Source organism: Leifsonia sp. GW821-FHT13C09, from assembly GCF_058806435.1.
The window spans coordinates 1,547,513-1,591,155 of sequence record NZ_JBXAPS010000001.1; the positions used below are offsets into that span (position 1 = coordinate 1,547,513).

The 43,643-nt window shown below is 70.3% G+C and carries 41 protein-coding genes; 22 read left to right on the plus strand and 19 right to left on the minus strand.

The annotated features are described in order from the left end of the window. The first annotated feature begins 160 nt into the window (after window positions 1–160). The 3 genes from AC1ROW_RS07485 (at window position 161) to AC1ROW_RS07495 (ending at window position 3,056) form a co-directional block, all read left to right on the plus strand. Window positions 161–1,036 carry a carbohydrate ABC transporter permease gene (locus AC1ROW_RS07485; RefSeq protein ID WP_493018200.1) on the plus strand — a complete coding sequence of 292 codons (876 nt, stop codon included), beginning with the start codon at window positions 161–163 and terminating at the stop codon, window positions 1,034–1,036. Then, the gene (locus AC1ROW_RS07490) at window positions 1,033–1,926 is read left to right on the plus strand and encodes a carbohydrate ABC transporter permease (RefSeq protein ID WP_493018201.1); all 894 of its coding nucleotides are present in this window, start codon (window positions 1,033–1,035) and stop codon (window positions 1,924–1,926) included. The genes AC1ROW_RS07485 and AC1ROW_RS07490 overlap by 4 nt, the downstream gene beginning before the upstream one ends. 104 nt (window positions 1,927–2,030) lie before the next feature. Continuing rightward, window positions 2,031–3,056 (plus strand): LacI family DNA-binding transcriptional regulator, encoded by a 1,026-nt coding sequence (locus AC1ROW_RS07495; RefSeq protein ID WP_493018202.1) that lies wholly within the window; start codon window positions 2,031–2,033, stop codon window positions 3,054–3,056. A gap of 16 nt (window positions 3,057–3,072) precedes the next feature. Here AC1ROW_RS07495 and AC1ROW_RS07500 read toward each other — a convergent pair whose 3' ends face one another. Continuing rightward, window positions 3,073–3,390 (minus strand): hypothetical protein, encoded by a 318-nt coding sequence (locus tag AC1ROW_RS07500; protein WP_493018203.1) that lies wholly within the window; start codon window positions 3,388–3,390, stop codon window positions 3,073–3,075. On the opposite strand from AC1ROW_RS07500, the gene AC1ROW_RS07505 reads away from it, so the two are divergent. Beyond that, window positions 3,389–3,631, plus strand: a complete 243-nt coding sequence (locus AC1ROW_RS07505; protein WP_493018204.1) for a nucleoside-diphosphate sugar epimerase — start codon at window positions 3,389–3,391, stop codon at window positions 3,629–3,631. The two genes, AC1ROW_RS07500 and AC1ROW_RS07505, sit on opposite strands and share 2 nt — an antisense overlap. A 116-nt stretch (window positions 3,632–3,747) precedes the next feature. Here the strand turns inward: AC1ROW_RS07505 and AC1ROW_RS07510 are convergent, their stop codons facing one another. After that, window positions 3,748–4,014 (minus strand): hypothetical protein, encoded by a 267-nt coding sequence (locus tag AC1ROW_RS07510; protein ID WP_493018205.1) that lies wholly within the window; start codon window positions 4,012–4,014, stop codon window positions 3,748–3,750. Between the two features lie 152 nt (window positions 4,015–4,166). Here AC1ROW_RS07510 and AC1ROW_RS07515 point away from each other — a divergent pair, with 152 nt between their 5' ends. Further along, window positions 4,167–4,685, plus strand: coding sequence for a methyltransferase family protein (locus tag AC1ROW_RS07515; protein ID WP_493018206.1), 519 nt, complete (start codon window positions 4,167–4,169; stop codon window positions 4,683–4,685). Window positions 4,686–4,901: 216 nt separating this feature from the next. Beyond that, the gene (locus AC1ROW_RS07520) at window positions 4,902–6,197 is read left to right on the plus strand and encodes a pyridine nucleotide-disulfide oxidoreductase (protein ID WP_493018207.1); all 1,296 of its coding nucleotides are present in this window, start codon (window positions 4,902–4,904) and stop codon (window positions 6,195–6,197) included. A gap of 25 nt (window positions 6,198–6,222) precedes the next feature. Here AC1ROW_RS07520 and AC1ROW_RS07525 read toward each other — a convergent pair whose 3' ends face one another. Then, window positions 6,223–7,101, minus strand: a complete 879-nt coding sequence (locus AC1ROW_RS07525) for a serine hydrolase domain-containing protein (RefSeq protein WP_493018208.1) — start codon at window positions 7,099–7,101, stop codon at window positions 6,223–6,225. Window positions 7,102–7,224: 123 nt separating this feature from the next. Between AC1ROW_RS07525 and AC1ROW_RS07530 the strand changes: the two genes are divergently transcribed. After that, on the plus strand, window positions 7,225–8,208 hold the full coding sequence (locus AC1ROW_RS07530; RefSeq protein ID WP_493018209.1) for an aldo/keto reductase: 984 nt from the start codon (window positions 7,225–7,227) through the stop codon (window positions 8,206–8,208). Window positions 8,209–8,333: 125 nt separating this feature from the next. Continuing rightward, the gene (locus AC1ROW_RS07535; protein WP_493018210.1) at window positions 8,334–9,680 is read left to right on the plus strand and encodes an LCP family protein; all 1,347 of its coding nucleotides are present in this window, start codon (window positions 8,334–8,336) and stop codon (window positions 9,678–9,680) included. A 45-nt stretch (window positions 9,681–9,725) separates the two neighbouring features. Here AC1ROW_RS07535 and AC1ROW_RS07540 read toward each other — a convergent pair whose 3' ends face one another. The 6 genes from AC1ROW_RS07540 to AC1ROW_RS07565 all read right to left on the minus strand — a co-directional run bounded on the left by AC1ROW_RS07540 (window position 9,726) and on the right by AC1ROW_RS07565 (window position 17,545). Beyond that, on the minus strand, window positions 9,726–11,993 hold the full coding sequence (locus AC1ROW_RS07540; protein WP_493018211.1) for an exo-beta-d-1,3/1,6-glucosidase: 2,268 nt from the start codon (window positions 11,991–11,993) through the stop codon (window positions 9,726–9,728). After that, window positions 11,990–13,024: an ABC transporter permease gene (locus tag AC1ROW_RS07545; protein WP_493018212.1), complete on the minus strand. Its 1,035-nt coding sequence runs from the start codon at window positions 13,022–13,024 to the stop codon at window positions 11,990–11,992. Before AC1ROW_RS07545 ends, AC1ROW_RS07540 begins: the two co-directional genes overlap by 4 nt. Window positions 13,025–13,026: 2 nt before the next feature. Next, window positions 13,027–14,094, minus strand: a complete 1,068-nt coding sequence (locus tag AC1ROW_RS07550) for an ABC transporter permease (RefSeq protein WP_493018213.1) — start codon at window positions 14,092–14,094, stop codon at window positions 13,027–13,029. A gap of 41 nt (window positions 14,095–14,135) precedes the next feature. Continuing rightward, the gene (locus AC1ROW_RS07555; RefSeq protein ID WP_493018214.1) at window positions 14,136–14,948 is read right to left on the minus strand and encodes an ABC transporter ATP-binding protein; all 813 of its coding nucleotides are present in this window, start codon (window positions 14,946–14,948) and stop codon (window positions 14,136–14,138) included. Beyond that, window positions 14,945–15,769: an ABC transporter ATP-binding protein gene (locus AC1ROW_RS07560; RefSeq protein WP_493018215.1), complete on the minus strand. Its 825-nt coding sequence runs from the start codon at window positions 15,767–15,769 to the stop codon at window positions 14,945–14,947. The genes AC1ROW_RS07555 and AC1ROW_RS07560 overlap by 4 nt, the downstream gene beginning before the upstream one ends. A 96-nt stretch (window positions 15,770–15,865) precedes the next feature. After that, complete coding sequence (locus AC1ROW_RS07565; protein ID WP_493018216.1) at window positions 15,866–17,545, minus strand: ABC transporter substrate-binding protein; 1,680 nt, start codon at window positions 17,543–17,545, stop codon at window positions 15,866–15,868. Window positions 17,546–17,698: 153 nt separating this feature from the next. On the opposite strand from AC1ROW_RS07565, the gene AC1ROW_RS07570 reads away from it, so the two are divergent. The 3 genes from AC1ROW_RS07570 (at window position 17,699) to AC1ROW_RS07580 (ending at window position 19,929) form a co-directional block, all read left to right on the plus strand. Then, window positions 17,699–18,346: a TetR/AcrR family transcriptional regulator gene (locus AC1ROW_RS07570; RefSeq protein ID WP_493018217.1), complete on the plus strand. Its 648-nt coding sequence runs from the start codon at window positions 17,699–17,701 to the stop codon at window positions 18,344–18,346. A gap of 126 nt (window positions 18,347–18,472) precedes the next feature. Beyond that, window positions 18,473–19,495 (plus strand): LacI family DNA-binding transcriptional regulator, encoded by a 1,023-nt coding sequence (locus tag AC1ROW_RS07575; RefSeq protein ID WP_493018218.1) that lies wholly within the window; start codon window positions 18,473–18,475, stop codon window positions 19,493–19,495. A 125-nt stretch (window positions 19,496–19,620) separates the two neighbouring features. After that, entirely contained in the window at window positions 19,621–19,929 is a 309-nt protein-coding gene (locus AC1ROW_RS07580; protein WP_493018219.1) for a hypothetical protein, read from the plus strand. Here AC1ROW_RS07580 and AC1ROW_RS07585 read toward each other — a convergent pair whose 3' ends face one another. Further along, window positions 19,930–21,207 (minus strand): chymotrypsin family serine protease, encoded by a 1,278-nt coding sequence (locus AC1ROW_RS07585; protein WP_493018220.1) that lies wholly within the window; start codon window positions 21,205–21,207, stop codon window positions 19,930–19,932. Window positions 21,208–21,408: 201 nt separating this feature from the next. Here AC1ROW_RS07585 and arfA point away from each other — a divergent pair, with 201 nt between their 5' ends. The 3 genes from arfA to AC1ROW_RS07600 all read left to right on the plus strand — a co-directional run bounded on the left by arfA (window position 21,409) and on the right by AC1ROW_RS07600 (window position 23,790). Further along, window positions 21,409–22,914: an arabinosylfuranosidase ArfA gene (gene arfA, locus AC1ROW_RS07590; RefSeq protein WP_493018221.1), complete on the plus strand. Its 1,506-nt coding sequence runs from the start codon at window positions 21,409–21,411 to the stop codon at window positions 22,912–22,914. Between the two features lie 67 nt (window positions 22,915–22,981). After that, window positions 22,982–23,224: a hypothetical protein gene (locus tag AC1ROW_RS07595; RefSeq protein WP_493018222.1), complete on the plus strand. Its 243-nt coding sequence runs from the start codon at window positions 22,982–22,984 to the stop codon at window positions 23,222–23,224. Beyond that, on the plus strand, window positions 23,224–23,790 hold the full coding sequence (locus tag AC1ROW_RS07600; protein WP_493018223.1) for a hypothetical protein: 567 nt from the start codon (window positions 23,224–23,226) through the stop codon (window positions 23,788–23,790). Before AC1ROW_RS07595 ends, AC1ROW_RS07600 begins: the two co-directional genes overlap by 1 nt. A 45-nt stretch (window positions 23,791–23,835) precedes the next feature. Here AC1ROW_RS07600 and AC1ROW_RS07605 read toward each other — a convergent pair whose 3' ends face one another. Continuing rightward, window positions 23,836–24,444, minus strand: a complete 609-nt coding sequence (locus AC1ROW_RS07605) for a GNAT family N-acetyltransferase (protein WP_493018224.1) — start codon at window positions 24,442–24,444, stop codon at window positions 23,836–23,838. Window positions 24,445–24,499: 55 nt separating this feature from the next. On the opposite strand from AC1ROW_RS07605, the gene AC1ROW_RS07610 reads away from it, so the two are divergent. Then, window positions 24,500–25,354, plus strand: coding sequence for an aminoglycoside phosphotransferase family protein (locus AC1ROW_RS07610; protein ID WP_493018377.1), 855 nt, complete (start codon window positions 24,500–24,502; stop codon window positions 25,352–25,354). On the opposite strand, the gene AC1ROW_RS07615 is transcribed toward AC1ROW_RS07610, so the two are convergent. Further along, entirely contained in the window at window positions 25,326–26,015 is a 690-nt protein-coding gene (locus AC1ROW_RS07615) for a phosphatase PAP2 family protein (protein WP_493018225.1), read from the minus strand. The two genes, AC1ROW_RS07610 and AC1ROW_RS07615, sit on opposite strands and share 29 nt — an antisense overlap. Window positions 26,016–26,087: 72 nt before the next feature. Continuing rightward, entirely contained in the window at window positions 26,088–27,317 is a 1,230-nt protein-coding gene (locus AC1ROW_RS07620) for a multidrug effflux MFS transporter (RefSeq protein ID WP_493018226.1), read from the minus strand. A gap of 261 nt (window positions 27,318–27,578) precedes the next feature. Between AC1ROW_RS07620 and AC1ROW_RS07625 the strand changes: the two genes are divergently transcribed. Then, entirely contained in the window at window positions 27,579–29,813 is a 2,235-nt protein-coding gene (locus AC1ROW_RS07625; RefSeq protein WP_493018227.1) for an alpha-galactosidase, read from the plus strand. Window positions 29,814–29,831: 18 nt separating this feature from the next. Here AC1ROW_RS07625 and AC1ROW_RS07630 read toward each other — a convergent pair whose 3' ends face one another. Continuing rightward, complete coding sequence (locus tag AC1ROW_RS07630; protein ID WP_493018228.1) at window positions 29,832–30,962, minus strand: ROK family protein; 1,131 nt, start codon at window positions 30,960–30,962, stop codon at window positions 29,832–29,834. A gap of 98 nt (window positions 30,963–31,060) precedes the next feature. On the opposite strand from AC1ROW_RS07630, the gene AC1ROW_RS07635 reads away from it, so the two are divergent. From AC1ROW_RS07635 to AC1ROW_RS07650, 4 genes are read left to right on the plus strand one after another with little or no spacing between them, the layout of a single operon-like run. Next, window positions 31,061–32,032 carry a carbohydrate ABC transporter permease gene (locus tag AC1ROW_RS07635; protein ID WP_493018229.1) on the plus strand — a complete coding sequence of 324 codons (972 nt, stop codon included), beginning with the start codon at window positions 31,061–31,063 and terminating at the stop codon, window positions 32,030–32,032. A gap of 42 nt (window positions 32,033–32,074) precedes the next feature. Next, on the plus strand, window positions 32,075–33,043 hold the full coding sequence (locus AC1ROW_RS07640) for a carbohydrate ABC transporter permease (RefSeq protein WP_493018230.1): 969 nt from the start codon (window positions 32,075–32,077) through the stop codon (window positions 33,041–33,043). Between the two features lie 8 nt (window positions 33,044–33,051). Continuing rightward, the gene (locus tag AC1ROW_RS07645; protein WP_493018231.1) at window positions 33,052–34,434 is read left to right on the plus strand and encodes an ABC transporter substrate-binding protein; all 1,383 of its coding nucleotides are present in this window, start codon (window positions 33,052–33,054) and stop codon (window positions 34,432–34,434) included. Between the two features lie 46 nt (window positions 34,435–34,480). Next, entirely contained in the window at window positions 34,481–35,683 is a 1,203-nt protein-coding gene (locus tag AC1ROW_RS07650; protein WP_493018232.1) for a Gfo/Idh/MocA family protein, read from the plus strand. Window positions 35,684–35,766: 83 nt separating this feature from the next. Here AC1ROW_RS07650 and AC1ROW_RS07655 read toward each other — a convergent pair whose 3' ends face one another. The 5 genes from AC1ROW_RS07655 to AC1ROW_RS07675 form a co-directional block, all read right to left on the minus strand. After that, a complete protein-coding gene (locus AC1ROW_RS07655) occupies window positions 35,767–36,951 on the minus strand; it encodes an ROK family protein (protein WP_493018233.1) in 1,185 nt (394 codons plus the stop codon). A 51-nt stretch (window positions 36,952–37,002) separates the two neighbouring features. Beyond that, entirely contained in the window at window positions 37,003–38,100 is a 1,098-nt protein-coding gene (locus AC1ROW_RS07660; protein ID WP_493018234.1) for a Gfo/Idh/MocA family protein, read from the minus strand. Further along, entirely contained in the window at window positions 38,085–38,777 is a 693-nt protein-coding gene (locus AC1ROW_RS07665) for a ThuA domain-containing protein (RefSeq protein WP_493018235.1), read from the minus strand. Before AC1ROW_RS07665 ends, AC1ROW_RS07660 begins: the two co-directional genes overlap by 16 nt. Window positions 38,778–38,877: 100 nt before the next feature. Continuing rightward, on the minus strand, window positions 38,878–40,065 hold the full coding sequence (locus AC1ROW_RS07670; RefSeq protein ID WP_493018236.1) for a Gfo/Idh/MocA family protein: 1,188 nt from the start codon (window positions 40,063–40,065) through the stop codon (window positions 38,878–38,880). 118 nt (window positions 40,066–40,183) lie between these two features. After that, window positions 40,184–41,203 (minus strand): LacI family DNA-binding transcriptional regulator, encoded by a 1,020-nt coding sequence (locus tag AC1ROW_RS07675; protein ID WP_493018237.1) that lies wholly within the window; start codon window positions 41,201–41,203, stop codon window positions 40,184–40,186. Between the two features lie 93 nt (window positions 41,204–41,296). Here AC1ROW_RS07675 and AC1ROW_RS07680 point away from each other — a divergent pair, with 93 nt between their 5' ends. Both AC1ROW_RS07680 and xylA read left to right on the plus strand, forming a co-directional pair. Beyond that, window positions 41,297–42,262 (plus strand): acetylxylan esterase, encoded by a 966-nt coding sequence (locus AC1ROW_RS07680; protein WP_493018238.1) that lies wholly within the window; start codon window positions 41,297–41,299, stop codon window positions 42,260–42,262. A 98-nt stretch (window positions 42,263–42,360) separates the two neighbouring features. Further along, on the plus strand, window positions 42,361–43,554 hold the full coding sequence (xylA, locus tag AC1ROW_RS07685; RefSeq protein WP_179607906.1) for a xylose isomerase: 1,194 nt from the start codon (window positions 42,361–42,363) through the stop codon (window positions 43,552–43,554). Window positions 43,555–43,643 lie beyond the last annotated feature (89 nt).

A 43,643-nucleotide genomic window follows, 5' to 3' on the forward strand; every position in this document is an offset into this window, starting at 1 on the left:
CGCGGCGGGGGGGGCCCCCCCCCCCCCCCCCCCGGGCCCACGAAAGCGGAAGAACAACATGTCTGTACTCAGTTCACCATCCGAGTCGGCGACGCAGCCGCGTCCCGTCGGCCCTGCTCCGGCTCCGCGGCAGCGACGTGTCGGACGGAGGCGAAGCGTCGTGCGAAGGCGGGGAATCGTCGGAATGGCCTTCGTGGCGCCGTTCGCGATCGTCTTCGTCCTGTTCCTGATCGCGCCCCTCGCCTACGCCTTCTACCTCAGCCTCTACACGAAGGGGCTGGCGACGGGAACCACCTTCGCCGGACTCGGCAACTACATCCAGGCGTTCACCGACCCGCTGTTCCTGTCGGGCGTGTGGTTCGTCGTGCGCTTCGCCCTGGTGCTGATCCCGGTCCAGATGGCGGTGTCGCTGGCCGCCGCCCTCGTGCTCGACGCCGTCACGTCCAAATTCGCCACCCTGTCGCGGTTGTTCATCTTCCTGCCCTACGCCATTCCGGCCGTGATCGGCGCGCTGATGTGGGGGTTCCTCTACAGCCCCAACTTCGGGCCGCTGCAGCAACTGGCGAGCGTGTTCGGCGCCCAGGCGCCCAACCTGCTGGCGCACGGCACCGTCTTCTACGGCCTGGTGAACGTCGTGACCTGGCAATGGTCGGGCTACTACATGATCATCATCTACGCCGCCCTCCAGGGCATCGACCCAGCCCTCTACGACGCCGCTCACATGGACGGAGCGAACAGCTGGCAGATCGCCTTCCGCATCAAGGTGCCGCTCGTCACATCGTCGCTGATGCTCATCCTGGTGTTCGCGCTCATCGGGACGCTGCAGTTCTTCACCGAGCCAGAGGTCTTGCAGACGATCTCGAACGGCTCCATCACACCGGAGTTCACGCCGAACATCTACGCCTACACACTGGCGTTCTCCTACGGGCAGTTCAACTACGCCTCCGCGATCTCCTTCGCTCTCGGACTCGTCGTGTTCATCGCCGTCTACGTCTTCATGTTCTTCACCCGCAAGAGGGGATCCCTGTTCTCATGACCGCGCTCGACCGCACCCCCCGCCTCTCGCAGCGGAGCTCCCGCTTTGCGGATGGCGCCGCGCACCTCTTCCTCGCGGTGCTGGCGATCTACTTCCTCATCCCGCTCTGGTGGGTGATCGTGGCCAGCACCAAGGACGCGCACGGGCTGTTCTCCGGCCTCTCCGGCGCGCTGTGGTTCGACGACCACTTCGTCCTGTTCCAGAACATCTCCGAGCTGTTCACCTACAACGGCGGGATCTACCTGCGCTGGCTCGGCAACTCGGCGCTGTATGCCCTCGCCGGCGGCGGCGGCGCGACCGCGATCGCGGTGCTGGCCGGCTACGGCTTCGCCAAGTTCGAGTTCCGCGGGCGCAACTTCGCGTTCGCCCTGCTGCTCGGATCCGTCATGGTTCCGCTGACGGCGCTCGTGATCCCCACGTTCATCCTCTTCTCGAACGTGCACCTCACGAACACCGTCTGGGCTGTGATCCTCCCGTCGCTACTCAGCCCCTTCGGTGTGTACCTGATGCGCGTCTACTGCGCGGACGCAATCCCGGACGAACTGCTGGATGCCGCACGCATGGACGGCGCGGGCGAGTTGCGGATCTTCTTCCGGGTGGCCCTGCCCCTGATGCGCCCCGCCGTCGTGACCGTGCTCCTGCTGTCGGTGGTCGCGACCTGGAACAACTACTTCCTCCCGCTGGCGATGATCTCCTCGTCGAACCTCTACCCGCTCACGGTGGGCATCGGGTTGTGGCAGTCGCTCGCGTCCGCCAACAACAACGGCGGTCAGTCCCTGTGGAGCCTGATCATCTGCGGCGCTCTCGTCTCGATCGTGCCGCTCACCGTCGCGTTCGTGTCGCTCCAGCGCTATTGGCGTGGCGGCCTCTCATTGGGCAGCCTGAAGTAGCAAACTCTCTCCTACGGCCATCCGTCGACACGATGGGACCGGGCCCCGGAGAACCACCATGAGCGCCCGTCCGGTACGGCGCACCATCGCGAAGGAGCCGATCCATGGAGCAACGAGCGACGTTGAGAGACGTTGCCGCGCGCGCCGGGGTGTCGTTCAAGACCGTCTCGAACGTGGTCAACAACCAGGGCAAGATGTCGGAGGAGACCCGCCGGCGGGTGCGGGCCGCCATCGATGAGCTCGACTACCGGCCCAACCAGTCCGCCCGCGGCCTCCGCCTCGGGCGCACCGGCCTCATCGGCCTCGTCGTCCCCGATCTGCGGCTGTCGTACCATGCCTCGCTCAGTGCGCAGATCTTCGAGGCCGCCGAACGGCGTGGGCTGGTGCTGTTGATCGAGCAGACCGAGCTCGACCGCCGGCGCGAGATCGAGGCCCTCTCCAACGCGCGACGGCAGATGACGGACGGCGTCCTGTTCTACCCTGCGCTGCTGACGACCGAAGACGCCGACCTTCTGACGGGCTCGGGCCCGCTCGTTCTTCTCGGCGAGACGATCCAGACCGCGACAGTGGATCACGTGACCATCCAGAACGTCGAGGCCGCCAAGGCCGCGACCGAGTACCTGCTCGAACTCGGCCATCGCCGGATCGCCGCGGTCGGTGCGAGACCGGACGAGAAGGTCGGCGCCGCCGTCTTCCGACTGGAAGGCTACAAGGCCGGCCTGGAGGCCGCCGGGATCGCCTTCGATCCGCAATTGGTGGTCGAGGGCGGCCCCTGGCACCTGCGCGACGGAGCCCGTGCGGTTTCGGAACTTCTCGATCAGGGCGTCCCGTTCGACGCGATCTTCGCATTCAACGACACGCTGGCCCTGGGCGCGATCTACGCGCTGCAGGCCGCGGGGCTCCGCGTGCCGGCCGACGTCTCGGTCATCGGAATCGACAACGTCGAGGAGGCCGAGTTCTCCAGCCCCGCACTCACCACGATCGACGTCGGAAGCGCCGAGATCGCGGAGGCCGCTGTCGACGCCCTCGTCGCGCGGATCGGGCAGCCGGATGCGCCCACCCACGTGACCCGCGCCCGGTACCGGCTGGTCACCCGGGACTCCACCAGCCGCCGGCCTGCCACCACGTAACGGACCCGTCGCGGGGTTACCCTGTCCGCAGTCCCCCGGGTGCCCCCAACTCCCGAGAGCGCGCCAACAGCTCCGTCAGCGCCGTCACTGCGAACGGGACGAAGTCTTCGGTCGCGTCAGCGCGGAGCCACCGTTCGAAGCCCACGCGGAACGCCAGCAGCCCCAGCTCTGCTGCGAGCCGGGCGGTGAGTTCCTCGACGCCGTGCTCTTTCAGGGCTTGGACGATCGAAGCGGCGAGGTGGGCGAGCTTGAGCTGGCCTCGCTCTTCGAGTTCAGCGTTCCCTCTGGTGATCGCGATCCGGCGGAGCGCTGCGGCATGGCGTTGCGGGGTCATGACGGCGCCGACCGCGATGAGCGAGGAAGGCGTGCGGGTTCGCGACATCGCTGAGGCCATCGGCCGGCGTCTCGGTGTGCCGACAGAATCCCGGCTGCCGGAGGACCTGGGCATGCCGCTCGGCGCCGTGCTCGGCGCAGACATGCCTGCCTCCAGCGTCCCCAGCCGACAGCCGCTCTCCTGGGAGCCGACGCATCCCGGTCTGGTCGACGACATCGAACACGGCCACTACTTCGACTAGCCGAAGAGACCTCCCGTTCCGGATCGTCGCCGCGCCGCGTTGTCCGGCATCCGCGCACCCGGCAGAATGCTCGGGATGGGGGTCTCGATCGTCGTTCCCGCCGCGTGGGGGCGCACCTACTTCGCGCTGCAGGCGATCGCGGGCGCCGCGTGGTGGATCGCGGTGTTCGGCTCGCCGTTCGTGCGCACCGCGACGCTCGGCGCGCTCGATCCGGTCGCGGTAGCTGCGGCGGACGTCCCCCTCTTCGTCGCGGCGTCCGCCCTCGCAGCCGTGGGATGGCACCTGGCGGCGGTCGTCGCGACGGGCTGGACCGGGCTCGTCGCGGTCGGTCTGGTCGTGTATGCCACCGTCACCGCGGAGGCCGGCTGGGGCGTGCTCCTCATGCTCGGGGCGGCAGGATGCTCGCTCCTCGCGCTCTCGGCAGTACTCCTCGGGCGCCTGCCGGCCGAGTGGATCGTACGCGGACCGTTCCGCTTCCGCCCGGCCCGGGCGAACGCCTGCCGCGCTGCTCCTCGGGACGCTGGGCCAGATCGCGGTGTTCTGGTCGTTCTTCCTCGTCGTCCTGCCGCTGGCCGTCATGTTCCTGGAACGACGGTGGGGTGTCGGCGTCGACGTCCCGCCCGTGACGGCGGGCGTGGGCGCTGTCGTGCTGATCGCCGCGAGCGCGCTCGGCATCTGGTCGGCGGTGACGATGGCGACGCTCGGGGGCGGAACTCCGCTGCCGGTGGCGATGGCGCACCGGTTGGTCGTCGCGGGTCCCTACCGCTGGGTGCGCAACCCGATGGCCCTGGCCGGGATCGCCCAGGGCGTCGCCGTGGGACTCCTGATGGAGTCCTGGCTGGTGGTCGGCTACGCACTCGCGGGCTCGCTGGTTTGGAACACTCTGGTCCGCCCCTTCGAGGAGGCCGACCTGGAGGAGCGCTTCGGCGCCGGGTTCCGCGCCTACCGCGCGGAGGTGCGTTGCTGGCTGCCACGGGCGAAGCCGTGGTCCGCTCCCGCGGCGGCTCCGGGCGCCGCCGGGGTCCGTGACGGCGACGAACGAACCGCCGCCTAGGTAGCGGCCGGTCTACTCCGAGGGGTGGCCGTCCCGCCATCGCCGGGCGCATGCTTGCAGTACCCGATCGGGCGTCCGATCGGGTGCTGACTCCTGGATCGTGCGGAGGACGGCAGCGATGGTGAGCAGGACTCTGGAGACCGACTATCTGGTGGTCGGCGCCGGCGCGTCGGGGATGGCGTTCGCGGACTCCTGATCGCGGCGTCCGACGCCGACGTGATCATGGTGGATCGGCGGTTCGCGCCCGGCGGCCACTGGAACGACAGCTACCCCTTCATCCGGCTGCACCAGCCGTCCGCGTACTACGGCGTCGACTCGCTGCCGCTCGGCGCCGACACGATCGATACGACCGGAGTCAATGCCGGGATGTACGAGCGCGCGTCGGGGCGGGAGATCTGCGCGTACTACGAGCGGGCGATGAACGAGCGGCTCCTCGCCTCCGGTCGGGTCCGCTTCTTCCCGCAGCACGACTACGCCGGGCACGGGGAGGTCGTCTCCCGGCTGACCGGCGATCGCTTCGAAGTCGCCGTGCGCCGAGCCGTGGTCGACGCGGCCTACCTGGAGCCCCGTGTCCCCGCCACCAGCCCTCCCGCGTTCGAGGTGGAGGACGGCGTCCGCTGCGCGCCCGTGAACGAGCTGGCCCGCCAGGAGGAGCCCCCGGACGGTTACACCGTCGTCGGCGCAGGCAAGACGGGGGCCGACGCGATCCTCTACCTGCTGCAGAACGACGTCCCGCCAGCGATGATCCGCTGGATCAAGCCTCGCGAGGCCTGGTACCTGAATCGCCGGTTCACGCAGGGCGGCGAACTGCTCGCCACGCTGTTCGACGGACTCGCGCTGCAGGCGGAGGCGTGCGCGGAGGCCGGGTCGCAGAGCGAGCTCCTCGATCGCCTGGCCGAGACGGAGCAACTGCTGCGCGTCGACACCGACGTCGCTCCGACGATGTTCCGGAGTCCGACCGCCAGCACGGCCGAGATCGAGCAGCTCCGACGGGTCGAGGGGGTGACCCGCCAGGGACGGGTGCGTCGGATCGAGGCCGACACCATCCGGCTGGAAAGGAGCGCCATCCCCACGACGCGGGGAACCCTGCACGTCTACGCCGCGGCCGGCGGTCTCAACCCGGCGCCCGAGGTCCCGATCTTCGCTCCCGGACGGATCCGGCTGCAGTCGATGCGGATCGGCCTCACACCGTTCAACTCGTCGCTGATCGGCTACATCGAGGCGACGCGCTCGGACAACGCGGTCAAGAACCGTCTCTGCCCGCCCAACCGCCAGCCGGACACCCCCGCCGATTGGCTCCGCGGCACCCTCATCGGGTGGCAGGCCGACGCCGGCTGGGCCCGGGAACACGACATCGCGGAGTGGATGGACGGGGCACGGACCAACATCTCGCGCGGACTCCGGGAGCAGCGGTCACGCCCGGAGCTCGCCGCCGCCCTGGCGCGCTATCGTGCCGGCCTGGAGCCGGCGATCGCGAACCTGCACCGGCTCGTGGCAGGGGGACCGTCGTAGCGCCACGCCACGACGACGGGTCGGGCTATCCCGCGAGCAGCGCCTCGTGCGCGACCTCGAGCAGCCGGTCGGTGCGGAACTCCTCATGCGCGGTGACCGTGAGCACGGCGTCGTGCGCGTCGTCGACGATGACGTACTGGCCGTAACGCCCATCGAACCGCCACAGCCCCGAGGGGCCCTCCCAGGTGGCGATTCCGTAGTGCGCGAGCGACCCGGTGTTGCCGGTCTCGCGCCAGCCGGTGTGCATCCCGTCGATCCAAGCAGCGCCGACGATCCGCTCGCCGCGCCACTCGCCGCGGTCGCGCAGCACCCGTCCGATGCGGGCCAGCTCCTCGGTGCGCAGGAGAAGGCCGGTGCCCGCGACGATCCAGCCGAGCGGGCACCGCAGCCACTGCGGGTTGTCGATGCCGAGCGGGCCGAACAGTCGGGGCAGCAGCCAGTCGCGCACGTCGCCGACGGCCGCCCCGAGCATCCGCATCGCCACGTAGGTGCTGGAGTCCGTGTAGAGGAAACGCTCCCCGGGACCGCTGGTGGGGCGCCGGAGCATCTCCTGCGCCACGTCCGTACCCGGGACGGGCTCGTCGCCGAACCACTGGAAGTCGATGCCACTCGACATCGTGAGCAGGTCGCGCAGCGTCACCCGGTCGACACCGGCTCCGAGCTCGAGCTGCGGGAGCGCCTCGGCCACGGTCGTGTCGAGCGTCAGGATGCCCTCGTCCACCGCGATGCCCGCGGCGAGCGCGCTGACGCCCTTCGACACCGAGTACAGGTTGACCCGGTCGTCGCTGCGCCAGCGGTGCTGCGCCTCGTCGCCGCCCACGAGCGCGTGGGCGCCGTACGCGCCCAGCCCCTCCCGGTCGATGGTGCGGACGAAACGACTCAGGAGGGCGTCGGCGGCGGTCATGTCTACATTCTGGCGGTTCGGGCGGTCGCGGCCGCGACCTCCGCCGCCATCGGGGCGCCCGGGGCGCACGTGATCGTGACGAATAGAGTTGGATCACACCCTTCCACGAGCAGAGGAGCCCCCATGCGGACGGTCCGACTCGGCAACAGCGGTCTCGAGCTCAGCGGGATCGTGCTGGGCATGATGTCCTACGGCGACCCGGAGCGCGGCAGCCACCCGTGGAGCGTCGGCATCGACGACGCGCGGCCCTTCGTGCGCCGGGCCTTCGAAGCGGGCATCACGGCCTTCGACACGGCGAACGTGTACTCCCTCGGTTCCAGCGAGGAGATCACCGGCGCTCTGCTGGCCGAGCTCGGCCCGCGGGAGGAGGTCCAGATCCTCACGAAGGTGAACGGGCGGATGCGCGGCGGCCGCAATGGCGCCGGGCTCTCGCGCGCCGCCATCATGCACGAGATCGACGCGTCGCTCACCCGCCTCGGTACCGACTACGTGGACCTGTACCAGATCCACCGATTCGATCCCGACGTGCCGATGGAGGAGACCATGGAGGCGCTCCACGACGTCGTCAAGGCCGGCAAGGCCCGTTACATCGGTGCCTCCAGCATGTGGGCGTGGCAGTTCGCCGAACTCCAGCGGGTCGCCGAGCTGAACCACTGGACCCGCTTCGTCTCGATGCAGGACCAGTACAACCTGCTCGACCGCGAAGAGGAACGCGAGATGCACCCGTACTGCCGCGCCACCGGCGTCGGCGTGCTGCCCTGGAGCCCGCTCGCGCGCGGCCGCCTGACCCGCCCGTGGGACGCCCCCGGCTCGGGCACCCGCGCCGACACCGACGAGTTCGGCAAGACGCTGTATCGCACGCACGTGGAGTCGAACCGCGCCATCGTCGACGCGGTCGCCGCGATCGCGTCCTCGCGGGACGTGCCGATGGCGCAGGTCGCGCTGGCCTGGGTCGCCGGCCGCGACGCCGTGACCGCCCCGATCGTCGGCGCGACGAAGCCGCACCACATCGACGATGCGGTCGCGGCCCTCGACCTCGCACTCACCGAGGAGGAGGTCGCCCGGCTCGAGGCGGCATACACGCCCCGGGAGCCCGCGGGGTTCTGACGACGCGTGGGGGCGGATCATCCGAATCCTGGCGTCCCACGACCCGCCTCCGGCGGATTCCGCTCCGGCCAGGTGACAATGGCAGGGCCGGCCGTCACCTCCAGGCCGGCGGAGGAGTGATTCGAGTGAAGCCGCCCGTGCTGCCCGGCCCGCGGACGCCGGACGCCCCCGCGCGCACCGACACGCCGGCGCCGCTAGTGCCCCGGAGCCGTCCCGCTCGCCGCCACCCGCGCAGCGTCTACGTGCGCAGGCGGATCGTCGCCGGCACGCTCGCTCTCGGTGTCCTCCTCGTCATCGCCGTCGTCGCGTTCGCCGTGTTCTCGTTCGCCGACCTGGTCACCGGCCTGCACCGCTCCGACCTCGCCTCCGCCGCGGGCGGCGAGCAGAACATCCTGGTGATGGGGCTGGACAGCCGGCTGGACGAGAACGGCGACGCGCTCCCGGCCGACGTCTACAACGCGCTGCACGCCGGAAACCAGGACGACGGCGGCTACAACGCCAACGTGCTGATGCTCATCCACATCCCCGCCGACGGCGGCAAGGCGGTCGGGATCTCGATCCCGCGCGACGACTACGTGCCGCTGGCCGGCTCGCCGGACGGCGTCACGCACTCGAAGATCAAGGAGGCCTACGGGCTGCAGCTCGACCAGACGCTCACCGCACTGATGAAGGCCGGCAAGCTCAGCCGCGCCGACGCCTACCAGGAGGCCCGCGCAGCGGCCAGGCGGACCGAGATCGCCACCGTCTCGACGTTCCTCGGCGGGGTGCCGATCAACCACTTCATCGAGGTCACGATGGCGGCGTTCTACCAGGTGGCCCAGGCGGTGCAGCCGGTCACCGTGTGCATCGCCGAGGACACCAAGGACCCGTACTCCGGCGCGGACTTCTCGGCCGGCGTCCAGCAGCTGACCGCCTCGCAGGCGGTCAGCTTCGTGCGGCAGCGCCGGGACGAGAGCAACCCGTCGCTCAACTTCACCGACCTGGACCGCGAGCGCCGGCAGCAGGCGTTCATCGTCTCGCTCGCGACGAAGCTGAAGAAGGCGGACACCTTCGCCAACCCGGCGACCCTGGAGTCGCTGATCTCGGCGGCCAAGCAGAACATCGCCCTCGACTCCGGGCTGAACCTGCTCGACTTCGCGTCGGAGGCCTCCCACTTCGCCGGGGGGAACATCACGTTCAACACGCTGCCGATCGCGGGCTACGGCGTGAAGGACGGCAAGGACGTCAACCTCGTCGACACGAACCAGATCCACGCCGCCGTGCGGCAACTCCTGAACCCGGCCACCGCGAGCCCCGCCCCGGCGAAGGCGGCCCCGTCGAAACAGGCACAGGCGAAGGGGGCGAAAGCCACGCAACCGTCCGGCTCCGCGGCCGCGGCGCCGGCCCCGGCGGCCGGGGCCTCCGCCCCGAACGGAACCTATACGGATCCCACCGCGCCGCTCCCCTCCGGCGGAGTGCCCTGCGTGAAGTGAACGCGCTGGAACGGCTGCAGCTCACGCTCGAGGAAAGGTCCTTCCTCAGCGCACCTCGAACCCCGCCGCCAGCAGGTCGTCGTCGCGCGACGACGACCCGACCAGCAGCTCGAAGCCGCCCGCCTCGACGCGCCGCTCCCCCGCCGCGTCCACGATCGTGCACTCCGCCACCGGCAGCGTCACGCGCACCCGCGCCGACTCCCCCGGCGCCAGCTCCACCTGGCGGTATGTCTTCAGCTCCTTGTCGGCCCAGCTCACGCTCGTGACCTGGTCGCGCACGTACACCTGCACGGTCTCCCGGACCGGGCGCGAGCCGGTGTTCGTCACCGTCACCGACGCCTCGACGGAGTCCGCCACGCCGAGGGTGGCGGCAGCCAGCGTCAGGTCGCTGTAGGTCACCGTCGTGTACGACAGCCCCTCGCCGAACGCCCAGGTGGGCGACTGGGTGAGGTCCGCGTAGCGGTCGCCGTGCTGGCCGCGGATCTGGTTGTAGTAGGTCGGCTGCTGGCCGACATGGCGGGCGAAGGAGATCGGGAGACGGCCGGAGGGCTCCACCTCGCCGGCGATGAGCTCCGCGAGGGCCTGGCCGCCCTTCATGCCGGGGTTCGCGGCCCACAGGACCGCGGCGGCGCGAGCGACGGACGGCGGCAGCACCAGCGGCTTGGAGGCCAGCAGCACGACGATCACCGGCGTGCCGGTCGCGATCACCGCGTCCAGCAGCGCGTTCTGGCCGCCGATCAGCTCCAGCGTCGCGGTGGAGCGGCCCTCGCCGACGAGCTCGATCCGGTCGCCGACGACCGCGACCACCACGTCGGCCGCCTCCGCGGCGGTGACGGCCTCCGCGATCAGCTGCTCGTCCGGTGCGCACGGCACGACCACCCGGGGCCGGGGCTGGCCGTCCGGGAACGTCGAGCCGCGCGGGTCGTCCTCCAGGGTGAGGATGTCGGCGCCGCGGGCATGGGTGACCTCCCAGCCGTCGATCGCGTTCAGTCCGTCGAGGACCGTCGTGATCATCTCGCGCGGCTGGCCGTCGAGCCAGCCGGCCTGCCCGGAGCCTCCGGCCCAGTCGCCGAGCTGGGTCTGGGCGTCGTCGGCGAGTGGGCCGACCAGGGCCACGCGGAGCGGCGACGAAGCCGCGAGCGGCAGCGTGCCGTCGTTCTCCAGCAGCACGATCGAGCGGCGCGCGACCTCCAGGTTGAGCTCGGCGTGGTCCGCGCTGCCGACCACGGCGTCCAGGTCGGGCGACGGGAGGCGCGGGTCCTCGAACAGGCCGAGGTCGAACTTCAGCGTGAGGATGCGGGCGACGGCGGCGTCGAAGGCGTCCTCCGCGAGCATCCCGCGCTCGACGGCCTCCAGGGCGCCCTCGTAGAAACGCGGCGTCGTCATCACCATGTCGTTGCCCGCCTTCACCGCCGCGGCCGCGGCGTGGGCGTAGTCGGGCTGGACCTTCTGCTCCCAGACCATCCGGCCGACGTTGTCCCAGTCGGTGATGAGGGTGCCGGTGTAGCCCCACTCGCCGCGCAGCACCTCGCTGAGCAGCCAGTCATTCACGGTGATCGGCACGCCGTCGGTGCTCTGGTAGCCGAGCATGAAGGTGCGGCAGCCCTCCCGGGCGACGCGCTCGAACGGCGGCAGGAACCAGCTCCGCAGCTTCCGCCGGGAGATGTCGGCCTCGCTCGCGTCGCGGCCGCCCTGCGTCTCCGAGTAACCGGCGAAGTGCTTCGCCGTCGCGAGGATCGCGGTCGGGTCGTCCAGCCCGGTCCCCTGGTAGCCGCGGACCATTGCGCTGGCGAGCTCGCCGATGAGGAAGGGGTCCTCGCCGAACGTCTCGCTGATGCGTCCCCAGCGCAGGTCGCGGGCGATGCACAACACCGGCGAGAAGGTCCAGTGCACACCGGTGACGGCGACCTCCTCCGCGCTGGCGCGGGCGACGCGCTCGATCAGTTCGGCGTCCCACGATGCGGCCATGCCGAGCTGGGTCGGGTAGATCGTGGCGCCCGGCCAGAACGAGTGGCCGTGGATGCAGTCCTCGCCGACCAGCAGCGGGATCCGCAGCCGGGTCTGCGCCGTGAGCCGGTTGGCCTCCAGGATGCGCTCCGGGGAGGTGTGCAGGATGGAGCCGACGTGGCGGCGCAGGACGTGGTCCTCCAGGTCGTCGCGCGCGTCCAGCTGGAGCATCTGACCGACCTTCTCCTCCACCGTCATGCGGTCGAGGAGGTCGCGGACGCGCTCGGCGGTCGTCAGCGACGGGTCCTGGTACGGAAGGGTCTCCTCTGCAACGGCGGTGGTGGTGGACGGGAGGATCGAGGTCATGCGGTGTTGCTTTCCGGGGTCGCTGCGGCCGGGGCCGTCGTGGAGGTCGTGCGCACCTGGGTGACGGCGGCGTTGAGGTTCATGCCCTTGCGCTTCATCGCGCGGGCGCGCTCGCCCGCCGAGCGCAGGCGCGGGTTGACGTATTCGTCGATGCCGAAGTTGATCAGGGCGAGGGAGACACCGAGCAGCGCGATGCACAGGCCGGCGGGGACGTACCACCACCAGTAGTCCGGGAACGCGTTATTCTGCTGCGCCCAGAACAGGATGGTCCCCCAGTTCAGGTTCGACACCGGGATGACGCCGATGAACGCGAGCGTGGTCAGTCCCAGCACCGCGGCCGTCATAGTGCCGACGAAGCTGGAGGCGATGATCGCCAGCAGGTTGGGCAGCATCTCCACCAGGATCACCCGGTGCAGTGGCTCGCCGTTCGCCCGGGCGGCCTGGATGAAGTCGCGGTTGCGCAGCGACATGGTCTGCGCGCGCAGCACGCGTGCGCCCCACGCCCAGCCGGTCAGGCCGAGCACCGCGGCGATGAGCGGCAGCGGCGGGTCCTGGAACTGCGAGGCGACGATGATCATCAGCGGCAGGCCGGGGATGACGAGGAACACGTTCGACAGCGCCGACAGCGACTCGCTCTTCCAGCCGCGCAGGTACCCGGCGGTGACGCCGACGACGATCGCGACGACCGTGGCCATGATCGTCGCCAGGAAGCCCACGACGAGCACGCCGCGGGTGCCGTAGACGAGCTGGCTGAAGACGTCCTGGCCGATGTGCGTCGTGCCGAGCAGGTGCGTGAACGACGGCGGCTGCAGCGTCTCCTTCAGGTTCTGCGCGTTCGGGTCGTACGGGGCGATCAGCGGAGCGAAAATCGCGACGAGCACGAACACGCCCAGGATGATCAGGCCGGCGGCCGACTTCGGGTTGCTGAACATGGCCAGCGAGGCCTTCAGCTGCGACCAGAAGGTGGTCTTCTTCGGCGCGGGCGGCTCGGGGGTCACCGCCTGGATATAGGCGGTCTGGGGCAGAGTCATGATCAGGCCTCCGTCTGGCGGGTGCGCGGGTCGAGGATGGCGTACGCGATATCGGCGATGATGTTCGCGATCAGGACGGCGAGCACGAGCACCAGGAAGATTCCCTGCATGAGCGCATAGTCCTTGGCGTTGGTCGCGTTGAGCAGAAGCAGGCCGATGCCGGGATAGGAGAACACCATCTCCATCACGATCGTGCCGCTGACGATGAAGCCGAGCGCGAGAGCGAAGCTCTGGATCTGCGGCAGCACCGCGTTGCGGGCGGCGTACCGCCACAGCACGCGCCGGTCGGGCATGCCCTTCGCCTGCGCGACGGTGATGTAGTCCTCGTCGAGCACGGTGAGCATCATGTTGCGCATCCCGAGCACCCAGCCGCCGAGCGAGACGACCACGATGGTGGCCATCGGGAGGGCGCCGTGCGAGAGCACCTGACTGATGAAGTCGGCGTTCCAGCCCGGGTCCACGCCCAGCTCGTAGGCGTGCCCCGCGGGGAACCAGCCGAGCGTCGTGGAGAAGATCGCGATGAAGATCAGGCCGAGCCAGAAGTACGGGATCGTGCCGAGGAAGGTCGTGATCGGGATGAAGACGTCCAGCCTGCCGCCGCGCCGCCAGCCGATCACGGCGCCGAGGGCGGTGCCGATCAGGAACGAGACCACGGTGGCGAAGCCGACCAGGCCGAGCGTCCACGGCAGCGCGGACGCGATCGCGTCGCCCACCGGCGCCATGCCCGTCGAGATGGAGACGCCGAGGTTACCGTGCAGCAGCATGTTCCAGTAGTCGAGGTACTGCTGCCAGAGCGGCACCGACTTGTCGACGCCGAACAGCAGGCGCAGCGCCTTCTCGGCGTCCGGGGTCAGCTGCCCCTGGCTGCGCGCCATATAAGACGACACGGCGTCGCCCTTCATCAGGCGCGGGATGAAGAAGTTGATCGTGATGGCCGCCCAGAGCGTGAACACGTAGAAGGCCACCCTGCCGCCGATGAACCGCCACGGGACGCGGACGCCGCGGCGCTCCGCGCGGGTGGCGGTGGTTCCGACGAGGGTCGGGTCGACGGGGGCGGAGTCTGCTCTCACGGTCTCCGTGCCCACTCTCTCGGTGCCTACTGTCTCAGCGCTCACAGCGCACCTCCTGCGGTCTGTGCGGTCAGGGCGCCGAAGTGCTTCTCCGGGTCGGGGGACGCGGCGCGGAGCTCGCGGGTGTAGGGGTCCTGCGGGCGGAGGATGACGTCGTCGGCGGGGCCGTGCTCGACGATCCTGCCCTGGTTGAGGACGATGATCTCGTCGCTGAAGTGCCGCGCGGTGGCCAGGTCGTGGGTGATGTAGAGCACGCCGAGCCCTTCCTCGCGCTGGAGGTCGGCGAGCAGGTTGAGCACGCCGACGCGCAGCGACACGTCGAGCATCGACACCGGCTCGTCGGCCACCAGCAGGGTCGGCCGGGAGGCCAGCGCGCGGGCGATGGCCACGCGCTGGCGCTGGCCGCCGGAGAGCTCGTGCGGCCGGCGGTCGATCACGGCGTCCGCGTCGAGCTGGACGCGGCGCAGCAGGCGCCGCACCTCGTCGTCCACCTCGTTCTTCGGGACGACGTGGTCCAGCCGGAGCGGGCGCTCGATGTGGTGCCGGATCGTGTGCGACGGGTTCAGCGAGGCGAACGGGTCCTGGAACACCATCCGCAGCTGCTGGCGGTACTGCCGCAGCCGCTTGCCCGAGCGCGGGATCGGGGCGCCGTCCAGCAGCACGTCGCCGCGGGTGGGCGTCTCGAGCTGGGTGAGGATCTTCGCGATGGTGGACTTGCCGCTGCCGGACTGGCCGACCAGACCGATCGTCTGGCGCTGGCCCAGCGTGAAGCTGACGTCGTCCAGGGCCTTCAGCTGCCCGGAGCCGCGGACGTTGTAGATCTTCGTGACGTTTCGGAACTCGAGCGTGGTCATCGGACGACCACTCCTCTCTCGCCGGTGAGGCGCGGGAACGACTGCAGCAGCTTCTGCGTGTACTCGTGCTGCGGGTTCGTCCAGATCTGCTCGGCGGTGGCGAGCTCCACGATCTCCCCGTCGCGCATGATCGCGATCCGGTCGCTGATCTCCAGCAGCAGCGGGAGGTCGTGGGTGATGAAGACGACGGAGAAGCCGAAGTCATGGCGGAGCTGGGAGATCTGCTTGAGGATCTCGCGCTGCACGAGCACGTCCAGCGCGGTCGTCGGCTCGTCCATGACCATGAGCTGCGGGCGGAGGGCGAGGGCCATCGCGATCATCACGCGCTGGCGCATGCCGCCGGAGAGCTCGTGCGGGTAGGAGCGCAGCCGCTGGCCGCCCACCTTCACGATCTCCAGGAGCTCGATGACGGCCGCGCGGCGTTCGGCCCGGCTCATGCCCGGCCGGTGCACCTGGAAGACGTCGTCGAGCTGCGAGCCGATGGTCGCCACCGGGTTGAGGGCGTTCATCGCCCCCTGGAAGACCATCGAGGTCTTGTCCCAGCGGAAGCGTCGCATCTCCTCCGCGTCGAGGGCGTTGATGTCGATGTCCTCGCCGCTCTCGTCGTGGAAGACGACGCTGCCGCTGGTGATCACGGCCGGGGGCTTGAGGAGGCGCTGCACCCCGTAGGCGAGGGTGGTCTTGCCGCAGCCGCTCTCGCCGGCGAGGCCGACGATCTCGCCGCGCTTGATGTCGAGGGAGACGTTCTTGACCGCCGCGACCGGCGGGTCGACGTCGTACACGACCGAGAAGTCGCGCACGGAGAGAAGGGAGTCTGTCATGGCGTCGCTTTCATGCTGTCCGCGGTCGCCCGGGGCGGACGACGGCTCGAGGCCGTCGCCCACCCCGGACGGTTGGGCTGAGGTCGCGCGAGGCGACTACTTGCCCGCGGGCTTCAGGTTCATCAGCACCTGGACGGCCGACGGCTGGGTCGGGTCGGCGGTCGCGTACTGGTCCTGCTCGCTCGGCCAGCCGACGAACTTCCGGGTGTTGTACTGCGCGAGCTGCGGGTGGGTGCCGATCGGGATCGCCGGGACGTCGTCCACGAAGATCTTCTGCAGCTTGGCCAGGGCCGCGGTGCGGGCGCTGTCGTCGGACGCCTGCGCGTACTCCTTCAGCAGGGCGGTCGCCTGCGGGTTGCTGTAGCGGCCGAAGTTGTCCGAGACCTTGCCGCCTGCGGCCTGGTCGAGGTAGCTGCTGTTCATGACATCGTCGTAGATGTGCCACGGGTTCGAGCCGGAGCCGGTCCAGTGCAGCACGGCGTCGAAGTTGCCGGACGCGACGTTGGCGAACCAGGTGTCGGCGTCCGGGGTGGCGACCTTCGCGTCGATGCCGAGCGTGGTCTTGAGCTGCGTCGCGACGAGCTGGATGCCCGTGACGTAGTCGTTCCAGCCCTGCGGGTCCTGCAAGGTGAAGGAGACCGCCTTGCCGGACGGGTCGGTCAGCGCGCCGGACTTCCAGGTGTAGCCGGCGCCGGTGAGGACCTTCTTGGCCCCGTCGACGTCGATCTTGAAGGTCTGGTCCTTGTAGTCGGACGCGATGTACTGGTCACCGGTCGGCTGCGGGATGCCCGTCACGTTGGTCAGCTCGGGGCCGGCGTTGCCGCGCGCCGTCACGGCGTGCGCCTTGCGGTCGATGACCATGTTGACGGCCTTGCGGAGCGCCACGTCGTTGAACGGCGCCTTCGCGGTGTTGACCACGATCATGTCCGGGCTCAGGACGTTGGCGCCCCAGAACACGTTGTGCTTCGGGTCCTTGTCCACGTAGTTCTTCTGGTAGTCCGTGATGAAGATCTGCGCCCAGTCGGTCTCGCCGCTCTGCAGTGCGCGGAGGAGGCCGGTGTTGTCGTTGTACTCGAGGTACTTGAGCTGGGCCACCGGGACGGTGCCCTTCCAGTAGTCCTTGCGCGCCTGGAGGACGACGCCCTGCGACGAGAAGGACTTGATCGTGTACGGGCCGGTGCCGACAGCGTTCGTCACCGGGTCCTTCGTCGCGTCGGCGACGGACTTCCACTGGTGCTCGGGAACGATCGGGACCTGCAGCACGTCGCCCTGCTTGACGAACTTGGACTCGCTGAAGCTCAGGACGACGTTGTTCCCGTCCTTCTTGATGTCCGCCAGCTTGAGGCCGCCCAGGTCGAGGGCTGGCGTGCTCTTGATCAGGTTGTAGGTGAAGATGATGTCGTCGGCGGTGAACGCCTTGCCGTCGCTCCACTTGACGTTCGAGCGCGGGGTGACGGTGAGCTGGGTGTAGTCCGCGTTCCACTGCACCTTCGAGGCGAGCCACGGCGTGGTCTCGTTCTTGCCGACCGGGTTGACGATCGCGAGGGGCTCGTAGATCATCCGGTCGTAGCCGAGCGACATGCCCGAGCCGGTGGTGATGAACGGGTTGTTGATCTGGGTCGCCAGAACGGCCGCGCCGTCCGGCTTGGCCACGGTGAGCGAGCCGGTGCTGCCGGCGCCGGCGCCGGACTTGCCGTCGGACGAGCAGCCGGTCAGCGCAAGCGCGCCGACGGCGGCGATCGCCGATGCCGTGATCAGATACTTGGTAAGCCTCATTGCTTCTCCTTCGTGGCGGACACATCCGTTGTGTCCTGATGCTGCGGAATGTCGGCTGACGATAACTTGCTTACTGGTCAGAAAGCAAGTTGGTTGAGGTGAGGTTACTGGCTGGTAAGCTCGGCCGCAACCAGCACGGCAGGAGCGACGGAAATGGCCATCCACGGCAGCGGCACCGGTACCCGTCCGGAGACCGAGCAGAAGCGCGTCGACATCCTGCACGCGGCCATCGAGACGTTCGGCACGAAGGGGTCCACGAACGGCACGCTCGCCGACATCGCCGAGCAGGTGGGGATGACGCACGCCGGCGTCCTGCACCACTTCGGCTCCAAGAACAACCTGCTGCTTGAAGTGCTGGAGTTCCGCGACAGGGACGACGTGGCCCACCTCGCCGACCAGCACATCCCCGGCGGCCCGGCGCTCTTCGCGCACCTCGTCGCCACCGCCCAGCGCAACACGCTGCGGCCCGGGATCGTCCAGGTGTTCACCGTGCTCTCGGCGGAGTCCGTCACCGAGGGTCACCCCGCGACGGCGTACTTCCAGGAGCGGTACCGCAACCTCCGGGCGGAGGTCGACGCCGCGTTCCGCGCGCTCTGCGCCCAGGAGGGTGTGACCGCGCCGGCCACGATCGACCGGGCCGCGGCCTCCATCCTCGCCGTCATGGACGGGCTCCAGCTGCAGTGGCTGCTCGACCCGGCCGCCGTCGACCTCGCGGGGGCGAGCGAGTTCGCCATCGAGGCGATCGTGAACGGGGTCCTGCGCCCCGGCCCGGAGCTGAACTCGTACGTGCACGACGCCTGACAGCGCCGGCCGCCGGACATTTCGGCACGAATGTCGCCTTTGGCGCGGCCAGAGCCGACATTCGGCACGAATCGTGGTGCCTGCAACGTTGTAAAGTGAGCCGGGGAGACGAGAGACGGGGGTACCGTGGCCGCGACGATGCACGACGTCGCCCGGCTCGCCGAGGTGTCGATCAAGACGGTGTCGAATGTCATCAACGACTACCCCTACGTCCGCGAGGAGACCCGGCGGCGCGTCCTCGACGCCATCGCGACGCTCGGATACACGCCGAACCTCTCGGCCCGCAGCCTGCGGTCGGGGCGCACCGACGTCATCGCGCTGATGATCCCCGACCTCCGCAACGCCTACTTCGCCGAGCTGGCCGACTCCGTGATGCGGGCGGCGGCGGAGCGCGGTCTGACCGTCCTCATCGAGCAGTTCGGGAGCGACCGCGAGCGCGAGATCGAAACGCTGCGGCGACCGCGACCGCAGCTCGTCGACGGCGTGCTCTACAGCGTGCTCGCGCTCGACCAGAACGACGTCGACATCATCGCGGGGATGCCCGTCCCGGTCGTCCTCCTCGGCGAGCGGATCTTCAACGGGCCGCGCGACCACGTCACCATGCGCAATGTCGAGGGCGCCCGCGCCGCCACCGAGCATCTGATCGGGCTCGGCCGCCGCCGCGTCGTCGCGTTCGGCGCCCACCCCGGCGAGGTGATCGGCTCGGCGGCGCTGCGCCTCGACGGTTACCGGGAGGCCCTCGCCGCGGCCGGCCTGCCGTACGACGACGACCTCGTGGTCCCGGTGGACTCCTGGCACCGGCGCACCGGAGCGGACGCGATGCGCGACCTGCTCGCGCGTGGCGTGGAGTTCGACGCCGTCGTCGCGTTCAACGACGCCATCGCCCTCGGAGCGCTCCGCGTGCTCCAGGAGTCCGGCCTGCGGGTACCCGAGGACATCGCCGTGATCGGCTTCGACGACATCGACGAGACACAGTACTCGATGCCGACCCTCTCCACGATCGACCCCGGCCGCGAGGAGATCGCGCGCACCGCCGTCGAGTTGCTCGCACGGCGCATCGACGGGGGCTCCGCCCCGTTCACGCCGGAGGAGATCCTCGTCCCGTACCGGCTCATCGCCCGCGAATCCACCGCACTCGCCGGCGATTGACAGCGCCACCACATCGCGATTCCGTCTGACCTCCTTCGCTCGGATATCGGACTGGGCCGACCGAACAAGCCAGAGCTGAGATAGTGGGAGTCGTGGAGATGCGGCGTGGGATGAAGGCAATCGGAATGACCGGGCAACCTCGGAGAGGCCGATTCTTCATCCTCGCGGTCGCGCTGCTAATTCTTTCGGCGGCGGCGGCGGCGCTGGGGGTGGTCGTGTTGACCAGTGAGATTCAGGCCGCGACCCTGTTGCAGTGCGCGGACCCAAAGGACGTACGGTGCAGTGACGACTTCTTCGCAGGGAGGCGTGGCGCGCAGCATCTCTGGGGAACTGTGCTGATCGGCGTCGCGCTTCTGTCGAGCTTCGGCGCGGGCATTGCCGTGGTGCTGGCGGCGCGGAGGCCGGTGGAATCCGCGCCGCCGACACTGTTCTAGCTAGTTCGTCAACGGCACCCAGCCGGGGTTGTTGTCGAAGTAGGCGCGCACGTTGGCGAAGTAGCCCACGGATGAACACTTGCGGTCTTTGTCTGTTGGCATTCCGTTGCACGGGCGTTCATTCCCGCCCCCGTTGATGCCGCTGATAATTCCGACTTGCAGCGCGCCGCCCCCTATCGCACCGACAAGGACCGGTCCGCCACTGTCGCCGTGGCCGAACAACGGCCCACCAGAGATGCTTCGGACGGTGACCAGGTTGTTATAGCAGGAGCCACCGAAGTAGCAGACCACATCGTTCGTGGATTGCACTTTCGCGTCGCAGGCGAGGCCGGAGAAAGCGCCACTGGGGCACACGATGTCACCAGTGACGGGGTAATAGGCGCCCTTGATGTTGATGTAGCTGCCGTCGTTATGGTTGCCGACATATGTGTTGCCTTGATAGCTCTGTCCACCCAGGCGACGGATGTCGGAGCCGCCGGAGTTCCCGCTCTGCAATGTCCCGACCGCCCAATTACTGCTTCCGGCTTGGCCCGAACGCCATGCCTCCCCCGTCCCCCCGCAGTGATCGGCAGTCAGCATGGCGACAGCGTTGTAGCCAGGCTGCCGGTTGATGACCGGGAACGCTGACGTGCAGGAGATGCCGGCCGAGTTGTAGATGCGAGAGCCACCCCAGAAGGCTGCGCCGTCTCCCCATCGCCAGCCATTGGTCTGCTTCGGCGCAGCGCTGGTGGTGGCGAACTCGAGCGGCACTGGGCTGGTGGCCCGGAGTTCTTCCCGGCCCACGCCGACCTCCCGTCTCATCGTGGCGTTTTCGACGAGGGCGACGGTCAGTCCCGAGTTGTTTGCCGTGGTACTCACCGATGCGATCGGCATGCCTGCTGCGACCCCGTCAGTGGCGAGTGCGAATGCAAGCTCACGCAACTCCGTCGCACGGTAGCGGTCCTGAACAAGCTCGTAGGCATCACCGAAAGCTTCTTTCAGGGCGGGTTCGATCACGCTCCCATCCCCGTCCACGACATGGATGTCGAGCACGCCGGATTCCGCATCCCACGTGAGGTCGTTGATCTTCTCCCCCGCGGGCGAAGCGGCAAGTTCCTGGATCGCCGCTCGCGTTGCCGGGGGGATTCCCTTCGTGTCAGGCCACGCGCTTATCGGAGCTGGATCTCTCGGCGGCGCCGGGCTGGTCGCGGCACGAGCGGGCTCCAGGGAATTGATCCCGACCCCGGTCGTCACCAGCAGAGCAAGAACTCCGACGCACTTGGTCCATTTGTTTCGCATGATTCCCCTTCGAAGGTGTGAGCGACCGATCAACCTTTGACCTTGCCGGGATTCTTCTCATAAAACCTTTACATTTTGAACTGACATCGCAGATGCGAGCCCGGCTCCCATCGCACCGCCTCTCGGCGGAAGTCCATTTGACACGGTCACATCGCGACAGCGATCATGTTCTTTACAACGTTGTAGAACTAGGAAGCAGACATGCCGGAAACCCACATCGCCCTCGACCGCTCCTCCCGCGTCGCGACCATCGACCGCCGCCTCTTCGGCTCGTTCGTGGAGCACCTCGGCCGCTGCGTCTACGACGGCATCTACGAACCGGGGCACCCGACCGCGAACGAGGACGGCTTCCGACTCGACGTGGTCGAGCTGGTCAAGGAGCTCGGCTCGACCACCATCCGCTATCCCGGCGGCAACTTCGTCTCCGGCTTCCGCTGGGAGGACAGCGTCGGCCCGCGCGAGCAGCGCCCGGTGCGCCGCGACCTCGCCTGGCACTCGCTGGAGACCAACCAGGTGGGGCTGGACGAGTTCTCGCGCTGGCTGAAGCTGACCGGCTCCGAGCTGATGCTCGCGGTCAACCTCGGCACCCGCGGCATCGAGCAGGCGCTCGACCTGCTGGAGTACGCCAACCACCCGTCGGGGACCGCCCTCAGCGACCAGCGCATCGCCAACGGCACGGTCGAGCCGCACAACATCCGGATGTGGTGCCTCGGCAACGAGATGGACGGCCCGTGGCAGACCGGGTATCTGACCGCCGACGACTACGGCAAGCTCGCCGCCCGCACCGCGGCCGCCATGAAAATGGCCGACAAAGACCTGGAGCTCGTCGCCTGCGGCTCGTCCGGCTCCGGGATGCCGACCTTCGGCGACTGGGAGCGCACCGTCCTGGAGCACGCCTACGACCACGTCGACTTCATCTCCGCGCACGCCTACTACCAGGAGCGCGGCGGCGACCTCGGGTCGTTCCTGGCCTCCTCAGTGGACATGCAGTACTTCATCGACACGGTCGTCGCCGCGGCGGACCACGTCGGCAGCAAGCGCAAGAGCGCCAAGAAGATCGCGATCTCCTTCGACGAGTGGAACGTCTGGTACCTCGACGAGCACCAGGCCTCCGAGGAGGTCAACGACGAGTGGCGCGTCGCGCCGCGCCAGCTGGAGGACGTCTACTCGGTCGCCGACGCGGTGGTCGTGGGAAACCTGCTGATCACGCTCCTGAAGAACCACGACCGGGTGCGCAGCGCGTCCCTCGCCCAGCTCGTCAACGTGATCGCACCCATCATGACCGAGCCCGGCGGCGCGGCCTGGCGGCAGACGACGTTCTTCCCGTTCTCGGTGACCAGCCGGCTCGCCCGGGGCGAGGTGCTGCGTCCGGCCGTCCGCACCGGCAGCTACGAGACCACGGTGCACGGCACGGCGGACGTCGTGGACGCGGTGGCGACGCACGACGCTGCGACCGGTGCGTCGGCGGTGTTCCTGGTGAACTGCAGCCTCACCGAGACGGAGACCGTCACGATCGACGTCCGCGACCTCGGCGCGAGTGCGGTGCGGGAGGCGCTGAGCCTGTTCGACGACGACGTCTACGCCAAGAACACGCTCGCGGAGCCCGAGCGTGTCGGACTCCGCGCCAACACCACGGCGGCCCTCACGGACGGCGTGCTGACGGTGGAGCTGCCCCCGGTCTCCTGGACCGCGGTCGCGCTCGGCTGACGGTTCGGCCCGGAGCGGGCGCACCCGGAGTTGGCGCGAGGGCGGTCTCGCATGTTAGATATATACGATGACCGCCCGGATGTTCTCCCAGCTCTGCGCCACCGTCGCGATCGCTGCGGTGACCGTGCTGATCGGGCGCTCGATGCACGATGTCGCCACGGTGATCGTCTTCGCGGTGGGCGTGCTGGCGACCATCCTGTCGGCCTTCCGGGTGCGCTCCCTCCGCGTCAAGCACCTCGCGGAACGGGAACGCCGTGTCCCCCAAAATGCCGCTACAAACGATCGGGGAAATCCGTCAAGCTCGACCTGATGAGCAGTCAGCAGCAGTGGGGGGTCGGCTCGGACGTGGTCAGCGAGACTGTACTGCGCCCGTTCCGCGATCTGTTCGCGCGCGGGCTCACGGCGGTGCTCGCGCTGACCACACCGGTCTTCGCCGTGCTGTACTGGCTCACCATCCCGAGCGGCGCCTGGAGTTACGTGCTGTTCGCCCACGTGCTGGTCGTGATCGCGACGGTCCTCGGGGTGTACGCGTTCCTCAGCGCGACGATCACGCTCCGGCCCGGCAGCGTCCGGGAGCGCGGCTTCTTCGGCCAGACCCGGATCGTGCGTTCTCTCGACGTCGCCTCCATCCTGCTCGTGCGCCTGTACGACGGCAGCACGCTCGACACGGTCCCCCAGCTCTTCGTCCTCGGCCGCGACGGCCGGGTGCTCCTCCGGATGCGCGGGCAGTTCTGGTCGGTGGAGGACATGGAGCTAGTCGCGGAGGAGCTCGATGTTCCGGTGACGCGGCCCGAGGACATCCTGACCATGACGCAGCTGCGGCGCCGTTCGCCCGAGCTGCTGTACTGGTTCGAACGGATGCCGCGGTTCCGTTAGGGCGACCCGGGAGTCTAGGGCGACCCGGGAGTATCGTCAGCGATCTCAGACGTCCGCGTCGGTCGCGATCGCCAGCGCGGGCGCGTCGGGGCGACTGGAGGGCAGCTCCTGGAAGCCGAGCCGGTGGTAGAACGCCCGCGCGCCGGTGTTCGTGGGGGACATCCGCAGGTAGACGCCCGGCACCCCGCGGTCGCGCAGCGCCGAGAGGAGCTCCCGGATGAGCAGGCGACCGAAGCCCTGGCCCTGCAGCTCGGGCAGCAGGTCGATGTGCAGGTGCGCGGGATAGCGGTCGGCCTCGGGGACGATCGCCGCGTGCTGGTCGAGTCCGAAGCCGATCGCCTCCCGCTCCTTCGCGGAAGGCGCCTCCTCCAGCGGGTGGCGCTCGCGGAATCCGGGCAGCCAGTGCTCGTCGTACCAGTCCGCGAACGCGTGGCTGTCCGCCACGGCGATCACGTAGCCCGCGACCCGGCTCCCCGTGTCGACCACGAGCGCGAGGTCCGGCTGGTACGCCACGTACGGCCCGACGAAGACGTCGGGCAGCAGATCGTCGTTCGAGTACAGTCCGCCCGCATCCGCCCCGCTCGCCCCCGTCCGCACGCAGATGTCGTAGACGTCCGCGCGGTCTGCCGGGCGGTAGGGGCGGATCGAGGTCATCGTGAAAGTATGGCAGCGTGATTTCGTCGTACGCGACCGAGGGCGGGCGAGCGTGATGGAGCGCGATCCCGACGCCCTGCTCGCGCCGTGGCGGGCACGCTGGGGGCTGACGCCGGACGGACCCGCCTTCGCCACCCCGTCGAGCGTGCTGCAGCCGGTGGTGCTGCACAGCCGGGCGGCGTTCCTCAAGCTGGCCACCCATGCCGAGGAGGCCGCGGGCGGACGCGTCCTGCGCTGGTGGGACGGTCGCGGCGCGGCGCCTGTGCTCGCGGCGGAGGGCGACGCCCTCGTGCTGGCGCGCACCACCGGCGACCAGTCGCTGGCGGCCATGGCCGCCTCCGGACCGGACGGCGACGACGAGGCCACCCGCGTACTCTGCAGCGCCGCGCTGCGCCTGCACGCGGTGACCGACCGGCCGCGACCCCCGGGGCTCGTCGGTCTCCCCCGCTGGTTCGCCGAGCTGTTCGAGCACGCGGCCGTCCGCCCGCAGGCCCACGACGGCCTGTTCCCTCGCGCGGCCGCCGAGGCCCGCTCGCTGCTCGCCGCGCCGGAGGGCGACGTCGTGCTGCACGGCGACCTCCACCACGGCAACGTGCTCGACTTCGGCCGGGACGGCTGGCTCGCGATCGACCCGAAGCACCTCCACGGCGATCCGGCGTTCGACTTCGCCAACATCCTCTGCAACCCCTCGCCGGAGGTGGCGCTGGCGCCGGGACGGCTCGAGCGCACGGTGGCCCTGATCGCCGCGGAGACCGGGATCGGGGAACGGCGGATGCTGCGCTGGGCGCTCGCCGGGGCCGGGCTCTCGGCGGCGTGGTCGGAACGGAGCGGCGGCGAGCCGTCGATCGCGGTCGGCGTGGGGCGTCAGGCGATGCGGGCAGCTACGTCTGCGTCCGGCCCGTCCTGCTGAGGATGAACGGATGCGGCCGGGTGCTCTCGGCCGCCAGTTTGTACGCCAGTGGTGCCCACACGATGACCGCGACGCCCGCGCCGAGCAGCAGCCCGCCGATCGTGTCGCTCAGCCAGTGCGCGCCGAGGTAGGTGCGGCTGATCGCCATCAGGATGGCCCACGCGCCGCCGACGCACCACACCCACACGCGCGGGAAGAGGATGGCGAACACCACCGCCATCGTCGCCGCGTTGGCCGTATGCCCGGACGGGAATGAACCGGGGTCGGCGATCACCAGGATCTCCGACGGCCGCGCCCGCCCGACCGTGTGCTTCAAGACCTGGACGCAGACCACCGACACGACGCTCGCGATCGCGAAGGAGGCGGCGCCCCATGGCCTCCGGAACGCCAGCAGCAGCAGGAAGATCGCGACAGGGATCACCACCGAGCCGACGAGCCCGCCGCCGACCCAGTTGAAGAACAGGGCGGGGAGGGTCCACACCGGTGACCGGTGCTCGACCACCTCGGCCATCCATTTCAGGTCGATCGCGAACGGCTCGTGCGGCCGGAACGCGATGATCGCGCCCAGCAGCAGCACCAGTCCGACGGCGACCGACGCCGAGATCAACGGCCAGCGGCGCTGGATGCGCCGGGCGACGTGGAGCGGCGGGGAGGCGGTCATGGGATCACGGTACCGTGCGGCGGCAGCGGGCCGGATCCCGCCGCGCGCCCGCTGCGAGCGGCCGCCCCGGCCCTAGTGCGCGAGTTCCGGGACCGTCCGCGGCCGCACGACCAGCCACAGCGACGCGATGGACACAAGGGCGCAGATCGCCATCATCGAGCCCATCGGTCCGGCGCTGCCCGTGCCGAGGAGGCCGACGATCGGCGAGAACACACCCGCCGCGCCGAAGTTGAGGGCTCCGAGCAGGCTCGCCGCCGTCCCGGCCTCGTGGCCGTGGTTGTTCAGCGCCAGCACCTGCACGCACGGGAACCCGAAGCCGCACGCCGCGATGAAGAACCACAGCGGGATCGCCACGCCCCACAGCCCGACGTGGGCCTGGTCGAGCACCACGATCGTGACCGAGGCCAGGAACATGACGGCCGTCGAGACGGCGAGGATCCACTGCGGCCCGACGTACTTGGTCAACCGCGACGCCGACTGCACGCCGATGATGATGCCGATCGAGTTGACCGCGAACAGGAGGCCGTACTCCTGCGGCGTGAACGCATAGAGGCCCTGGAAGATGAACGGGCTCGCCGACAGGTACGAGAACAGGCCGGTGAAGTTCGCCGCTCCCACGATCGCGATGCCGACGAAGACCCGGTCGCTGAGCACCGAGCGGTAGCGCTGGCCGACGGTCGAGTGGCCCGCGTCGTGCCGGCGCGCCTTCGGGAGGGTCTCCGCGATCCACAGCGAGACGCAGGTGATCACGAACACGCCGTAGCAGGCGAGCACGACGAAGATGCCCCGCCACGGCATGACCAGCAGCAGCCACGAGCCGAGCACCGGGGCGAGGACGGGCGCGAGGCCGTTGACGAGCGCGAGGCGGCTCAGCATCCGCACCAGCGGACGGCCGCCGAACAAGTCGCGGACCATCGCCATCGCGACCACACCGCCGGCGGCGGCGCCGATGCCCATCAGCGCGCGGGCGATGCCGAGCAGCTCCACGTTGGGCGCGATCGCCGCGGCGAGGCAGGCGAAGATGTGGACGCCGGTCGCCGCGATGAGCGGGATCCGGCGGCCGATCTTGTCCGACCACGGGCCGACGATGAGCTGGCCGAGGCCGAAGCCGATCGTGGTCGCCGTGAGCGTGAGCTGGATCATCGCCGTGGAGACATGGAAGTCGGTCTCCAGCGTCGGCAGCGCCGGCAGGTACATGTCGATCGTGAACGGCCCGAGTGCGGTGAGCGCGCCGAGGATCAGGATGTACGCCAAGCGCTGGCGGCCGGTGAGCGAGTCGCCGGGATGCACGACGGTGGTCACGAAAGAGTCCTTCTGCTGGAGGGCGTGCGGGGAGAGGGGTACGCGCCCGTCGCTGGACGCAAAACGACAGCACCGCGGCGGGACGCGGTGCTGGGAGCCGCCCGTTCGAATCGATTCGACCGCGGGCGCCTGTCCAGCTTACAGCCTTCCGCCCCGAAATGTGAACGTGCACATTGGCCTATTTTCCTGGCGGTGGATTTCGCGCGCTCCAGCATCCCCATGCGATAGTTTTGTCGAGGAAGTAAGTAGAAGGGACCCAGGATGAGCGTCGATGGAGTCGAGACCATCCACCTGACGGCCGGCGGGGTGAGCGTGCTGCTGGATCTGCGCGGCGGCCTGCTGCCGGTGATCGCGCACTGGGGCGCTGCCCTCGGCGACCTGGATGCGACGGAGGCGAGCGCGCTCGTCCTGTCCGGGGTGCCGGCGCAGGCGAACAACACGATGGACGAGCCGGTGCGCGTCGCCCTGCTCCCCGAGCAGCGGACGGGGTGGCTCGGCCGGCCGGGGCTCAGCGGCAGCAGGGACGGGCGGGCGTGGTCGCCCTGGTTCCGGGTGGTCGAAGTGCGGGTGGACGGTGCGGCCGCCCCCACCGGTCACATCACCCTCCCCGGCGGCTGCGTCTCCGTGACCGCCCGCGAGGAGGTCGCCCAGCTCGAACTGACCGTCGACCTCGAGCTCTCCGCGGCGGGCGTGCTCCGCACCGCCGCGACGCTCACGAACCGGGGCTCCGACTACCGGCTGGACGAGCTCTCGCTCGCCCTCCCGCTGCCCGCCCGGGCGCGCGAGATCCTCGACTTCGCCGGCCGCTGGGGCAAGGAGCGCACCCCTCAGCGCGGCGAGCTCCGCGTCGGCACGCATCTCCGCGAGGGCCGCCGCGGCCGCACGGGCGCCGACGCCGCCACCCTGCTCACCGTCGGCGAGCCCGGCTTCGGCTTCGCGCGCGGCGAGGTGTGGGGCGTCCATGTCGGCTTCAGCGGCAACCACCGGCACTACGCCGAACGGCTGTCCACCGGAGAGCAGGTCGCCGGCGGCGGCGAACTGCTGCTGCCCGGCGAGATCGTGCTGGCCACGGGCGAGAGCTATCGCACGCCGTGGCTGTTCGGCGTCTACGGCGACGGCCTCGACGACCAGGCGCGCCGCCTGCACCGGCACCTGCGCGCGCGGCCGCAGCATCCGCGCACCCCGCGCCCGGTGACCCTCAACGTGTGGGAGGCCGTGTACTTCGACCACGACCTCGACCGCCTCCTCGACCTGGCCGAGCGCGCCGCCGCCATCGGCGTCGAGCGCTACGTGCTGGACGACGGCTGGTTCCGGCATCGCAGGAACGACCACGTCGGCCTCGGCGACTGGTACGTGGACGAGACCGTCTGGCCCGACGGCCTCACCCCGCTCATCGAGCGCGTGCGCGCGCTCGGGATGGAGTTCGGCCTCTGGTTCGAGCCGGAGATGGTGAACGCCGACTCCGACCTGGCGCGCGCGCATCCCGAGTGGATCATGCAGACCGGTGGCCGGCTGCCCGTCGAGTCGCGGCACCAGCAGGTGCTGAACCTCGGCATCGCGGAGGCGTACGCGTTCGTGCGCGACCGGATGGCCGACATCCTCGCGCACAACGCCATCGCCTACATCAAGTGGGACCACAACCGCGACCTGGTCGATGCCGGAACGGCGCCGGGCGGCGAGGCGGGCGTGCACGCGCAGACCCTCGCGACGTACCGGCTGATGGACGAGCTCAAGGAGCGCTTCCCCGGTCTGGAGATCGAGTCGTGCGCCTCCGGCGGCGCCCGCGTCGACCTCGGCGTGATCGAGCGCACCGACCGGGTCTGGGTGTCCGACTGCATCGACCCGCTGGAGCGGCAGGAGATGCACCGCTGGACCCAGCAGTTGCTCCCGCCGGAGCTGCTCGGCGCGCACATCGCCTCCGGTCGCTCGCACACGACGCACCGCGAGCACGAGCTCGCGTTCCGCGCGGCGACTGCCCTGATCGGCCACCTCGGCATCGAGTGGGACCTGGCGCAGGCGAGCGAGTCCGAGCTGGCCGCCCTGGGCGACTGGATCGCGTTCTACCGGGAGCGCCGCGACCTCCTGCACGGCGGCGACCTGGTGCGGATGGACGACGTCGACCCGACCCTGTGGATCAGCGGCGTCGTCGCGCCCGACCGAACGCGCGCACTCTACTCGCTGGCCTACCTCGGCCGCTCGTCCGAGGGCCCGCTCGGCCGGATCACGCTGCGCGGCCTCGACCCGGACCGCCGCTACCGCGTGCGCCCGCTCGCGCTGGGCGACCCGGCCGGCGGCTACCGGGTGCCGCCGTGGTTCGCGGGCGCCGCGACCGGTGTCCCGACCGGGACCGACGGGGTCACCCCGCTGTCGCGCGAGCTCTCCCCGGCCGAGGTGGAGGGTGTGGTGCTCTCCGGCCGCGCCCTCGCGACTGCAGGGCTGGCCGCGCCGCTGTCGTATCCCGACCGGGTGTGGCTGGTGGACGTCACCGCTGTGTGAGGTCGGCGGCCGCCGCCGTCACCGCAGCATCCGCGCCCGGATGGCCGTCGCCGCCGCTCCGCGCGCCCACTCGTTGAACGCGAACGGCTGCACCTCCACCGGCGTGCGTACGCCCCAGTCGGCGGCGTCGGCCATCGCCGCGAGCATCGCGTGCTCGCCGACCTCGCCCAGCCGCGCGCCCTCCCCGGCGAGGAGGATCTTCTGCGGGTCGATCGTGTTCGTCACGCTCGCGAGCAGGAGGCCGAGCGCGGCGGCGGCCTCGTCGACGACCGACCGCAGCGCCGGGTCACCCCGGGAGGCGCCGAGCAGCACGGCGTCGTAGTCCACGGCGGCGCCGGTCGTCCGCGCAGCCTCCCCTTCCACCGCCGCCGTGCTGAGCAGCGCGCTCGCGCAGCCGTGGTGCCCCTTCCAGCACACGGCTTCCGACCAGGTCAGGAGCTGGTGGCCGATGCTGCCGGCCGCGCCGTGCGCTCCGGCCACGACGTTGCCGCCGGCGACGACGCCCATGCCGATGCCCGCGCCGATCGTCACCACGACGAAGGTGTCCAGCCCGCGCCCGGCGCCGAACCAGTGCTGGGCCTGGGTCAGCGCGTTGACGTCGTTGGCCACCGTGACCGGGAGGCCGATGCGCTGCTCGACCAGGTCGGCCAGCGGCACGTCGGTCCATTCCAGGAAGTGCGACGCGCGCACCGTCCGCCCGTCGGCCGAGTTGCCGCCGAGGCTGATGCCGACGCCGGACAGCGGCGCGAACTCTTCCGGGAGGGCGCGGACGGCCAGTGCGACGGCGTCCGCGACGATGTCCGGCTCGTGTCCGGCCAGCGGCTGCTCGATCTCCGCGCGAATGACGCCTCGCAGGTCCGTCACGACGGCGTACACGGCGGTCGTCGTGATCTTCACGCCGGCGAAGTGCTCGGCCGCCGGGTCGAGCTCCAGCGGCAGGATCGGACGCCCCGCGGCGCGCGCGAGCGGCGCGCCCTCCGAGAGCCGCCCGGAGGCCAGCAGCGGCTTGGTCAGGCGGGTCAGGCTGGGGCCGGACAGCCCCAGGCGCTCGGCCAGCTCGACGCGCGAGAGCGGGCCGTGGATGAGGATCTCCAGCATCACGCGCTCAGCGCTGGCGGGGCCTTCTTCCGCCACGACACTTCCTGACATGGGGACATCCTACGGTTCCGCCTCGAAAAGTCGGGTATTGACAGCCATTTAGTTTTGCAACAAAGTTAAGCCCAATCCGGTCAGACGAAGGAGTCACGATGGCCATCACCACCTCCGGCCCGGCGCCGGCCCACCCGGGACCGAACTACTCAGCGGCCGCGCCGGCGTCCCGCAGCACCTCGTCCACCCCACGCGGCCACCGCTCCGGCGGGGACGGCCTCATCGCCCTGCTCTTCATCGCGCCGGCCGCGATCGGCTTCCTGGTGTTCCTCGCCTGGCCGACGCTGCGCGGCATCTACCTGAGCTTCACCAGCTACAACCTGCTGACCCGGGAGAAATGGATCGGCTTCGGCAACTACATCCGGATGGCCGGCGACCCGATCTTCTGGCACTCCCTCGGCGTCACGGTCGAGTACGTCCTGATCAACATCAGCGTGCAGACGGTCGTCGCCCTCCTGATCGCGGTGCTCATGCAGCGCCTCACCCGCTCCACGTTCGTCCGCGGGATCGTGCTGACGCCCTACCTGGTGTCGAACGTCGTGGCGGGCATCGTCTGGCTGTGGATCCTGGACACCCAGCTCGGCATCGGCAACCAGCTGATCGGCGCACTGGGACTGGAGCACATCCCGTTCTTCGCGAGCGACACCTGGTCCATCCCGACCATCGCGCTGGTGAACGTCTGGCGGCACGTCGGCTACACCGCGCTGCTGCTGTTCGCCGGCCTCCAGGCGATCCCGGCCCACCTCTACGAGGCGGCGCGGGTGGACGGCGCGAGCGAGTGGCGGATGTTCTGGAGCGTCACCATGCCGCTGCTGCGCCCGGTGCTCGCGGTGGTGCTGATCATCACCGTGATCGGGTCGTTCCAGGTCTTCGACACGGTCTCGGTGACCACGAACGGCGGCCCCGCGAACGCCACGAACGTGCTCCAGAAGTACATCTACGATCTCGCGTTCGGTCGCTTCCAGTTCGGCTACGCGTCGGCGCTCTCGGTCGCGCTGCTGGTGGTGCTCAGCGTCATCACCGTGGTGCAGTACCGCCTCACCCGCGCCGGCCGCACGGACCTCGACTGACCGGCGACAGCCGCCCCGACCACTGGCGAAGGAGCCACGCACATGACAACCCTCGACACGACGCTGCCGCAGTCGCCCAGGAACGCCGACGCCCCGCGCGCCGGAGCGCCGCGCACCGACGCCCCCCGGGCCGCACGCCGCCTCCCCTTCGGCCGCATGATCTCCTGGATCGTGATGGTGCTCATCATCCTGGTGACCCTGTTCCCCTTCTACTGGATGCTGCGCACCGCGCTCTCCACGAACACCGCGCTCGCCTCCGACCCGTCCTCGCTGCTCCCTGTCGACGTCAGCCTCGGCGGCTTCGCCCGGGTGTTCGGCGTGCAGAGCACGAAGGAGGCGCTGGCCCAGGGCGGCTCCGGAGCCTCCGTCGACTTCTGGCGGTACCTGCTCAACTCGGTGGTCGTCGCCACGACGATCGCCGTCTGCCAGACGTTCTTCTCGGCGATGGCCGCCTACGCGTTCGCGCGGCTGCGGTTCCGCGGCAGGAACGTCCTGTTCGCCGTCTTCCTGGCCGGGCTGATGGTGCCGAGCATCTTCACCCTGCTGCCGAACTTCGTGCTCATCAAGCAGCTCGGCCTCGTGGACACGCTGCTCGGCATCACCCTCCCGAGCCTGTTCATGACGCCGTTCGCGGTGTTCTTCCTGCGGCAGTTCTTCCTGAACGTGCCGCGCGAGGTCGAGGAGGCCGCCCTCCTCGACGGCGCGGGAAAGGTGCGCGTCTTCTTCCGGGTGATGCTGCCGATGTCGTCGGCGCCGATCGTCACCCTCGGCATCCTCACCTACATCACCGCCTGGAACGACTACTTCTGGCCGCTGATGGTCAGCTACACCGACCAGTCGCGCGTCCTCACCGTCGCGCTGAGCGTCTTCCGGTCGCAGACCCCGCAGAGCGGCACGGACTGGTCAGGGCTGATGGCGGCGACCCTCGTGGCCGCGCTGCCGATGCTCGTCCTGTTCGGCGTCTTCGCGCGCCGGATCGTCAACTCCATCGGCTTCACCGGACTGAAATGAGCCGCCTCATGAGACTCCCCCGCACCCGTTCCCGCCGTCTGGCCGCCGTCGCGACCGCCGTCGCCGCAGCGAGCGCGCTCCTGCTCTCCGGCTGCGCCGCCGGCTCCTCGGCCGGCTCCTCGGCCGAGCCGAAGAACACGGTCAGCTACTGGCTCTGGGACTCCAACCAGCTCCCCGCCTACGAGAAGTGCGCCGCCGGCTTCGAGAAGGCGAACCCCGGGCTGAAGGTCGAGATCACCCAGCTCGGCTGGAACGACTACTGGACCAAGCTGACCGCCGGTTTCATCGCCGGCACGCAGCCCGACGTCTTCACCGACCACATCTCCAAGTTCGCGCAGTTCGTCGACCTCGGCGTGCTCCAGCCGCTGGACGAGCTGGACGCCACCAAGAGCCTCGACGACAGCATCTACCAACCGGGCCTCGCCGGCGCCTGGATGGGACCGGACGGCCACCGCTACGGCACGCCCAAGGACTGGGACACCATCTCGATCTTCTACAACAAGAAGGTCACCGCCGCGGCCGGCGTCACCGACGCCCAGCTCAACGACCTGAGCTGGAACCCGACCGACGGCGGCAGCTTCGAGAAGCTGCTCGCGCACCTCACGATCGACAAGAACGGCGTGCGCGGCGACCAGCCCGGCTTCGACAAGAACCACGTCGCCACCTACGGCCTGGCCACCAACGATGCCGGAGGCTTCGACGGCCAGACGCAGTGGAGCTCGTTCACGGGCTCCACCGGCTGGACCTACACGGACAAGGCCGCGTGGGGCACGCACTACAACTACGACGACAAGCGGTTCCAGAGCACCATCGCCTGGTACTTCGGCCTCGCCAAGAAAGGCTACCTCGCACCGTTCACGGACTTCTCAGCCTCCAACGGCCCCGAGGTGCAACTCGGCAGCGGCAAGGCGGCACTCTCGATGAACGGCTCCTGGATGATCAGCACCTACGCCCAGCTCAAGGGCGTCGACCTCGGGATCGCGCTGACGCCGACCGGGCCGACGGGCAAGCGCGCCTCGATGCTCAACGGGCTCGCCGACTCCATCACCAAGAACGCCGCCAACAAGCCCGGCGCCGCCAAGTGGGTCGCCTACCTCGCCTCCCCCGCCTGCCAGAACGTCGTCGGCCGGCAGGGCATCGTGTTCCCGGCGGCCAAGAGCGGGACGCTGAACGCCATCGCCGCGTACAAGGCGCGCGGCATCGACGTGACCCCGTTCACGAAGCAGGTCGCCGACAAGACGACGTTCTCGTTCCCGATCACCGGCTACGCCGCGGACGTGGCGGCGCTCATGGTGCCTGCGATGGAGAACGTCTACGCGAACGGCGCACCCGTCTCCACCCTCACGACCACCAACCAGCAGATCGACCAGCTCTTCCAGCAGGGCGGCTGAACGGCCCCTGCCGCATCCACCACCACCCCTCTTGAAAGCGAGTGACATGTCCTTCTCCATCGCCTTGATCGGCGCCGGCCAGTTCGCCGGGCAGTTCGCCAAGCTCTTCGCGCTGCACCCCGGCGTGAGCGCGGTGTACGCAACCGACCTCCTGCCCGAGCGCGCCGAACGGCTGGTCGCCGAGCACGGGCTCGACGGCGCCCTCCCCTCCTTCGAGGCGGCCCTCGAGGATCCGCGCGTGGACGCTGTCGCGATCTTCACCCAGCGCTGGACGCACGGCCCGCTCGTCGTCCGAGCCCTGGACGCCGGCAAGCACGTCTACTCCGCCGTCCCGATGGCGATCAGCGCCGACGAGATCGCGGCGATCATCGACGCCGTCCGCCGCACCGGCCTCACCTACATGATGGGCGAGACCAGCCACTACAACCCGGCCACCGTCTACGCCCGGTCGCAGATCGCGGAGGGCGCCTTCGGCCGCGTCTTCTACGCGGAGGGCGACTACGTGCACGACATGGACCTCGGCTTCTACGACGCCTACCGCTACTCCGGCGGCGAGCAGTGGAAGGCGACGGCCAGCTATCCGCCGCTGCTCTACCCGACGCACTCCATCGGCGGCATCCTCGGCGCCTGGGGCACGCACGCGGTCAGCGTGTCGGCGATCGGCGTGACCGACGACCGCGGCGACGGCGTCTTCGACCGAGAGGTGAGCATGTTCGGCAACGACTTCTCGAACGCGACCGCCCTGTTCGAGGTCGCGGGCGGCGGGTCGTTCCGCACGAACGAGTTCCGCCGGGTCGGGTACCCGTCGCACCTCCGCGAGTCGCGGTTCCGGTTCTTCGGCACGGAGGGAAGCTTCGAGCAGCTGGCGACCGTCTCGCACCGCACCTCGAAGGAGGGTGTCGAGGACATCACCGATCTGCTCCAGCCGAAGCCGACCCTCTCCCCGGACGACCCGTCGCTCGCGCACGTCTCGCCCGCGCTGCGCGACGCGTTCACCTCGGGCAGCGCGCCCATCCACGACCGCTCACGGCTGCCGCGAGAGTTCGACCACGTGACCAACGGGCACGAGGGCAGCCACCACTTCCTCGCGGATGACTTCGTGCGCGCCGTGAACACGCGCACCCTCCCGCCCGTCAACGCCTGGCAGGCCGCCCGCTACACCCTCCCCGGCATCATCGCCCACGAAAGCGCCCTCCAGAACGGCGCCCGCCTCCCCATCCCCGACCACGGCGACGCCCCGACCCGCTAACCCCCATCCGCAAACCGCCGAGTACGCGAATTCTCTGCGTACTCGGCGGTTTTCGCCTGATTTCGCGCGTACTCGGCAGGTGGTTACGGGGCGGCGGGGGACGCGAGGAGTGGGGCGAAGGCGAGTTCGGCGGCGCCGATCATGAGGATGTCGCTGCCGAGGGCCGCGCGCGTGATGGTGAGGGTCTCGGCGGAGGCGGCGAGCGCCTGGGAGGCGACCAGCTCCGGCAGCCGCTCCGGCGCCAGCTCGTGCAGCGCGCCGAGGAACCCGCCGAGCACGATCCGCTCCGGGTCGAAGACATTGGTCGCGTTGCGCAGCGCCGTCGCCAGGAAGCCGAGCTGACGGTCCACCTCGGCGAGCACCGCCGCGTCGCCCCGGGCGACCGCTGCGGTGAGAGCGCGCGAGAGCTCGTCGGGGTCGGCGGAGGCCAGCCCCAGGACCGCGAGCAGCGCGCGCTGGCTGACCTCGGTCTCCAGGCAGCCGATCGCGCCGCAGTGGCAGCGCACGCCGGCCGAGTTCACCAGCGTGTGGCCGAGCTCGCCGGCGTAACCGCTGATGCCGGTGAGCGGCCTCCCGCCGACGATGACGCCCGCGCCGATGCCGGACGCGCCGCCGTTGACGTAGACGAGGTCGGCCGCGCCCTGGCCCGCGCCGAACAGCCGTTCGGCGTTCGCGCCCAGGCTGGCGTCGTTCGCGGCGGCGACGGGGTAGCCGGTCGCCTCGGCGAGCTCGGCCGCGAACGGCTCCTCCGCCCACTCCAGGTGCGGGGCGAGGCGCACGACGCCGTCCTCCTCCCGCACGAGCCCCGGCACCGCGACACCGACGCCGACCACCCGGGATGCCGCGGCCAGCTCGGGCCGCAGCCCGTCGATCACGGCGGCGGCGAGGGCGGCGGCCTCCGCGGCGGTCGGCACGTGCCCGGTGGGATAGCGCACACGGCGGTGGACGTGCGCGTCGAGCCCGACGACGCCGACGGTGACGGCGTCGATCTCGGGGTTCACGGCGAGCGCGACGACGCGGCCGTCGGCGGCGATGACCGGGGACGGCCTCCCGACCCGGTTGCTGGTCTCCGGCTCCCGCTCGCGCACGAGCCCGAACTCGGCCAGCTCGGCGACGAGCGCACCGATGGTCGAGCGGTTGAGGCCGGTCGCCTGGGTGAGCGCCGAGCGCGCCAGCGGGCCCTCGCGGTGCACCATCCCGAGCACGGCGGAGAGGTTGTGCCGCCGCACCGTGTCGAGGTTCGTCCCCGCCGTCGTCCTGCCGTTCATGGTCCCGGACACTGTATTACAGGTAGCGGGGTGCGGCGGACGGCCGGGGACTCACCACGTCTCGGGCCGCGCTCCCGCCGGGACCGCCTCCGGCCGCTCGACCGTGGAGGTCAGCGTCACGACCTCGTGCCGCGCGCCGGCCGCGAGCACGGCCTCCATGATCTCCAGCACGTGGAAGGCGAGCTCGCCGGAGGCCCGGTGCGGCCGGTCCGTCTCGATCGCGCGTGCCAGGTCGGCCAGCCCGTACCCGCGGCCCGCGTCGGCGTAGCCGCCGGCGACCTCCACCTCGCGGAACTCCCGGTCGGCCGCGTCCGCGACCAGGACCGGGTCGGAGAAGTGGTTCGGGTCGGGCACGGCGAGCGTCCCCGCGGTCCCGTACACCTCGAACAGCGGCACCCGGGTGGCCCACACCTCGAACGAGACGGTCACCGTCGAGACGACGCCGGAGGCGTGCTCCAGGATGGCCGTGACGTGCGTGTCCACGTCCACCGGCAGCTCGGTCCCCGCGTTCGGCCCGGTGGCGATGGTGCGCGGACGCTCCGAGCGTCGCGTCGCGCCGGAGACGCGCACGACCGGCCCGAAGAAGGTCACGAGCGAGGTCAGGTAGTACGGCCCCATGTCGAACAGCGGGCCGCCGCCGGGCTGGTAGTAGAAGGCGGGCGCCGGATGCCACAGCTCGTGCCCGGGAGCGGTCCAGGCCACCGCCGCGCCGAGCGGGGTGCCTATCCGGCCCTGGTCGAGCACGGCGCGCGCGGTCTGGATGCCTGTCCCGAGCACCGTGTCCGGCGCGCAGCCCACGCGCAGCCCGAGCTCGTCGGCGCGCGAGAGCACCGGCTCCGCCTCGGCGGTCGTCAACGCCAGCGGCTTCTCCCCGTAGACGTGCTTGCCCGCCGCGAGCGCGCGCAAGGCGACGTCCGCGTGCGCCAGCGGGATGGTCAGGTTGAGCACGACATCCACATCGGGGTGCGCCAGCAGCTCGTCCACGGTCATCGCCTCCACCCCCTGCTCGGCGGCGACGGCCCGGGCCCGGTCGAGGTCGAGGTCCGCGACCGCGCGCAGGCGCAGGTTCGGCAGCTTCGGGAACTCCGCGAAGTACTGCGCCGAGATGACGCCGACCCCGATCACTCCGACGTTCAGCGTGCTGCCCACAGCAGCCCCCTCTCGATGATGGTGCGAACGGGCTGCGACTCCACGATCTCCAGCCGGTGGCCCGGCGCGGACACGAAGATCCGGCCCTTGCCCCACTGCCGCGTCCAGATCGCCGGCGCGGTGACCGGGCGGTTCCAGGCGTCCCACGGCCGCACGGTCTGCGTGGTCGTGGCCAGGACGTCGTTGTACTCGTCGCTCAGCACCCAGTACTGCTCGGTCACCAGGTCGAAGTCCTCGATGCCCGCGGTGATCGGGTGCGCCGTGCCGTAGTCGGTGATGTGCACCGTGTACGGGATGTAGTTGTCCGACTGCTCGCCGGTGCGCTCGGCCGGGTCCTTGCCCGCGTGGTGGGCGAACTGGCCGCCGATCATGTGCAGGTAGTCCGCGTTGTTCCGGTAGGAGTCCGCGATGCCGCCGTGCCAGCCGGCCATCCCGGTGCCGTTCAGGACCGCGCGCTGGAGGCCCGCGAACTCCTCGGGCTCGATGGTGCTCATCGTGTTGATCTGCAGGACGAGGTCGACCGTGTCCATGAACGCCTCGTCCGTGTAGACGGCGGGGCTCTCCTCCACCCGCACGGCGAAGCCGTTCTCCTCCAGGAACGGGATGAAGAGGTTCGTGGTCTCGACGGGCATGTGCCCGTCCCAGCCGCCGCGGACGACGAGGGCTTGTCTGGTCATGGTTCCTTCCGATCGCAACCGCCGAGTACGCAGATTGTTCGCGTACTCGACGGTTTCGGGCTGATTTCGGGCGTAGTCGCTGTTGAGGTGGGAGGTTGTTTCAGGCGGTGGGGGTCCAGGCGCTGCCGGTGGCGGCGGAGGTCTCGACGGCGGCGAGCACGCGCTGGATGTGGAGGCCGTCCGCGAAGGACGGCTGGGGGTCGGCACCGCCGGTCACCGCGTCGACGAAGTCCTTGATCTGGTGGCTGAAGGCGTGCTCGTAGCCGATCGCGTGTCCGGTGGGCCACCAGTTGGCCATGTAGGGATGCTCGGGCTCGGTCACGATGATCCGGGTGAAGCCCTGCTCCCCCGCCGGCGCGGTGGCGTCGTAGAACTGGAGCTCGTTCATGGCCTCCAGGTCGAAGGCGATCGCGCCGCGGGAACCGCTCAGCTCGATGCGCAGGGCGTTCTTGCGGCCGGTCGCGTAGCGGGTCGCCTCGAACGCGCCGATCGCGCCGGCCGCGGCGCCGCCGTCCAGCCGGGCGGTGAACCAGGCCGCGTCGTCCACGGTCACCCGGCCGCGCTCGCTGGAGGCCGTGCCGGAGAGCCCGACGGTCTCGCCGAGTAGCGGTCGCTCCTCCACGAAGGTGGCGAGCGTGCCGGAGACGGACTCCAGCCGGGAGCCGGTCAGGTGCTCGACCAGGTCGATCGCGTGCGCGCCGATGTCCCCCAGCGAGCCGGAGCCGGCGGCCTCCTTGTCGAGCCGCCAGGTCATCGGGCCGTACTCGTCGGTCAGCCAGTCTTGCAGGTAGAGCGCGCGCACCTGACGGATCGCGCCGAGCCGGCCCTCCTGGATCAGGCGCCGGGCGTAGCCGATCGCGGGCACGCGCCGGTAGCTGAAGCCCACCATCGAGCGGACGCCGCCGGCCGCCGCGCGCTCGGCGGCGGCGACCATCGCCTCCGCCTCGGCCACGGTGTTGGCGAGCGGCTTCTCGCAGAGCACGTGCTTGCCGGCGTCCAGCGCCGCGATGGCGATCTCGGCGTGGGAGGCGCCGGGAGAGCAGATGTCGACGATGTCGATGTCCGGGTCCTCGACCACGCGACGCCAGTCGGTCTCGGCGCGCTGCCAGCCGAACTTCCGGCGGGCGGCCTCCACCCGATCGCGGTCCCGGCCGACGATCGTGGCCATCACCGGCTCGGCCGCCAGGTCGAAGAACCGCGGAGCGACGCGCCAGCCCTGGGAGTGGGCGGCGCCCATGAAGCCGTAGCCGACCATCGCCACCCGCAGCTCGCGTGCCGCTTCCGTCATCCGTCCCCGCTCCTTCGCGTCGTGCGTGCCGTTCGGTGTCCGTGCGTGACGCTAATCCGCGGTGACGGCCGTCGCAAGTTTCGGCGCCAGCTTGGAAAACTTTCCAGCGGGAGGGAGGTCAGCGCGGGGGCGGCGCAGTCGAGTCGCGCACCACGAGCGAGGTCGCCAGCTCGAGCCGGGGGTTCTCGACGTCGCCGGCGCGCAGGCGCAGAGCGGTGCGCGTCGCGACCTCCGCCATCTCCTGCAGCGGCTGGCGGACGGTGGTCAGCGCCGGCCGCGCCCAGGACGCCGGCGCCACGTCGTCGAAGCCGACCACCGACACGTCCCCCGGCACGTCCAGCCCGAGCGCGAAGGCGGCGTCCAGCACGCCCAGCGCCTGCAGGTCGTTGCCGCAGACGACCGCGGTCGGGCGGTCCGCACGGTCGAGCAGCCGACGGCCCTCCCGCTCCCCGTCGGCGCGGCCGAACTCGCCGACCCCGGAGAGCGCCGGGTCGATCTCGAGGCCGGCCTCGGCGAGCGCCGACTGGTATCCGCCGACCCGGGCGCGCGAGCACATCAGGTCCGGAGGCCCGGAGATCACCGCGATCCGCGTGTGGCCGAGGTCGAGCAGGTGCCGGGTCGCGGTGACGCCGCCCGCCCAGTTGGTTGCGCCGATCGCGGGGACGTCGGGCGGCGGATCCCCCGCCGGGTCCACGACCACGAACGGGATGTTGCGGGTGCGGAGCTGCCGTCGGTGCTCGGCCGTCAGATTCGAGAACTGCAGGATCACCGCGACCGGCTTGCGGCTGAGCACGCCGCCGATCCAGTCGCCTCCCGGCTCGAGGTGATCGCCCAGCGCGGAGAGGGCGAGCACGAAGCCGGCCTCCCGGGTGATCCGCTCGACGCCGCGGATGATCTCCACCGACCACTCGCTGACCAGGTCGGTCACCACCAGCTCGACGAGGCCGCCGCGCTCGGGCTCGGGGCCGCGCCGCGCGTAGCCGGAGGCGTGGAGCAGCTCCTCCACCCGGGCCCGGGTCGGGGCGGAGACGCCCGGGCGCCCGTTGAGGACTTTCGAGACCGTCGAGAGCGACACGGCCGCCTGGCGCGCGATGGCGTCCAGCGTGGGGCGGCTCGGCGCAGTGGTCGGTTCGGCCATGCAGACACTGTGCCACAATGTCGGCCAGGCTTTCGCGCCGTTCCCCGAAACTTCCGTACCCGCCCCCCAATACCAGCATGCACGAGGAGACCAATGCCGCTCACCGACCTCACCCTCGCCGAACTGATCGACTTCCGCCCGGAGGTCGAGGAGCCCGCCGATTTCGACGCCTTCTGGGAGTCGACGCTCGCGGAGTCGCGCGCGGCCGGCGCCGACCCCGTGCTGACGCCGGCGACGACCCCGGTCACCCAGCTCATCGTGGAGGACCTGACCTTCCCCGGGTTCGGCGCCGATCCCGTGCGCGCCTGGGTGTCCCGTCCGCTGCACGCCGACGGTCCGCTGCCCGCCGTCGTGCAGTACCAGGGCTACGGCGGCGGCCGCGGGCTCGCCGGCGAGAACGTCGACTGGGCGCTCGCCGGCTACGTGCACGTCTTCATGGACACCCGCGGCCAGGGCAGCGGCTGGGGCACCGGAGGCGCGACCGCCGACCCGCACGGCTCGGGACCGGCGACGCCCGGCTTCATGACCCGCGGCATCCACGACCCCCGCGAGCACTACTATCGCCGGGTGTTCACCGACGCCGTCCGGGCGGTCGACGCCGCTCGCGCGCTGCCGTTCGTCGACCCCGCGCGGATCGCGGTGACCGGCGGCAGCCAGGGCGGGGGGATCGCGCTGGCCGCGGGCGCGCTGGCCGACGTGCAGGCGGTGCTGCCGGATGTCGCGTTCCTGTGCGCGTACCGCCGTGGCGCGGAGGTCGCGGTCGGCGGCCCGTTCCAGGAACTGGCCACCTACCTGTCGGTCCATCGCGACGAGGTGGACTCGGTGTTCCGCACGCTCTCGTACCTGGACGGCGTGAACTTCGCCCGCCGCATCCAGGCGCCGTCGCTGTTCTCGGTGGCGCTGATGGACTCGGTGGTGCCGCCGTCCACCACGTTCGCGGCCTACAACCACCTGGCCGCGACGGACCGGGCGATCGAGGTGTACCCGTTCAACGACCACGAGGGCGGCCAGGCGGCGCACTGGCACAAGCAGGCGGCCTGGTTGGCGTCGCGGATCTGAGCTGGTCGTGAATGCGGGGCGCGGAGTGGCGCTCGGGCGTCGGTCCTGGTATAAGTTTATCGAAACAACAAATCACGACGACGCTGAAGGAACCTTCCATGAGCCTCACTCCCACCCGCGCCGACAAGTTCTCGTTCGGTCTGTGGACCATCGGCTACAACGGCACCGACCCGTTCGGCGGCCCGACCCGCCCCCAGCTCGACGTGGTGGAGGCGGTGACCAAGCTCAGCGAGCTCGGCGCCTACGGCCTCACCTTCCACGACGACGACCTGTTCGCCTTCGGCTCGACCGACGCCGAGCGCCAGAAGCAGATCGACCGCCTCAAGCAGGTGCTCGCCGACACCGGCGTCATCGTGCCGATGGTCACCACCAACCTGTTCAGCGCGCCCGTCTTCAAGGACGGCGGCTTCACCTCCAACGACCGCGCCGTCCGCCGCTTCGCGCTGCGCAAGGTGCTCCGCAACCTCGACCTGGCCGCCGAGCTCGGCGCCAAGACGTTCGTCATGTGGGGCGGCCGCGAGGGCGCCGAGTACGACTCGGCCAAGAACATCCAGGCGGCGCTCGAGCGCTATCGGGAGGCCGTCAACCTGCTCGGCGACTACGTCACCGACAAAGGCTACGACATCCGCTTCGCGATCGAGCCGAAGCCGAACGAGCCGCGCGGCGACATCCTGCTGCCGACCGTGGGCCACGCCCTCGCGTTCATCAACTCGCTGGAGCGCCCGGAACTCGTCGGCCTCAACCCCGAGGTCGGCCACGAGCAGATGGCGGGCCTGAACTTCGCCGCCGGCATCGCCCAGGCGCTCTACCACGGCAAGCTCTACCACATCGACCTCAACGGCCAGCGCGGCATCAAGTACGACCAGGACCTGGTCTTCGGCCACGGCGACCTCCAGAACGCGTTCGCCCTCGTCGACCTGCTCGAGAACGGCGGCCCCAACGGCGGCCAGGCCTACGACGGCCCGCGCCACTTCGACTACAAGCCGTCGCGCACCGAGGACATCACCGGCGTGTGGGACTCGGCCGCCGCGAACATGCGCACCTACCTGCTGCTGAAGGAGCGGGCGGCCGCGTTCCGCGCCGACCCCGAGGTGCAGGAGGCGCTGCAGTCGGCGCGCGTGACCGAGCTGTCCCAGCCGACGCTCGGCGCGGGCGAGAGCTACGACGACCTGCTCGCCGACCGCAGCGCGTACGAGGACTTCGACGCGAGCGCCTACTTCGGCGGCAAAGGCTTCGGCTTCGTCCGCCTGCAGCAGCTCGCCCTCGAGCACCTGCTCGGCGCCCGCGGCTGACCTGAGCTGTTCCCGGGGCGCGTGGGAACACAATCGTCCCCGCGCCCACTCTCCAAAAGCTGGAAAGTGTGGAAAACAAATGAAACCCG

What these genes read in the sequence shown, in the direction of transcription:
- AC1ROW_RS07510 (WP_493018205.1), bottom strand. Translation starts at nt 4,014, where the DNA reads ATGAGGAGCACGCCCCAGCCGGCCTCCGCGGTGACGGTGGCATACACG.
- AC1ROW_RS07555 (WP_493018214.1), bottom strand. Translation starts at nt 14,948, where the DNA reads ATGACCACGCTCGAGTTCCGAAACGTCACGAAGATCTACAACGTCCGC.
- AC1ROW_RS07625 (WP_493018227.1), top strand. Translation starts at nt 27,579, where the DNA reads ATGAGCGTCGATGGAGTCGAGACCATCCACCTGACGGCCGGCGGGGTG.
- AC1ROW_RS07630 (WP_493018228.1), bottom strand. Translation starts at nt 30,962, where the DNA reads ATGTCAGGAAGTGTCGTGGCGGAAGAAGGCCCCGCCAGCGCTGAGCGC.
- AC1ROW_RS07610 (WP_493018377.1), top strand. Translation starts at nt 24,500, where the DNA reads ATGGAGCGCGATCCCGACGCCCTGCTCGCGCCGTGGCGGGCACGCTGG.
- AC1ROW_RS07595 (WP_493018222.1), top strand. Translation starts at nt 22,982, where the DNA reads ATGACCGCCCGGATGTTCTCCCAGCTCTGCGCCACCGTCGCGATCGCT.
- AC1ROW_RS07565 (WP_493018216.1), bottom strand. Translation starts at nt 17,545, where the DNA reads ATGAGGCTTACCAAGTATCTGATCACGGCATCGGCGATCGCCGCCGTC.
- xylA (WP_179607906.1), top strand. Translation starts at nt 42,361, where the DNA reads ATGAGCCTCACTCCCACCCGCGCCGACAAGTTCTCGTTCGGTCTGTGG.
- AC1ROW_RS07605 (WP_493018224.1), bottom strand. Translation starts at nt 24,444, where the DNA reads ATGACCTCGATCCGCCCCTACCGCCCGGCAGACCGCGCGGACGTCTAC.
- AC1ROW_RS07640 (WP_493018230.1), top strand. Translation starts at nt 32,075, where the DNA reads ATGACAACCCTCGACACGACGCTGCCGCAGTCGCCCAGGAACGCCGAC.
- AC1ROW_RS07530 (WP_493018209.1), top strand. Translation starts at nt 7,225, where the DNA reads ATGCGGACGGTCCGACTCGGCAACAGCGGTCTCGAGCTCAGCGGGATC.
- AC1ROW_RS07490 (WP_493018201.1), top strand. Translation starts at nt 1,033, where the DNA reads ATGACCGCGCTCGACCGCACCCCCCGCCTCTCGCAGCGGAGCTCCCGC.
- AC1ROW_RS07615 (WP_493018225.1), bottom strand. Translation starts at nt 26,015, where the DNA reads ATGACCGCCTCCCCGCCGCTCCACGTCGCCCGGCGCATCCAGCGCCGC.
- AC1ROW_RS07505 (WP_493018204.1), top strand. Translation starts at nt 3,389, where the DNA reads ATGACGGCGCCGACCGCGATGAGCGAGGAAGGCGTGCGGGTTCGCGAC.
- AC1ROW_RS07645 (WP_493018231.1), top strand. Translation starts at nt 33,052, where the DNA reads ATGAGACTCCCCCGCACCCGTTCCCGCCGTCTGGCCGCCGTCGCGACC.
- arfA (WP_493018221.1), top strand. Translation starts at nt 21,409, where the DNA reads ATGCCGGAAACCCACATCGCCCTCGACCGCTCCTCCCGCGTCGCGACC.
- AC1ROW_RS07675 (WP_493018237.1), bottom strand. Translation starts at nt 41,203, where the DNA reads ATGGCCGAACCGACCACTGCGCCGAGCCGCCCCACGCTGGACGCCATC.
- AC1ROW_RS07635 (WP_493018229.1), top strand. Translation starts at nt 31,061, where the DNA reads ATGGCCATCACCACCTCCGGCCCGGCGCCGGCCCACCCGGGACCGAAC.
- AC1ROW_RS07500 (WP_493018203.1), bottom strand. Translation starts at nt 3,390, where the DNA reads ATGACCCCGCAACGCCATGCCGCAGCGCTCCGCCGGATCGCGATCACC.
- AC1ROW_RS07495 (WP_493018202.1), top strand. Translation starts at nt 2,031, where the DNA reads ATGGAGCAACGAGCGACGTTGAGAGACGTTGCCGCGCGCGCCGGGGTG.
- AC1ROW_RS07650 (WP_493018232.1), top strand. Translation starts at nt 34,481, where the DNA reads ATGTCCTTCTCCATCGCCTTGATCGGCGCCGGCCAGTTCGCCGGGCAG.
- AC1ROW_RS07540 (WP_493018211.1), bottom strand. Translation starts at nt 11,993, where the DNA reads ATGACCTCGATCCTCCCGTCCACCACCACCGCCGTTGCAGAGGAGACC.
- AC1ROW_RS07570 (WP_493018217.1), top strand. Translation starts at nt 17,699, where the DNA reads ATGGCCATCCACGGCAGCGGCACCGGTACCCGTCCGGAGACCGAGCAG.
- AC1ROW_RS07580 (WP_493018219.1), top strand. Translation starts at nt 19,621, where the DNA reads ATGACCGGGCAACCTCGGAGAGGCCGATTCTTCATCCTCGCGGTCGCG.
- AC1ROW_RS07560 (WP_493018215.1), bottom strand. Translation starts at nt 15,769, where the DNA reads ATGACAGACTCCCTTCTCTCCGTGCGCGACTTCTCGGTCGTGTACGAC.
- AC1ROW_RS07665 (WP_493018235.1), bottom strand. Translation starts at nt 38,777, where the DNA reads ATGACCAGACAAGCCCTCGTCGTCCGCGGCGGCTGGGACGGGCACATG.
- AC1ROW_RS07600 (WP_493018223.1), top strand. Translation starts at nt 23,224, where the DNA reads ATGAGCAGTCAGCAGCAGTGGGGGGTCGGCTCGGACGTGGTCAGCGAG.
- AC1ROW_RS07525 (WP_493018208.1), bottom strand. Translation starts at nt 7,101, where the DNA reads ATGACCGCCGCCGACGCCCTCCTGAGTCGTTTCGTCCGCACCATCGAC.
- AC1ROW_RS07670 (WP_493018236.1), bottom strand. Translation starts at nt 40,065, where the DNA reads ATGACGGAAGCGGCACGCGAGCTGCGGGTGGCGATGGTCGGCTACGGC.
- AC1ROW_RS07585 (WP_493018220.1), bottom strand. Translation starts at nt 21,207, where the DNA reads ATGCGAAACAAATGGACCAAGTGCGTCGGAGTTCTTGCTCTGCTGGTG.
- AC1ROW_RS07545 (WP_493018212.1), bottom strand. Translation starts at nt 13,024, where the DNA reads ATGACTCTGCCCCAGACCGCCTATATCCAGGCGGTGACCCCCGAGCCG.
- AC1ROW_RS07680 (WP_493018238.1), top strand. Translation starts at nt 41,297, where the DNA reads ATGCCGCTCACCGACCTCACCCTCGCCGAACTGATCGACTTCCGCCCG.
- AC1ROW_RS07655 (WP_493018233.1), bottom strand. Translation starts at nt 36,951, where the DNA reads ATGAACGGCAGGACGACGGCGGGGACGAACCTCGACACGGTGCGGCGG.